The following is a 55905-nucleotide window of genomic DNA, read 5'->3' on the forward strand; positions in this document are numbered from 1 at the left end:
CACCGTTCATGCCCAGGTACAGCGTGGTTTCGGCCATGACAGGCGTGGACAGAAGTGCGGCGGCCAGCGGCAGGCAGGACAGCCCGGTGAGGGCGAGACGTTTGGTACTTTTCATAGGGACGACCTTCCTCTGTGCAATGGGATGACGTTCGTAACAAGTTCGATGGCAGGGGTTTGCAGGGCGATTTGCTGAAAGCGGCCGATGGAAAACGCATCGAGCGAAATCCGTGAGGCACCTTCGCAGACCCATTCGGCCAGCGCTTCACCCGCTGCCGGACCGATCTGAAAGCCCGCCCCGGCAAAGCCGAAGCCGTGCAGCAGACCTGGATGGGTCAGGCTTGGGCCCAGCACCGGTTCACGGTCCGGCAGATAGCCTTCGGTGCCGCTCCAGGTGCGAATGGCCTGAGCGCCGGCGAGTGGCGGGTAGAGTTCGACGGCGTTGCGCAGGATATCCAGCACCGCCGCCTGTCCCGGTCTGGTGCGTGCCGGGTCGAGGGCAAAGCCTTGTCCGCCGCCCAGAACGCAATTGCCGCGAGCCACTTGCCGGGCATAAATGCCGCCGCCTTCGACACCGGTGCTAACGTCCATAAACATCGGCAGCGGTTCTGTCACCAGCATTGCCGGGTGCCCTGAATACATCGGCACCGGTTCGTTGAATTGTGCTGCCAGCGCTGCGGCCCACGCCCCGGCGCAGTTGAGCAGCCAAGTGGCGCACAGTGTCAGACCGCTGGCGGTGGTGACGACGAACACGTTGCCGTCGTGGCTGACTTCACTGACCGGCGCCTGCTCGAACACCTGTGCGCCTGCCCGACGAGCAGCGCGGGCGAAGGCCGGCGATACCAGACGTGGATTAGCGTGTCCGTCGTCGGCGCACAGCGATGCACCGACAGCGACATCGCCGGCCCAGGGATAACGCGCGCGCAGCTGATCACGATCAAGCAGTTGCAAATCCAGGCTGAATCCCTGGCTGGCTTCGGCGTAGGCGCGCAAGGCATTCATGTCCTGTTCGCTGCGCGCCAGTTTGAGGTGGCCCGAGCGCTGGTACTCGCCGTCGATGCCGATCAGCTCACGCAGGTTGCCCCATATCTGATGCGCCCTTTGCGACAAGGGCAACTGCGACAACGGACGGCCCTGACGCCGCACGCCTCCGTAATTGACCCCGCTGGAGTGCGATCCGCAAAAATCGCGTTCCAGCAAGGCGACCCGCTTGCCCTTCAGGGCCAGCGTCAAGGCTGCCGAGGCGCCAACAATGCCGCCGCCGATGACAATCGCATCGGTTTCAATCAGTGTGCTCATGGTTGCGTCTCCACCGATTGCTTCTCCATGGGCTGCATCCCCAGACCGAAGGGCAGCGGCTTGATCGGTGCCTGACCGCGCAGGCGGCCGACGTGCTCGACGGACCGGCCGCTCTCGCGGGCGATGATCTCGGCCGCGGCCAGGCCACACATCCGGCCCTGACAGCGCCCCATACCGACCCGGCACATGGCCTTGACCCGGTTGATCTCCCAATGACCGTCCTGCACGGCACGGCGAATCTCGCCTGCAGAGACTTCTTCGCAGCGGCACACCAGCGTGTCATCCGCCACGTTGGCGGCCCAGTCCTCAGGGAACGGAAACGCGGTTTCCAGCCCGTGGCGGAAGCGTTCGATGCGTCGCAAGGCAGTTTTAAGCGTGTCGGCACGGGTGGTGTCTGCCACCACACCGATGTCTTGCAGCAGCCCGAGCGCGGCCAGTTCTCCGGCCATTTCAGCAGCGTCTGCGCCCATGATTCCCGCACCGTCGCCCGCCAGATAGATGCCTGACACGCTGCTGCGTCCACAGTCGTCGCGGGTCGGCAGCCACGCCCGGTTGAGCGCGCTCCAGGCGAATTCACAGCCCAGCAGGTCAGCCAGTTGCGTCTCGCTGCGCAGAGCATGGGCAAAAGCGACCGCGTCACAAGCCAGGTGGCCCGACTTACCGTTGCGTTGCCATTGAATGCCGTCTACGCGCTTTTCCCCGTCGATGTGTGTGAGCTGCGCACCTTGATGCACGGGAATGCCGTGTGCACTCAGCCACGCCCGGTAATACATGCCTTTGGCCAGCGTTGCCGGTTGGCCCAGCAGGGCCGGCAATGCTTTGCATTGCGCCGAAAACGGCGCGCTGTCGAGCACCGCCAGCACCTTCGCGCCAGCCTTGGCGTACTGGTAAGCGACCAGATACAGCAACGGGCCGCTGCCACAAAACACCACGCGCTGGCCAATCGCACAGCCCTGATATTTGAGCGCGATCTGCGCTGCGCCGAGGCTGTACACGCCGGGCAGGGTCCAGCCGGGCACCGGCAGAATTCGGTCGGTGGCTCCGGTGGCGACGATCAGGTGGCTGAAATCAACAGTGGCGGCGGTACCGTTTTGCAGGGTATCGAGTTGGTGATTTTCGGCGTTCCAGACCAGCGTCTGCGGCCGATAGTCGATCTGTGCGGCCAGCGTGTCGAGCGCGTCGTGCACCGCGACCGCCTTGGCGCTTTCAAAGCCGTAGAGCGCCTTGGCCGAGCGCTGGAAGTTGTCCGGCTGGCGACGGTAGATCTGGCCGCCGCCGCGCAGCCCTTCATCGATCAGGCAGGCCTTGATGTCGTGGGCCAGTAGCGTCTGGGCGGCGCGAATGCCGGCCGGTCCTGCGCCGACAATGGCAATTGTCTGATCGCTCATACGCAGCGCCCCGGTTCACGAATCACCGCCTGACCGGCCTCCAGCAGCGTCGAACAGGCACGCACGCGCTGACCGTCACCCAGCCTCACCCAGCAGTCCTGACAGGCGCCCATCATGCAGAAACCGGCGCGAGGTTCGGCGCTGAAGTCACTGCCGCGCAAGTGTTCGCTGGCGGTCAGTACCGCGGTCAGCAAGGTATCGCCCAACAGACCGCTGGCCGGCTGGCCGTCAAGGGTGAAGGACAGAACCGGGCGATCATGTTCGGTCAGTCGTTTCAGCAATGCCATAACGTGAAAGCTCCGGATTAATGTTTGCCGACCAGCACGCGATCCAGCCCGTAGACCCGGTCGAGCAGGATCATGGTGGCGGCGGTGAGGGCGATGACCAGTGCCGATACGGCGGCCATCATCGGATCGATGGATTCGGTGGCGTAGACATACATGCGCACCGGCAGGGTCTGCGTCGCGGGCGATGTAACGAAGATCGACAGCGTGACTTCATCGAAACTGTTGATGAACGCCAGTAACCAGCCGCCTGCCACGCCGGGCAGAATCATTGGCAGGGTGATCTGCCGAAACAGCGTGAAACGGTCGGCCCCCAGAGACTCGGCGGCGTGCTCGGCGCTGCGGTCGATGCCGATTGCCGCCGCCAGTACCAGGCGCAGTACGTAAGGCGTGATGACCAGGACATGGGCGAAGATCAGCCAGGTGAAGCTGCCGTTCACACCCATAAGCGCAAACAGGCGCAGCATCGCCACCCCCAGCACCAAATGAGGAATGATGATCGGCGAGAGAAACAGGGCGTTGAAAAAATTGCGACCGGGAAATGTATGACGCGTGATTGCCAGTGCGGCAGGTACCGCGATCAGCGTGGCCAGCGTCGCCGATACGAACGCCAGGGTCAGGCTGTTGTAGAACGAATCGATAAAGTCGGCGCGCTCGAAGACGGCCTTGAACCAGCGCAGCGAGAAATGGGTGGTGGGCAGGCTCAGGGTGTTTTCCGGGGTGAACGCCACCAGGCACACCACGACCAGCGGGGCCATCATGAAGATCACCACCAGCGCATGAAACGAGAGGGCCAACGGACCGTTCTTGGACATGGATCATTCCCCCAGAGTTTTTTTGTAACGGCCTTCGATCATGCGGTTCCAGGACAGCATGACCAGCAGGTTGACCAACAGCAGCGCCACGGCAAGGGTCGCGCCCATCGGCCAGTTCAACTCCGAGAGGTACTGGTCGTAGATCACCGTGGCGACCATTTTCAGACGTCGTCCGCCGAGCAGGCCGGGAATGGCGAACGAACTGGCGGCCAGGCCGAACACGATCAGCGAGCCGGACAGCACGCCGGGCATGACCTGCGGCAGCACGATCAGGCGCATGACTTTCGCCTGGCTGGCGCCCAGCGACAGCGCGGCCTGCTCGGCGGTGGGGTCGAGCTTCTGCAGCGAGGTCCAGACCGGAATGATCATGAACGGCAACATGACGTGGACCAACGCAATGACCACGGCAAACGGGGTGTACAGCAGTTTCACCGGGCGACCGCCCATGAACTGGATGACCTGATTGATCAAACCGTCCGCGCCCAGCAGCAGGCTCCAGCCGAACGCCCGGACCACCACCGAGATCAGCAGCGGCGTGAGAATCAGGATCAGGAAGATCGAGCGCCACGGCGTGCCCATGCGGCAGAGAATGTAGGCTTCGGGGACGCCGATCAGCACGCACAGCAGGGTGACCAGCGCGCTGATCCAGAAGGTGCGCAGGAAGATTTCATAGAAATACGAGTCGGTGACCACGGCCATATAGTTGGCCAGCGTGTAGCTGTCGCTTTTCACCCCGACCTGATAGTCGAACACGTTGAACGACAGCAGCAGAGTCAGCCCCAGCGGCAACACCAGCAAGCCGATATACAGCGCCAGCGCCGGAGCCGACAGCCAATAGCCGCGACCGCCCTGACGCATTTCGCTCAGCAGGCTCATGCGCGCACCTCGTCGGCATCCAGCACGCGCAGCAACTCGGTGGGCCAGTCCATGTCGACCGCCGCGCCTTGTTCCAGCGGCGCCTGGCCGTCGTTGCGACGCACTACCGTCACTTCGCCAATGCCGGTCTGGATGCGATACAGCCACTGGCTGCCAAGAAAGTAACGGGTGACGATGCGCCCGGACAGTCGTCCGCAGCCAGGTGACACCAGATCGATCTTCTCGGGACGCAGGCTGAGGGTCAGGCTGCCATCGCCGGGCACTTGGCGAATCTGCGGGATGCCGCTGCTGTCCAGATCACCCTGCAACATGTTGGCCTTGCCGACGAAACCCGAGATGAAGCGTGTACGCGGGTGTTCGTAGAGCTTGTAAGGCTCGTCGATCTGGGTGATACGACCGGCCTGCATCACCACCACCCGATCGCTGATCGACAGGGCTTCGGCCTGATCATGGGTGACCATCAGCGTGGTAATGCCGACTTCGTTCTGAATGCGGCGGATTTCGAACTGCATCTCTTCGCGCAGGTTGGCATCCAGGTTGGACAGCGGCTCGTCGAGCAGCAGTACTGGCGGCTCGATGACCAGTGCGCGGGCCAATGCGACCCGCTGGCGCTGCCCACCGGACAACTCGCGCGGATAGCGCTCGGCATGCTGACCGAGGCGCACCAGCTCCAGCACCCGTTTGACACGCGGGTGCAACTCGGCGGCAGGCACCTTGCGCATACGCAGGCCAAACGCAACGTTGTCAGCCACGGTCATGTGCGGAAACAGCGCATAGCTTTGGAACACTACGCCAAGGCCCCGGCTGCTGGGTTTGGCGTGAGTGATATCGCGCCCGTCGAGCACAATGCGTCCGTCACTGACTTCGACGAAGCCGGCGATCATTTGCAGGGTGGTGGTTTTGCCGCAGCCGGAAGGGCCGAGCAGAGAAACGAATTCGCCCTTGTCGACGGCCAGGTTGGTGGCAACGACCGCGTCAATGGAGCCGTAGCGTTTGGAGAGACCTTCGAGCTGCAGAAATGCCATGCCTGCTTCCACCTTTGTGCATGCGCGCCGAAGCACGCGTTTGTCATGGGCAGATGCGAAGTGAAGTCATGCAGTTCTGTGGACGTTGGCGCTCGCTCTGAGTCGGCTACCGATGATTGTTCAAATCGCCCCGGTGGACTGAGAGTAGGGCGAAGGCTAGGATGGGCTCAACAAGGAATTTCACTGAATAACATCTTTCTTTGAATTAATTCTTTTGGTGGAAATATAAAGAGATATTGTCATGGATAATTCCACTGATCGGAATATTACGAAAGCTGAAGTCGGTGTGGGAGCCGTTTCCCGTCTGTTCGCGGTACTGCGCTGCCTGGGCGAGTGTGATGAAGGCGGCGAGCGGGTCACGCAACTCGCCCAGCGTGTCGGGCTGTCGCAACCCACCACGCACCGCTTGCTGCGCAGCCTGATGGATGAGGGCATGGTCGAGCAGGATCTGCTCAGCAAACGTTACCGGTTGAGCATTGAGTTTTTCGCCTTGGCGGCCAAGGCGGGTAATACCGGCAACCTGCGTGACGTGGTGCGCCCCAGCCTGTTGCGCCTGTCTGCGTCACTGGGTGACTCGCTGTTTCTGCTGGCACGCAGCGGTTTCGATGCGATCTGCCTGGACCGCAGCGAAGGCCCGTACCCGATCCGCACGTTCACCGGCGACATCGGCGGTCGTGTTGCCTTGGGCGTGGGGCAGGGCAGTCTGGCGATTCTCGCGTTTCTGCCCGAGGACGAGCGGGAAACGGTCATTGCCTACAACCTGCCACGGCTCAAGGATTTTCACCTGTACGACGAGGTGTTTCTGCGTTCGGAGGTGGAAAACGTGCGGCGTCTGGGCTACGCCGGGCGAAACACCGGCGCGTTACCGGGCATGGCCGGGCTGGCAGTGCCGATCCTGGACCGCAACGGTCGTGCAGTGGCTGCGCTCAGTGTGGCGACCATCTCCGACCGGCTGGGGCCCGATCGCCTGATGACCGTAGTTGAATTGCTCAAGCGTGAAGCCACGGCCATCAGCGCCAGAATCAACCCGTTCGACCCGTCGCTGCGTCGGCCCAGCCAGGTGTTTGGGCAGGTTGAATAGGCTGCATGCCTGTTCAGCTCCGAAGCGGCCGTCGGTCTTCGCTCGTTACGCCCATCCGCTGCGGCTCAGGCCTTCTGCCTTGAACACCAGCGCCTTCAAGCCGCCCTCAACGCGAGCGTCGGGGAACTCCGGCGGGTTTTCCAGGCGCTGTTCGAAGCGCAGGCAGGGCGCTTCGATTGCGGTGTGCTGAATCAGAAAGTCCGGTCCCAGTGCGGGATCGTTCATGCACGCCAGCACCGAACCGTTCTCGTCCAGCAACTCCGGCAATCGACGCAGGACACGCTGGTAGTCCTTGTCGAGCATGAAACTGCCTTTCTGGAAGGACGGCGGGTCAATGATGATCAGGTCATAAGGGCCGCAACGGGTGACCTTGGCCCAGGACTTGAACAGGTCATGGCCCAGAAAGGTCACGCGGCTGAGGTCCTGATCATTGAGGCGATGATTCTCGCGGCCGCGATTCAGTGCAGCGCGGGCCATGTCCAGATTCACGACGTGGTCGGCACCCCCGGCCAGGGCGGCGACCGAGAAGCCGCAGGTGTAAGCGAACAGATTGAGGATGCGCTTGCCCTTGGCCTGAGCCTGCACCCATTCACGGCCGTAGCGCATGTCCAGAAACAGGCCGCTGTTCTGCTTTTTGCCGAAATCGACTTTGTAGCGCAGGCCGTTTTCGGTGATCACCCATTCATCCACGACCTCGCCGGTCAGCCATTGCGTGGTGCTCTGTGGCAGATAGCGGTGCTGCAGCAGCAAGGTGTGAGCCTGACTCTGCTGCCACTGGGGCGTGTCGATCAACGCGTGCAACAGCTGCATCAATGCTGCCAGCTCGGATTCAAGAGGCTCCTTGAACACCGAGACCAGCACCACGCCCTGCATCCAGTCGACGGTGATGTGCTCCAGCCCCGGCCACACACGGCCCCGGCCATGAAACAGGCGGCGGGTTTCATTCGGGACGTTGTTCAACGCGTCGATCAGGTGCTGTTGCAGAATCGCGAGTGCTTCAGGGGTCATGGCGCAGATCGGTCAGGAAAAGCGGCGTATGGTAAACGTATTTCAGCAGATGGGCATCGCAGGGTTCAGCGTGGCATGTATTGACGTTGCCAGCGGTGCGGGATTTTCAGCGAAACCAGCCCCAGCAACGCCGACAGGCTGCCGCTGATCAACAGAGCGTTGAGCCCCAGACGATGCTCGAGTAGCGCGCCTATCACGGCCCCGATGAACATGCCGACCCAGGGGACCAGTTGCACGCGCCAGCCGTCCCGGCGTTCCCCCAGCATCCAGCGACCCAGGCCACGACCGAAGCGCGACAGCGCGCCGGTCACGTAAGTCAGGCCGACCGGCAGCCCGTTGACCTGCTCGACGGCGGCGTTGAGCATGCCCATTGCCAGAATCGCCCAGATCAGTGCGAGCATGTTGCTTTCCAGCGGCCATGCGGCAGCCGCACACAGCAGCGTAGCGATGCCCAGCAGCAAGGGCAGGGCACGTCGCCCGCCAAGGCGCGCAACCACCACGCCCAGCGCGTTGCCGGCAATGAAGGCAAGGATTGCGAGGGTCAGACGCACCGTCACGCTCAGGTCGCCATCACTGATTGCGACTGCAAGCCGGGTGGTGTTGCCGCTCATGAACGAAACGAAATCGCCGGTGGCCATGAAGCCGATGGCATCGGTCATGCCGGCCAGAACCGACAGGCTAGCGACCAGGCCCATGCCGACCCGGCCACGCCATTTCTGCATGTTCAGGTGCCTGGGGCTGACGCTGGAAGTGGCGGGCTGTGGCAGCATCGAAGGCCCTCTGGAGCGAAGAAAGCGCGTCTGAACTCGGGTGCAGCGATTTACAGCGGCTTGGCGCGCACGATCCGCTTGGCCTTGACCTCATCAGCATAGGCTTTGAGCTGGTCGGCGTCGCTGTAAAGACGGTTGACCATCTGCAGCACTGCGGTGACATCCACATCGTTCATTTGTGAGGCGAGTTTGAGAATTTCTTCCGCCGTGTTTTCCAGATTGGTTGCTGTCCCTTTCAGGTGTCGCTTCAGCTCCTGAGTCGACTTATTGAGCGCCATACGTGTTCCTGTGCCAAGACCTTGAATTCCATACCCGGAGCATGGCTTTTTCTGCGATAACAAGCAATCAGGCGTGTGCCCGTGCGTCAGGGTATCGGCCGACGCAGGCTGATCTGCAAGGCAAGCTGCTCAATCGTCGCGGGTCAGCACTTCCAGCAGTTCTATTTCGAATGTCAGGTCGGCACCGGGCTTTATGTGTGCGCCCATGCTTCTGTCGCCGTAGGCCAGGTGGGCGGGGACGAATAATTTACGCTTGCCGCCGACCTTCATGCCCATCAGGCCCTGGTCCCAGCCCTTGATGACGCGCCCGGTACCGATCACGCATTGGAACGGCTTGCCACGCTCGTGGGAGGAATCGAACACCGTGCCATCTTCCAGGGTTCCGGTGTAATGCGTGGTGATCAGCGCACCCTTTACCGCTGCCTTGCCCTCGCCGGGGTGCAGATCGGTAATCTGTAATTCTTTGCTCATTGCCATGCTTCCGGTTGCAGCGCGCTCTGTGATTGGCGCGAGCGGGCTTTCTCGCAGAAAAGCCGCTTCCTGACAAGCCGGTCAAACAAAAACGGGGGAAGCTTTTGCTTCCCCCGTTTGGTCGAACCCAGTAACTGTCAGAGATTCTGCGAGCTGACCACCATGGCCTGCGCGATGTTCTCTTTCTGCTCTTGAGTGAAGCCGTCCCAGATATTGGTCTTGGCGTAGTAACCCAGGCCAGCCAGGCAATAAAGGCTGAGGGTCAGAACGATGACGATCGAAACAAACGTCCAGCGGCCTTCGTCATCGTTTTCGCGTGTGAAGCTGCGCGAATAGTTGTCCTCTGCGCTGCGGAAGAACAGCGCAGACGACAGACGCTTGAGCCACTGAAACAAATGAACAACAACGATGCGCAGCATGGGTAAATCACCTCAAAGGTTAAGAAAACGGGTTGCCGGGATGCCGTCGAGGGCATCGAATGCAAAAGCTGAAAACGAAAAAAGCCCGTCTATGACGGGCTTTCTTTTTATGATTCTGTTCAGGCGAGCAGTGAAGGGCGACGTTGAATAAGGATCGCGGGAAGCACTGCGTATGCCTGACGTTATGGAAACATTTTAAAACAAATGGATTGGCGCATCTACCCGCGCCATTCTGTTGTCAGACAACTGGTAGTGCCTTGAGGTGTGACAAAACGTCGCCCCATGCTCATTTACTGCTCGGCAAGCAGCACGCTCGGTGGTCAAGTCTTGTAATACTTTCCCAACGTACGAAACATCTATGGGTATTGTACGATCAGCGCCCGTATTGATTTTCAGGACTGTATGAATACCCTCCAGGAGCCTCCGAGTTGTCTTCCTTCCATCGCGTATGGCTGGCCGGTGATCTCACTGTTACCGAGCAGGCCGCTTCATTCGAACGTCTCTCCACTTAACCTCTTGCACTGCATGGATTCCGGCAGACCTTCGCGTTCTGACGCTGCAACGCCATGCCTGACGTTCAGCGATGGCGTCTGGTCTACAGTGACCCATACCCACCCCTGCCATTTTTATCGTGAGGCTGCATAAACCATGGAATGGATCGCTGATCCCACGGCATGGCTTGGCCTGCTGACCCTTATCGTGCTGGAACTGGTGCTGGGCATCGATAACCTGGTGTTCATCGCCATCTTGGCCGACAAACTGCCCCCTGAACAACGCGACAAGGCGCGCGTCATTGGCCTGTCGCTGGCGTTGATCATGCGCCTTGGCCTGCTGGCGAGCATCTCGTGGATGGTGACGCTGACCGAGCCGTTATTCGAGGTGTTCGGCAAGACGTTCTCCGGTCGCGACCTGATCATGCTGTTTGGTGGTGTATTCCTGCTGTTCAAGGCCACCATGGAACTGCACGAGCGCCTGGAAGGGCATGTCGCCCAGCGCGCCGGTAATGCGGGCTATGCGTTGTTCTGGCCTATCGTTGCGCAGATCGTCGTACTGGACGCCGTGTTCTCGCTGGATGCGGTGATTACCGCCGTCGGCATGGTCGAGCACCTGTCGGTGATGATGATCGCGGTGATCTTCTCCATCGGCCTGATGATGATTGCCAGCAAGCCGCTGACCAAATTCGTCAACAGCCGCCCGACGGTGATCATGCTGTGTCTGGGCTTCCTGATGATGATCGGTTTCAGCCTGACCGCCGAAGGCCTGGGCTTCCATATTCCCAAGGGCTATCTGTATGCGGCCATCGGCTTCTCGATCCTCATCGAGGTGTTCAACCAGATCGCCCGCAAGCGCAGCAAGAAGTCGGCCCATGGTCACCTGCCGCGCCGCGAGCGTGCGGCTCATGCGGTGATGCGCCTGTTGGGCGGTCGCAAGCTGGAGTCTGGTGACGTCGATGAGGAAATCACCGACATGCTGGATGGGGAAAGCAGCGAGCCGGTGTTCGACCGTCGTGAGCGCGTGATGATCAGCGGCGTACTGCAGCTGGCAGAGCGGCCGATTCGCACGGTGATGACGCCGAGGGCCGAAGTCGACTGTATCGACCTGAACGACAGCGCCGAGAAGATCCGTCTGAAACTGATGCATTCGTCCTACTCGCGTCTGCCGTTGATTGGCGAGCGCGGTATCGATGAGCCGCTGGGCTTCGTGCACAAGAAAGAGTTGTTCAAGGAACTGTTGTCCGGCAACGAGCCCGACTTGAAACTGATGTCGCGCAAGGCCATCAACCTGCTGGAAAGCTTCACCATCCTCAATGCCCTGGAGCAGATGCGCAAGGAATCGACGCACATCGCCTTCGTGGTCAACGAGTTTGGTGACTTCATCGGTGTGTTGAGCATGACCGACATTCTCGAGTCCATCGCTGGCCAGCTGCCTGACGCCAGCGAAGTGGAAGGCCCGGACATCGTCGAGCAGGGCGAGGACTTCGTGGTATCGGGTGCCTTGAACCTGAGCCTGATTCGCGAGCGCACTGGCTTCCAGGCCAAGGCGACCGAGGATTATCAGACCCTGGCCGGACTGGTCATGAGCCTGCTGGATCGCCTGCCGTCTACCGGCGACAGCCTCAGCTGGCAGGGCTGGAACCTGCACGTCGTCGGCGTGGAAGAGCGTCGAGTGACTCGGGTGTTGCTGCAGAAACAGCCCGATATGGGTTCTGGCAAATAAGCACCGAGCTGTAATACAAGACGGGGCCTGCTCATGCTGAGCAGGCCCCGTTTTCATGTGTGCGTCGCGCTTATTTTCGACGCGGACGCGACACCACGGATTCGATATTCTTGCGGCCAATCAACTTGGGCTGCGCAGGCTCTTTAGCCACCGGCTCATCAGCCAGCCACTTGAACATCACCAGACAATCCACCAGGCCCAATCGGGCATGACGATAAGCCTTGGGCAACCGCCCGACCGTCTCGAAACCCAGCTTGCTCCACAACCCGACCGCCACCTCATTGCTGGCGACCACCGAATTGAACTGCATCGCCAGGAACCCGCTGTCGCGCGCCAGTTGCTGCGAATGCTCGCACATCAACCGCGCCACACCACGACCCCGCGCCGCGTCCGTCACCATATAGCCACAGTTGCACACATGATTGCCCGGGCCTGCCGCATTGGCCTTCAGGTAGTAGCTGCCCAACAGCTGACCGTCTTCCTCGGCAATCAGCGTGTGCAAGGGCGCCTTCATCCATAGATCGCGGGCTTGCTCCTGAGTGAGGGCAGGGTCGTAGGCGTAGGTTTCCTGAGCGATGACGACAGCCTGAAAGGTGGGCCAGAAGCGCTCGAAATCTTCCGGGGTCATGGGGCGGATCTGTATCATGGTGAGGCCTTGGTGGGTAGGGCTTGAATTCCGGTGTGTACGTTAGCGTGGGTGTGCTACCACTTCCAGGCTTTTTCGGTGAACTCGGCCGTGGACGGGAGCACGGTGTGCAGAAAATTCAGGTACTTGTTGAACAGTAGCTCGTGCTGGAATCGGGCTTCGAAGCCGAGTGTGATGTCAGTGCGGTGCGTGATGATCATCAAGCGTTTGCGGTCGACAGTGACGAAGTTGTACTCGCCCCATGGCAGGCTTTGTTCGTGGTGGATGGGGTTTTCCCAGTTGAGTAGCTTGATGGCTGCGATGAATGCCATGGCCACGGGGCCGATCAGGAAGAGCAGTGAGCCGGTTAGGGTGGCTACCATGGCGAACAACAGGATGACGGCTATGGCGATGCCTTTGAAAAAGGAGGAGGCGAAGTCGGGGTAGTGGAGGTAGTACTCGAGGTGGGCTCTGTCGGTTTTGATGGTGTAGTTGTAGATTGTTTTTTGGCGGATGAGTAGGCATAGGTAATAAGCAAGAATTCCGGCAAGCGCGAGTATCGTGCCCACTAATGAGTAGAGACTGTCTGAAAACATTATCCAGCCTCCCCACATGTAAAGTGTGCTTCCTGTCATGTAGACTGCAATGAATATGGACTGAGTTATCTTCATTTCTCTAGGCGATCTAGCAAATGTTTTGATCTTCCAGTTCAGAACGTCTTTACTTTTCGGCAGATACAAGGCTTTTTCTTGTTGATTCATACAGGTGTACCCTCTGCTACTTCCAGAGTCAGTGTGCCAATCCTGCTTGATGCCTTCACTTCAAGCTCCACAGCAGCCAAACCATCGATAGCAGTATCGCCTCTTGTGCCAAGCTCCATCTGAAACAGATAGCTTCTATCGTCCTCGCCAGGATTGATCAGATTGGCCGGGTACCAGATTTGCAGCTCAAGATATGTTGCGTCCTTGTGGAGCGGCACCCACGTTTCCCAGATGAGGTCTTCATTTTCAGGTGGCATGAGCGGATAGGTGAAATCTTCACTCGCCTTTCCAGCTGGCTTGTTGGTAAGCGTCCCGAACTGTTTGGCCTTCCTGAATTGCCCGCTGTCCAGAAAAGTTTGATGCAGCGGGTCGTCTATTTTTTCTACAGGTAGCACTCCCCATGGTCGCTTGCTGCTGACGATGTTGAAGTGCACGGACTCTCCGCGTACCAGCTTTGGCAAGCGTACTTGCACTCCAGCGCCATTTTGTACCGCTACGCTGTAGTAGTCGCCTTTACCAAGATAACGATTCTCATAATGCACGGTGCTTTTAACATGAATCTGTGGAGACAATTGAATTTCCATCAATGCGCGTACTTCTTCACTCTCGCCTTCGGCAGTCTCGGGGTAGCGATAGTCCAGGGTTCTCGACCAACAGCACTTGCGTAGCCACCAGCCCACACTGTCTTGCTTGAAATAACTCAAAGCCAGCGTAGTAAAAAGATATATAGATCCTATTACGAGCAGCGCCACACTGAACCATGGACTCATCGCAACAACTGTAAAGGTGCTTGCTGGGGACAATCCTGCCATCAATTGAAAAGTTGAGCCTACTCCCATTGCGAATATAGAAATGCCTTTTACAATAATTGCGTTTTTTTCCTCTGATGTTTTCGCTGCGTAAAAATCATTTGTGACATCAAATAGTTCAAGCGTAACCGCCGCCAGCCCAAACCCACCCATAGCCACCATCGAAACCCTGAACCCACGTATCGCATCACTCCACGCCGCATTTCCCTTCGCCCTCCAATAACCCGCAGAGCGATCCAGAATCCCGACATTCTTGCCATCGATCAGCACCGGCGTCGCATCCCTGATAATTGCCCACGGCGCTTCAACAAACACCGCCATCAACAAGTTAAAGCTATACCCCAACCCATACGTCACCTTGCCGATGTCCTTGGCACTGAAGTCTCCATCCCGAGTAAGGTCGCGATAAGTGAAGGCGGTGTTGATGAAGTTGAGCATGATCACGCTCCAGGTGATCGAGCCGGCAATCCCTCCCAGTCCATCGAGCCAGCGTTTGGCGGTCGCCAGCCAGTCTTTGGTGATGGCTTTTCCGGACTGGAAGTACAGGCGAATCTCGCCCTGCAATTGCTTGGCGTACTGGTTGTTCTGAAAGTCGAGCAGGGCGGGCATGCTCAGTTCGTGCAGGCGAAGCTTTTGCTCGAGCGTGCGCAGGTGGCTAGCGATGCTTTTGCGGGGGTTGTAAGCGGTTGGGTAGAGCCAGCTGCGACGCGTGTCGCTGATCTGTTTGTTGAGCACCTGCCACTCACTGATCCAGTTTTTCAGCTTCGCGAGCATCTTGTGATCGATCGCGATACGCGCCTTCGAATCGAGCAGGATCTGGCCGATCAACAGCGTGCGTATCAGTGCAACGATGTTCTGCTGCTTGCCCACCGCCAGGCGGCTGTCGATGGGTACCCAGGCCAGCAGGATACTTTCGAACGTTGCCTTGCCTGCGCTGCTGGCCAGTTGGCCGAGAGCTTTGAAGGTGTCCTGAACGGGTTGTTTCAGCGCCTTCATCCACGGCTTGTCGGCAAAGCCCTGATGATTGAGCGTGCCGTTGAGTTCGCCGATTCGGGTGGCCAGGTTGGTCACGTCGCCAAGGCCGTTCAGCAGCGCGTTGGCCTCCTGATGCAGCGCGTGTTTGAGCGCCGGTGAGAAGCCGTAGCGCAAGGTGCCAAACAGGCTGCTGTCGTTGGCCTCCTGCTCGGCGAGCCAGGCGCTGGCGGCGTTGTCCTGAGCGTAGATGATCTGCAGGTTAAGCATGAGCGTTTGCAGATAAAGCAGGCTTTCAGGGTGTGTGGTGTCGACAAACAGCTTGAGCGGTTCCGTGCCCAGATGGGTCGACCATTGCCGAAAGTCGCTTTGCGTGTCACGCACCTGTTGCAGCAGTGTGTCGCCGGTTGGCAGGTGCTGCTGAAGGTATTGGCGCGCACCGCTCAGATCGACCTCGCGCCGCCATTTGTGGCGATCTTTCCAGGCTTGCAGGGCCTCGTCGGAGGGCGCGCTGCCGTAACGCATTTCAATCGATTTGCGCATGTCCAGGCTCTTGAACATGTCCGGCATCAGCAGAAAATCGCCGGGAACGTTACTGCTGCTGATCTGCGCTTCCTCAAGGATGCACTGCTCGAAGTAAGCTTCGAGCTCGCCCAGATACTGGTGAGTGAGCGCGGCATTACCGCGCACCGATGCCGGCAATTTCTCCGGTTCGCCTTCAGCGCCACACAGTGCGGTGACCGTCTGGGCGATCTGGATCTTGTGTTCGTACTCGGCTTGCCAGTTGCGGTAAGCGGCCTGATCGGCGGCCAGTTGCATGCCCAGATCGTTGAAAATGGCCAGCGGGTCATCAAGGGCGATGAGCAGTGAGCTGTGCTGGTCTTCAACGCTGCCCTGCCAGAAAACGTCAGCGCCGATTGGCGAAAACAGCGGCTGGGTTTCTTCGCTGGAGGCCTTGGATGTAGGAATCTCCGAGTCTGCAAAGCGGTCATCATCAACCACATGCTCCTTGTCGATGTCCGCCACCGCTTCGGCAACGCGGTTCAACGGCAAGGTATCCGGCTCGGCCATGGTCATGCAGTAGCGTTTCAGATCCAGCGCTTTCATCCATGCAGAGCGGCTTGCCCGGTTCGAACGCAGGTGTTCGCATGTTCGCCACGTCCATTGCAGCGGAGAAAAGGCGATATGAAGCCGGTTGTTTCGCGGATAGAGCAGGAAGGGTTTGCCATCGTCGGCACCGCTTCGCCGGTCACTGCCAAGCTGCGTATCGGTCCAGACAATACGGCTCAGGTTGCCGGTGGCGGCTGACACCGCGTACTCGTGCAACGTTTCGGCAGTCTCGTCATAGACATACACGTAGCCGTCATACAGCTGGCGAAGGGTATAGCTGCGTGTTTTCAGCTTCGGCATCACCGCCCAGCGGCTGCCCTTGAGTAGCGGTTTCAGCTTCTGGGGAGCGGTATCGTAGCGGGAGCGATCCAGCGCATAGCGCACGGGCACGATGGCGACGTCAGGTCCGCGGAAGGGACACAGGCTGGTGGCCGTGGCGGGAGTTTTGGCGAACGTTGCAGCACGTCGTTGAGTATGGGTGCCGGATTTGTCGGTCATGCATGGAATCTCTGCGCAGAAACGGTCGATATCGCCCGCTGTATGCAGAGGTGCATTCCAAGATATGTGCCGACTGTCTACTTATCTATAAAAAACAAATAGATAGGAATTTAAAGCAAAGACATCGAGCAAGAAAAGCGTGAAATAGTGCGCAAGTATCTGCACACGTGCGCTGACTCGCGCATGCTCGCTGCATCGCTTTGAATATAGAGCTTTGCTGGTTAAGCCCCGGCCATCGGATGCGCAAAAATTTGCGCATCTATGTTTTGCATGCAGCCTTTAGCCGACTAAGTGTCGTGCCTGTCGAACCCTACTCACACCCTGTATCCATTCCCCCCTCACCCCCATCCCACAAATAAAGCACGATACCCGCCCATCGCTCATATCAAGGAATGATCCATGTCGCTGGCTATCGTCCATAGTCGTGCCCAGGTCGGGGTGGAAGCCCCGGCGGTTACTGTTGAAGCGCATCTGGCCAACGGCCTGCCGGCCCTGACGCTGGTGGGCTTGCCGGAGGGGGCGGTCAAGGAGAGCAAGGACCGGGTGCGCAGCGCCATTCTCAATTCCGGGCTGGATTTTCCAGCGCGGCGGATCACGCTCAACCTTGCGCCGGCTGATTTGCCCAAGGATGGCGGGCGGTTCGATCTGGCGATTGCGCTGGGTTTGCTGGCGGCCAGCGGGCAGGTGCCGCTGGTTGCGTTGCAGGATGTCGAGTGTCTGGGCGAGTTGGCGTTATCGGGGGCGATTCGGCCGATTCAGGGTGTGCTGCCTGCTGCGCTGGCGGCACGTGCGGCGGAGCGGACGCTGATCATTCCGGCGGTGAACGCCGAGGAAGCGTGTTTGGCGTCGGGGCTGCGGGTGATTGCGGTGAGCCACTTGCTGGAGCTGGTCGCGCATTTCAACGGGCGCACGGTGATTGCGCCGTATCAGTCCAGCGGCCTGCTGCATCATCCCAAGCCGTATCCGGATTTAAGCGAAGTGCAGGGCCAGACGGCGGCCAAGCGTGCGCTGGTAATCGCCGCTGCCGGTGCGCATAACCTGCTGTTCAGCGGGCCGCCCGGCACTGGCAAGACGCTGCTTGCCAGCCGCCTGCCGGGTTTGTTGCCGCCGCTGGACGAGCACGAAGCGCTGGAGGTGGCGGCGATTCAGTCGGTTGCCAGCCAGGTGCCGCTGACCAGTTGGCCGCAGCGGCCGTTTCGCCAGCCGCATCACTCGGCGTCCGGGCCGGCGTTGGTAGGCGGTGGCAGTCGTCCGCAACCTGGCGAAATCACGTTGGCGCATCACGGCGTTCTATTCCTTGATGAGCTGCCGGAGTTCGACCGCCGCGTGCTGGAGGTTTTGCGCGAGCCGCTGGAGTCCGGGCATATCGTGATTTCCCGGGCGCGGGATCGCGTGCGCTTTCCGGCGAGGTTCCAGTTGGTGGCGGCGATGAACCCGTGTCCCTGTGGCTATCTCGGTGAGCCGACCGGGCGCTGCCGCTGTTCCACTGAGCAGGTGCAGCGCTATCGCAACAAGTTGTCCGGCCCGCTGCTGGACCGGATCGACCTGCACCTGACCGTCGCCCGCGAAGCTACCGCCCTCAACCCTGACCCGACCACCAGTGAAAACACCGCCAGTGCCGCAGCTGTGGTCGCTGAGGCGAGACACCGTCAGCAACGTCGTCAGGGCTGTGCCAATGCGTTTCTCGATCTGCCGGGGCTGCGTGAGTACTGCGCGCTGTCCAGTGTCGATGAAAGCTGGCTGGAGACGGCGTGCGAGCGTCTGACCCTGTCGTTGCGCTCGGCGCATCGATTGCTGAAGGTGGCGCGGACTTTGGCGGACCTGGAGCAGGTGGATGCGATCAACCGCAGCCATCTGGCCGAGGCGTTGCAGTATCGGCCCTCAACCAATTGACCGTCCAAACGCAAAAACTCGCCGTCAACGATCAAGTCGACGGCGAGCCTTGGGTCAGCCAAAGAAGCTTACATGCTGCTATAAAGCGGGAAGATCCCCATCAGCAGCGCGGCAACCAGAATGCACATGCACACCAGAATCGCCCATTTCAGGGTGAAGCGCTGGTGGTCGCCGAACTCGATACCGGCCAGAGCCACCAGCAGGTAGGTCGAAGGCACCAGCGGGCTGAGCAGGTGGACCGGCTGACCGACGATCGAGGCGCGGGCCATTTCCACCGGGCTGATGCCGTAGTGGGCAGCGGCTTCGGACAGCACTGGCAGTACGCCGTAGTAGAACGCGTCGTTGGACATGAAGAAGGTGAACGGCATGCTCACCAGCGCGGTGATCACGGCGAGGTACGGGCCCAGCGCATCCGGGATCACGGCCAGCAGGCTTTTCGACATCGCGTCGACCATGCCGGTGCCGGACAGGATGCCGGTGAAGATCCCCGCGGCGAAGATCAGGCCGACCACCGCCAGTACGCTACCGGCGTGGGCCGATACGCGGTCCTTCTGGTCCTGCAGGTTCGGGTAGTTGATGATCATCGCGATACTGAACGCGATCATGAACAGGACCGGCAGCGGCAGCAGGCCCATGATCAGGGCGACCATCAGTGCCAGGGTCAGGGCGGCGTTGAACCAGATCAGCTTTGGACGGCGCGCGTCAGGGAATTGCGAGACGCTGATTTCGCTGTGGTCGACTTCATCACCCTGCAGGTGCAGTTCACCCAGTCGGGCACGTTCGCGTTTGCCGTAGAAGTAGGCAATCGCCAGGATCGCGATCACACCTGCCAGCATGGCCGGGATCATCGGTACAAAGATGTCGGAGGCATCGACGTGCAGGGCGCTGGCCGCACGAGCGGTCGGGCCGCCCCAAGGGGTCATGTTCATCACGCCGCCGGCGAGAATGATCAGGCCGGCCATGATGCGCGGGCTCATGCCCACGCGGCTGTACAGCGGCAGCATGGCGGCAACGCAGATCATGTAGGTGGTCGCGCCGTCACCGTCGAGGGACACCACCAGCGCCAGCACGGCGGTGCCGACCGAAATGCGCATCGGGTCGCCCTTGACCATTTTCAGGATCTTGCGCACGGCCGGGTCGAACAGGCCTGAGTCGATCATCAGCGCAAAGTACAGAATGGCGAACATCAGCATCACGCCGGTCGGCGCCAGCTTGGTGATACCTGCCAGCATCATCGGGCCGATCTGCGACGCGAAGCCACCGAACAGGGCGAAGATGATCGGAACCAGGATCAGGGCGATCAGCGCAGTCAGGCGCTTGCTCATGATCAGGTACATGAACGCAATAACCATGGCAAAGCCAAGGAAAGTCAGCATGGGAATACTCCAGACGTCATACGGCTACAGAACGTGAAATGAACGAGTCAGCTCAGCAGATCGGTACGTGGAGTGGGGGCGCAAGGAGAGTGTGGAGCGAGAAGTCAGCAAGCATCGGAATCACCATTATTGTTGTTAATTGGGCCTGAAACACCTTGGAGTCCGTTCCTGGCTAACCGGTCTTTTTGCCGGAAGTGAGCTGATGCTAATTGGCCAAGCTTTCACCGAGCTTTCATTCGGCAGTTGCCGGAATTTTATTGTCACAGGGATTATGGGCATGAACGGGAGAAGCACGGATGAGCGAGATACACTCGGGTGGCTGCCATTGCGGCGGGCTGCGTTATCAGTTCGATGCGCCGTTGCGGGACATCGCTCACTGTCATTGCTCCATCTGTCGACGCACCTCGGGTGCAACGGTCGTCACCTGGATAAGTGTGCCGCTGGCGTCGTTCACGTGGCTGACGGGCAGCCCCTGCGCTTATGACTCTGCACCCAGCTGCGTCCGCTATTTCTGCGGCAAGTGCGGCGCTCAGCTGGCGTTGTTCACGCGCAACAGCCCGGACGAGATCGACGTCACCATTGCGACGCTTGACCAACCTGAGCTGGCTGCGCCCTCTCGACACATCTGGATAGAGAACCGGCTTCCATGGCTACGCCTGGATGAGCACCTGCCGGGGGTTGAAGGCGAGCCTTTCTAAGGTTCGAGGGGAGAGTGCCAAGGCCGGAGCCTTCGGCACTATTCGTACGTTACATCCGCAGGTTACTTGCTGAACTGTGACGCCAGTTCGCGCAGAAGCACCTCGGCCTCGAGCACCTTTTTCACCGATTCGTTGGCCTTGTCGCGGGTCAGGCCCAGGCGTTCGAACAGTTCGTCCGGGATATCCTGTTCGGGACCGGAGCCGATACCGTTGGCTCGCAGCAGGCGCACCGCCAGATAGACCAGGTTGGCATAGACGTGATGCTCACCCTTGTAGTGCGGGTCGTGCTGGAAGCGCAGCGCGATGGCGAGCTCATCCGGCATGTCCCAGTAGCGCATCAGCCACGCACCGATCTGCTCGCGGCTGATGCCCAGCAGGTGCTGCTCGATAAAGCTGTGGTGCAAATGCGGGTTCACTTCCAGTTGGCGGCAAATCAGGGTGAAGTGCGGTGGAAACACGTGCGCCAGCAGCAGGTAACCGAAGTTGTGCAGCAAACCGGCGAGGTAGCTCAGGCCACCCTCCGGACGGCTGGCGCGCGGAATGGCGCGGGTCAGGCCTTCGATGACGGCAGCGGTGTAGATGGATTGCTGCCAGTACGGCGTGGTCTGTTGCGGCTGATCCTTGGGCAGGCTCAGGGTTTTACCCAATGCAAGGCCCAGCGCCAGATTGATCACCAGATCGAAGCCCAGTACACGGACGATTGCGTCTTCGACAGAGCGAATCTTGCCGGTCGACGCGTAATACGGCGAAGCGGCCCAGCTGACGACCTGAGCGGCCAGCGCAGGATCGGTTTCGACGACGCCGGTGATGTCATCGATGGTTGCGTCAGGGTCGACACGCAGTTTGATGATTTTCTGCGCAGTGCCGGCCAGCGGTGGAATCTCCAGAGTCGCTTCCAGGCGCTGCTGGATGCGGCGCGCCGTGAAGACATGCATGGCCTGGGTGATTTCTGCCGGATCGTCGTGAGGACGATCAAGATTGGGATGAATCTTCGCCAGCGGCTCGCCGAAGTTCGCCGCACTGGCCTTGTTCACCATGACTTTGAACGCATCATTGCTGATTTCCAGCAGCACGCCTGGCTCGCCCGAGCCCACCAGCAGCATGGGCTCGTCCAGCAGATGTTTGTCGTAAAGGCACGGTGAGCTAGTCAGTGCCGGGACCCCCGGCAGCACTCGCAGGTTGTGCTTGGTGAGCATGCGCTGCAAACGATCATGCGGCACAGCGGTCAGTTGGCGGCCGGTCAGCTCGGTGATGCGGGAGAGGTCGAGCAACTGGCTTTGCGGAAACAGGATAAGCAACGCACCGACAGCATCCTCGACCAGCACGGCCTGCACCTTGCGCGCTGGAGGGAGGTTCTTTTCGTCCACGACTTCGTTGTAGCTGATAGCCAATTTTTCAAGCAGCTGTCGGATTACCGGCGGCGCATGGTGCGGATCATTGACGTGGGCGACTTCTGTCATGAGCTATGTCCAAATTCCTACATTTTCTGAAGTATAACCACGTTATTCGATTTGGGTCGCACGCGGTTTATAAAGCGTAGCCTGCATCACACCTGGCCATACTGCTGGCCATGACGCAGCCATCTGTCGAGCAGGGGGCTGACATGTTGGGGCCAGCGCTCCAACAGGGCCTGAGCCGCGTCGCGTACGGCCGGCAGCAGGTCCGCGTCACGCATCAGGTCGGCGACCTTGAATTGCAGAAGGCCCGTTTGTCGGGTGCCGAGCATCTCACCGGGGCCACGCAGTTCGAGGTCTTTTTCGGCGATGACGAAACCATCGTTGGTTTCGCGCATGATGCCCAGTCGTTGCCGTCCGATCTGTGAAAGCGGCGGATGGTAGAGCAGCACACAATGACTCACCGCGCTGCCGCGCCCGACGCGGCCGCGTAGCTGGTGCAGCTGCGCCAAGCCGAGGCGCTCGGGGTTCTCGATGATCATCAGGCTGGAGTTCGGCACGTCGACACCGACTTCGATGACCGTCGTCGCCACCAGCAATTGCAGTGCACCTTGCTTGAACTCGGCCATGATCGCGGCTTTTTCTGCGGGCTTCATGCGCCCGTGAATCAGTCCGACGCGCACGTCACCCAACGCACTGCTCAATTCTTCGTACGTGGTTTCAGCGGCCTTGCAGGTCAGCTCTTCGGATTCTTCGATCAGCGTGCACACCCAATAGGCCTGGCGACCTTCTGCGCACGCGGCGCGCACCCGCTCAACGACTTCCAGGCGGCGGCTATCGGCAACCAGCACGGTATTGACTGGCGTCCGGCCCGGCGGCAGTTCGTCGAGGATCGAAGTGTCCAGATCGGCGTAGGCGCTCATGGCCAGCGTGCGCGGGATCGGTGTGGCAGTCATGATCAGCTGATGCGGGCACATCAGACCGCCAACCCCTTTTTTGCGCAGCGCCAGGCGTTGCTGCACGCCGAACCGGTGTTGCTCGTCGATGATCACCAGCGCCAGGTTCTTGAACTGCACTTCGTCCTGAAACAGCGCATGGGTGCCGACCACCATGGGTGTGCCACCGGCGATCTGCTCCAGAGACGCGACGCGCGCCTTGCCCTTGAGCTTGCCCGCCAGCCATGCAACGCCCACGCCCAAGGGCTCGAGCCAGCGCTGGAAGTTGATGTAGTGCTGCTCGGCGAGAATCTCGGTGGGCGCCATCAGCGCCACTTGATAACCTGCTTCCAGTGCTTGCAAGGCTGCCAGCGCGGCGACCACGGTCTTGCCCGACCCCACATCGCCCTGAATAAGCCGCAGCATCGGCTCGGGCTGACTCAGGTCATAGGCCACTTCCTTGCCGACACGCTGCTGCGCGCCGGTGGGGGCAAAGCCGAGGTTGGCGAGAAACTGTTTCGGCAGCTTTTTCGCAACGGGCAATGCCGGTGCGCGCTGTGAACGCAGGCTTTCACGCAGGCGCTGCTGGGAAAGCTGGTGAGTCAGCAGTTCTTCGAACGCCAGCCGGTGCTGCGCCCAGTGATGCCCGAGGGCGAGCTCCTCCACGTCGGCATCGGCGGGTGGGTGATGCAGGTAACGGATCGCATCGTCCAGCGGCGCCAGCTGATAATCGCGGGCCAGCTCGTCAGGCAGCCAGTCCGGCAGACTTTTGGGGCCGAGCATCGCCAGGCTCTGCTGGCACAACTGGCGCAGACGCTGTTGGGTCAGGCCTTCGGTCGTCGGGTAGATCGGCGTGAGGGTCTGTTCGACAGGCGCGGGCTCATCACCGGTAATCGCCCGATATTCCGGGTGATAGATTTCCAGTCCGGAAGCACCGGGACGCGCTTCGCCGAAGCAACGCAGGTGCGTGCCACGCTTCATGCTTTCTTTCTGGGCGTTGCTGAAGTGGTAGAAGCGCAGGCTGACGACCCCGGTGCCGTCGCCCAGCCGTACCAGCAGACTGCGACGCTTGCCCATCACCACATCGGCACCGCTGACCACGCCTTCGATGACGGCATCCTGACCAGGACGCAACGCACCGATCGGTACGATGCGCGTGCGGTCCTGATAACGCAGCGGCAGATGGAACAGCACGTCCTGCAGGGTTTCCAGCCCGACCTTGGCCAGCTTTTCTGCCATCGCTTCGCCGACACCCTTGAGCGCCGTGACCGAGACCCTGGAAAGCTCGCTCATTTCTGTTCTGCCTAGCTAGCGACTGTTTTCGGACGTGCCACCGAGCACAGGCGTGCAGAGTCAGCGAGGATTTCGATGGCTTTGGGCCTCGGGAAGCTTGCACGCCAGGCGATGGCGACCGTGCGGAAAGGCACGGGCGGCGTCAGTGGGCGCACTTCGATCACGCCGGGCGCGTAGTGATGGCTGTCGACTGCCGACAGCGGCAGGATCGAAATGCCCAGCCCGGAGGCGACCATGTGCCGAATGGTTTCCAGCGAGCTGGACTCTACTGTCGTGTGCTTGGCACCTTCGTTGCCTTTGCCCAGCGTCGGGCAGGCCTCCAGAACCTGATCACGGAAGCAGTGACCTTCGCCCAGCAATAGCAGGCTCTTGTCGTTGAGCGCCGAGGCATCGATGGTCTCTTTCTGAGTCCAGGGATGGTCGGCCGGCATCAGGACAGAGAACGGTTCGTCGTAAAGCGGCAGGGTCAGTACGTCGGCTTCGTTGAACGGCAAGGCAATGATGACGGCATCCAGCTCACCGTTACGCAGCTTGTCGCGCAGCACATGCGTGAAGTTTTCCTCGATGTACAACGGCATCTGCGGGGCGACCCGGTGCAGTTGCGGGATCAGGTGAGGAAACAGGTAGGGACCGACGGTGTAGATCGCGCCGACTTTCAGCGGGGCGGTCAGCTGGTTCTTGCCGGCTTGGGCCAGCTCGCGAATACCCTGGGCCTGCTCCAGCACTTTCTGCGCCTGCGCAACGATGCCTTCACCGACCGGTGTCAGGCGCACAGCGCTCTTGCTGCGCTCGAAAATGAGCACGCCGAGTTCGTCTTCGAGTTTTTTGACACCCACCGACAGCGTTGGCTGGCTGACATGGCAGCGTTCCGCCGCATGGCCAAAGTGCTGCTCCTGGGCGAGCGTAACGATGTAGCGCAATTCTGTAAGAGTCATAACGTGCGTCCATGAAGTTGCGACCCCAGCATAGCGGGTGCGATCGATAGACGCACGTTATCAGAAGTACTTATGGGTAACAAAAGTACAATTCAGCGTTTATCCAGCGAATAAACGAACGGTGCGAGGATTTCAATGGTGCCGTTGTTGAGAATTTCCTTCGGCGGCTTGGGCAAAGGCTGAGCGCGACGGATCATTTCCATGGTCGCTCGATCCAGCGAAGGGCTGCCTGAACTATTGGCAATCGAGTAGGAAAGCACGTTGCCGTCAGCGTCCACCACAAAGCGCAAGCGAGCGACACCCTGCATGCCACGACGGCGTGCATCCTCAGGGTACTTCTTGTACTTGCTCAGATGACCGAGCAAATCGCCCTGCCAGTTCGGCAATGCGTTGCTGGGTGGCGAAGGTGCAGGAGCAGGCTTGGGAGCCACCGGCTTTTCCGGTTGCGCCGTGGTCGGCGGTGTATCGACCGGCTTTTCGTCAGCAGGCTTCTCCTTGGGCGGCTCAGGCTTCTTCTGCGGCTTTGGCGGCTGCGGTTTGGGCTTGGGCTTCTCGACCTTCTTGGGCACCACGATTTCCGGCTTCGGCGCCTGCACGACTTCCGGCACCGGTGTCGGCTCCTCCGGTGCTGGCGGCGGGGGCGGCTGAACGACCTTCGGTGGTGGCGGCGGTGCGGGCTCTGGCAGAGGCGCAAGCTCGACCATCATGGCTGCCGGTGGCAGCTCGATCGCCTGAGAGGCGGGCCAGCGAACGGCAATGATGATTGCGATGGCGTGCACGGCCAGCACCAACAACAGACTACCGCTATAGCGCGTCAGTTTTTGGCGCGTACTGATCATTTCTTACCAGCCGTCTCGAGACCTACCAGACCGACCTTCAGGTAACCCGCACCCCGAAGCGTGTTCATGACCTCCATCAGATCGCCGTAATCCACGCCCTTGTCGGCCTGGAAGAAGATCGTGGTGTCTTTCTTGCCCTTGGTGCGGGCGTCCAGCACCTGACCGATCTGCTCGCGGGCAACCTTCTCTTCGCCCAGGTACAGGCTCTTGTCGGTTTTCACGCTGAGAAAGATCGGCTTCTCGGGTCTGGGCTGCGGTGTGGCGGTAGACGCCGGTAGATCAACCTTGATGTCTACGGTCGCCAGCGGCGCAGCCACCATGAAGATGATCAACAGCACCAGCATGACGTCGATGAACGGCGTCACGTTGATTTCATGGTTCTCGGCGAGATCGTCGCCGCCTTCATTAAGATGCAGGCCCACGTGTTAGCCCACCTTGACCATGTGCGGTTGTTGTTGATTGCGCTCGGACGGCTCAGGCAGATGATCCAGATCGCGGCTGACCAGCAGCAGAACGTGTGCCGAGGCATCGGACACCTGAGCCTTGTAACCGGCGATGGAGCGGGCGAAGACGTTGTAGATCACCACCGCAGGGATCGCGGCGACCAGGCCCAGGGCAGTGGCCAGAAGGGCTTCGGCGATGCCGGGGGCGACCACGGCGAGGTTGGTGGTCTGGGTCTTGGCGATGCCGATGAAGCTGTTCATGATGCCCCATACCGTACCGAACAGGCCCACGAACGGCGCAGTCGAACCGATGGTCGCCAGCACGCCGGTGCCCATGCTCATGTTGCGGCCACAGGCGGCGACCAGGCGCTCGAGACGGAAGCTGACACGCTCCTTGATCCCTTCACGCTCACGGCTGTTGGCCGAAAGGCGCATCTCCTCGAGGGCGTCATGCACCAGCAGGTGGGCGAGGGTGCCTTCCTTGCTGGCGGTGGCGCTCGCTTCAGTCAGGGAGCGGGCTTTTTTCAGATTAACGATTTCGCCGCGCAACCGGCGCTTGGCACCCAGCAGCTCGAAACCCTTGGAGATCCAGATGGTCCACGTAATGATCGAGGCAATGGCCAGACCGATCATGACCGCTTTGACCACGACGTCGGCATTCTGATACATGCCCCACGGCGACAGGTCATGCGCCATGCCCAGGCTGTTGTCTTCGGCGACAGGCTCCATGGCCTGCACCGGGGCTGCTGCGTCAGGTGCAGCAGGTGTCGTTGCCGCAGGTGCGCTTGAGGTCGCAGGGGCCGCGGTCGGAGCCGACTGATCCGCAAGTGCCATGGGGACGAACATCAGGCTCAAGACAAGGGCTGCGATACCGCGCCATGCACGAGGCAGGCGAGGCATCTGGGTAGGCGAAGCGATTGATTGAATGCGTTTCATGCTGGCCGGACCTGAGAGGAAAAAGGGGATGGTTCCAGTGCGTCGCTTGGTGCTGTCGGCGCTTACGGGGAACGAATGGGCCGCCATTATTGCAAATCGTTCTTGTTAACAAAAGTAATACAGTATCTTTTTTTACATATTCGCCCGAACGCTTGCCTGTCGATGAGCGTTTTTAACGATACTGACACTGCCTTTTCTGGAGATACCGAATGACTGCTCCCTCACTTCTGATCGCCGGCTGTGGCGACATTGGTTCGCGACTCGCTAACCGCCTGCTGCCTCACGGCTGGACCGTGCATGGGCTGCGGCGCACTGTTTCCGAGCTTCCTGCCGGTGTTCACGGTGTGGCGGGCGATCTGTTCGAGACGCCAAAACCTGCGCACTGGCCAGCTGCGGCACTGGATTATGTGGTGTATTGCGCGACCCCCTCGCAGCGTGACGAAGCGGGTTACCGGATGGCTTACGTCGAGGGGCTGCGTAACGTATTGAGCTGGCTCGAGCAGACCGGGCAGCGGCCAAAGCGCTTGATCTTTGTTTCAAGCAGCGGTGTTTATGGTCAGCAGAATGGTGAGTGGGTGGATGAAACCTCCGCCACCGAGCCCGGCAACTACACCGGCACGGTGATGCTGGAAGCCGAGCAGGTCGCGCTGAACAGCGGACTGCCGGCCACGGCGGTGAGATTGACCGGTATTTACGGCCCAGGCCGCAGTGACCTGTCGAATCGCGTTCGTCAGGGGCACAGCGTGAGGATCGATCCGCCGGTCTACGCCAATCGCATTCATGCCGACGATGCGGCCGGTCTGCTCGGGCACCTGCTGCTGGCGGATCAACGCGGCGTTGCGCTGGAGAGTTGTTATCTGGGCGTCGACGACGATCCGGCCGCGCTGGCCGATGTGGTGGCGTGGATACGTGAGTATCTGGGGGTGACCGAGTGGTCGGAGGAGGTCAGCGTGCAGCGCGTGGGCAGCAAGCGTTGCAGTAATGCCAGGGCGCGAGCATTGGGATGGGCGCCGATGTACCCGGATTATCGGGCGGGCTATGCGGCGTTGCTGGGCTAGAACGGTGGTTGATCAGGAGCGCCGTGAAGAGCGCTCCTGATACCTGAATCGCTTACTGCTGTTCGAGCAACCAGCGACGTGGGCCGGGACGCAGCTCGGGCATCTGGTCGGCGCCAGCGTTGTTCACCGCCTGGAATATCTCCAGCTGCTTGCCTTTGCGGGCGAAAATCCACGGGTTGCCTTTCTCGGCTTTCTCCAGCCACATGCTGTCGTATTCGCCGCTCATGGCTGCACAATCGCCTGCCAGGCAGAGCGCGTAACGATCGTTTTCCGGAAGCCCCTGCACACTGCCGTCAGGCATGAATTGCACGGTGCCGCCCTGGCCATCGCCCTCTACGACCGTCCATTTGCCGCCCATGTAGGCGCCATACAGCGCTTTCTCGAAGCTGCTGCCTGGCTGAGCGCCGTCCGGAGCCGGATCTTCGGGTTTCTGGAAGTGCTGTTCAGGGCCTGACTCGCTGGCCGCCTGGACCAGTTCGTCACCCTTGACGCTCAGGTCTTCGAAGAAGTTGCCGTAGAAATCGACATGCAGCTTGCCTTCGGCAGCGCTGACGATCTTGCCTTCGCCGAGCTCGAAGCCATTGGAGTAAATGGCCTGATTGGCCTTGGAGTTGATTTTCCACTCCAGGTTGGGGCCATTGGCGAGCAGGGCCTGGCGCAAGTTGCCTTGCTTGACGGCGGCGTCGATGGCGGTCTGGTTGATCCAGGTGCCGTCCGGATTGCGGTCGGCGTGGCTGGCGCAGCCGCCCATAATGACGGCGAGCAGCGAGATGGCGAGCGCGGAGCGCATAACGGATTCCTTCCTTCAGGGAGAACGGAGCGCAAGGCACGCTCCGTCGGGGATTTATTCGATGACGAGAATCGCGTCCATTTCAACCTGGGCGCCACGCGGCAATGCCGCAACGCCGATGGCCGCACGGGCCGGATAAGGCTGAGTGAAATAGGTGCTCATGAGCTCGTTGACCTTGGCGAAGTGGCCCAGGTCGGTCAGAAAGATGTTCAATTTGACGATGTCCTTGAACGATCCGCCCGCCGCTTCGGCAACCGACTTGAGGTTCTCGAAAACCTGAGTGATCTGGGCTTCGATGCCTTCAACCAGTTCCATGGTGCTCGGGTCCAGCGGGATCTGTCCAGACATGTAGACGGTATTGCCAGCTTTGATGGCCTGTGAGTAAGGGCCGATGGCCGCAGGGGCTTTATCGCTGGTGATGACAGTCTTGGTCATGAGAACTCCTGATAGTGGGATGGCCTACGCGCGCATCCGGGTGATGCGTGTGACACCGGTCAGGGCGCGCAGTTTCTTGATCACACGAGCCAGGTGCACGCGGTCGTGCACGCTGACCACCAGTTGGACCACGCTGATGCGACCATCGCGTTCGTCCATGCTGATTTTTTCGATATTGCCGTCCGCCGCGTTGACGCTGCTGGCCAGCAGCGCGATCAGACCGCGCTGATGCTCAAGTTCGACACGCAGCTCGACGTTGAATTCGCCAGTCACGTCCTTGGCCCAGGATAACTGGATGCATTTTTCCGGGTTGTGGCGGATTTCGCTGATGTTGCGGCAGTTGTCCAGGTGCACAACCATGCCCTTGCCTGCAGACAGGTGGCCGACAATCGGGTCGCCCGGGATCGGTGTGCAGCACTTGGCGTAGCTGAGCACCAGGCCTTCGGTGCCACGAATCGCCAGCGGACCTTCAGGGCTCGGCAACTGATCGCCTTCGCCCAGCAGGCGGCGGGCAACGACATAAGCCATGCGGTTACCCAGGCCAATGTCTTCGAGCAGGTCTTCCAGCACTTCGACACGGTATTCATTGAGCACCAGTTGAATGCGTTCCTGGCTGATCTTGTCGAGGCTGCATTCAAAGCCGTTGAGGACCTTGTTCAGCAGTCGCTCGCCCAGATTGATCGACTCGGAGCGGCGTTGCAGCTTGAGTGCGTGACGAATATGGGTGCGCGCCTTGCCGGTGACGACGAAGTTCAGCCAGGCCGGATTCGGACGTGCGCCGGGTGCGCTGACAATCTCGACCGTCGAGCCACTTTGCAGCGGTTCGGAAAGCGGTGCCAAGCGGCGGTTGATCCGGCAGGCAATGCAGCTGTTGCCGACATCGGTGTGTACCGCGTAGGCGAAATCCACTGCCGTAGAGCCTTTGGGCAGCTCCATGATCCGGCCTTTGGGGGTGAAAACGTAGACCTCGTCCGGGAACAGGTCGATCTTGACGCTTTCGATGAATTCCAGAGAGTTGCCGGCGCGCTGCTGCATTTCCAGTACGCCCTTGACCCACTGTCGGGCACGAGCGTGAGTGCCCTTGGGCTGCTCATCGTCACTGGACTTGTACAGCCAGTGCGCCGCGATGCCGTTGTTGGCCATTTCTTCCATTTCGCGGGTGCGAATCTGGATCTCGATAGGCACGCCATGCATCCCGAACAACGTCGTGTGCAGGGACTGATAGCCGTTGGCCTTGGGGATCGCGATGTAATCCTTGAATCGGCCGGGCAGCGGTTTGTACAAATTATGTACAGCGCCAAGCACGCGATAGCAGGTGTCGACCTTGTCGACGATGATGCGGAACGCGTAGACATCCATGATCTCGTTGAAGGCGCGACGCTTGCCGCGCATCTTCTTGTAGATGCCATACAGATGTTTCTGCCGCCCACTGACGTCGCCTTCGATGCCATCGACGGCCAGACAATGACTCAGGGACTCTTCGATCTTGTTGACCAGTTCCTTGCGATTGCCCCTGGCGCGCTTGACCGCCTGGTTGATTCGCGAGGAGCGCATCGGGTACATCGCCTTGAAGCCCAGGTCCTCGAATTCGATACGCACACTGTGCATGCCCAGCCGATTGGCGATGGGCGCATAGATTTCGAGGGTTTCCTTGGCGATGCGCCGACGCTTTTCGCCAGACAGGACTTCCAGCGTGCGCATGTTGTGCAGGCGGTCGGCGAGCTTGACCAGAATGACGCGAATGTCGCGCGCCATGGCCATGGCCATTTTCTGGAAGTTTTCCGCCTGGGCTTCGGCCTTGGTCTCGAAATTCATCTGGGTCAGCTTGCTGACCCCATCGACCAGTTCCGCGACGGTCTCGCCAAATTGGGCGCTGAGCGCTTCCTTGGCAATCCCGGTGTCTTCGATGACGTCATGCAGCATCGCAGCCATCAGGCTCTGATGGTCCATGTGCATGTCGGCAAGAATGTTCGCCACCGCAAGGGGATGGGTGACGTAGGCTTCACCGCTGCGACGGCGTTGGCCATCGTGGGCTTGTTCGGCGTAGAAATACGCTCGGCGGACCAGATTGACCTGGTCCTTGCCGAGGTAGGCCGACAGTCTGTCGGCGAGGGCGTCTATGCTCGGCAAGGCGCTACCCCTTGCCAATGGCTTTTACCCTGCGCCGTACTACGTCGACCTGGCATAGGCTTAGACGGCCTCGTTGGACTCGTCCTCGAACGCTGCGAACAATGGCTCATCTTCAACGATTTCAGCTTCTGCGATTACAGAGTAATCCATTACGCCAGCGGCGATTTCACGCAGGGCCATAACGGTAGGCTTGTCGTTTTCCCAGGCCAGCTTTGGTTCTTTGCCGCCGGTTGCCAGTTGACGGGCACGCTTGGTAGAGAGCATGACCAGCTCAAAGCGGTTATCCACGTGTTCTAGGCAGTCTTCAACGGTTACGCGGGCCATGGGTATTCCTCGTAGCAAATGCGGATGCGCGATGCCCGGATGGGCGAGCGGACTCGGTAGTTTACAAGCGGACAGCACCAGTCATCAAGCGGCATGCCACCAACGGCATGCTTTTAACCTGTTGCCTGATGGCTGGAAACGTTTCGATCAAGCCAGCAACTCCTGAAAAAGCTCGCTGTATTGCTCTTGCTGATGCTGTTGAGTGAGGCGATTGGCGCGGAAAATCGCCTTGAGGTCTTCCAGTGCGCCGGCGAAGTCATCATTGACCACGACGTACTCATACTCGTTGTAGTGGCTCATTTCGCTGACCGCTTCACGCATCCGGGCTTCGATGATCTCGTCGCTGTCCTGGCCGCGATTGGTCAGGCGCTGGCGCAAGGCCTGCTGAGTCGGCGGCAAAATGAAGATGGAGCGGGCCTGGGGCATCTGCGCACGAACCTGACGCGCACCCTGCCAGTCGATTTCCAGAATCAGGTCGTGGCCTTCGTCCAGCGTCTGCTGCAGGTGGCTCTGCGACGTGCCGTACAGGTTGCCGAAGACCTCGGCCTGCTCGAGAAAGTCGCCGTGCTCGATCATGCTCAGGAACGTGGCACGATCGACGAAGTTGTAGTTCACGCCGTCCACTTCACCGGGGCGCATGGCGCGTGTGGTGTGCGAGACAGAGACGCGAATCTTTGCCTGCGCGCCGTGCTGAGGCTCTTGCTGAGCGTCCATCAGCGCCTTGACCAGACTGGTCTTGCCCGCACCGGACGGAGCGGAAATGATGTACAGGGTGCCAGTGATATGGGTCATGTCAGGTTCAGCCTTACTCAATATTCTGCACTTGCTCACGCATCTGCTCGATCAACACTTTAAGGTTGACGGCGGCCTGCGTGCTGCGTGGGTCAAAGGCCTTGGAGCCCAGTGTATTAGCTTCGCGGTTAAGCTCTTGCATCAGGAAATCAAGGCGGCGTCCTGCCTGGCCGCCAGCCTTGAGTACGCGACGCACTTCGGTGACGTGTGTGCTGAGGCGGTCCAGTTCTTCGGCGACGTCGCTTTTCTGTGCCAGCAGGACCATTTCCTGCTCCAGACGCTGAGGGTCGAGTTCGGCTTTCATGTCGGCAAAGCGATCCAGCACCTTCTGACGCTGGGTTGCGAGCATCTGTGGCACCAGCGTGCGCAAGGTGGCGACTTCTTCGACGATGGAAGACAAGCGCTCGTCGAGCAGCCGCGCCAGGTCTGCACCTTCGCGCCCGCGGCCGCGTTTCAATTCGGTCAGCGCATCATTGAACAGCTTCAGGGCCTCGGTGTTCAACACCTGCGGATCGTTGGCATCGGCGACCAGCACGCCCGGCCATGCCAACACCTCGAGCGGGTTCAATGCAGCAGGCTGTTTGATCAAGCCGGCAACCGACTCGGCTGCGGCGATCAATTGGCCTGCGCGTTCAAGATCCACCTGCAGCGGCTTGCCGGCGGTTTCCTCGACAAAGCGCAGTGTGCACTCGACCTTGCCGCGCGACAGGCCCTGACGCAATGCTTCGCGAATCGCGCCTTCCAGATCGCGGAACGACTCCGGCAGGCGCAGGTGCGGCTCAAGATAGCGGTGGTTGACCGAGCGCAGTTCCCAGCTCAGTGTGCCCTGGGCACCGGCCCGCTCTACTCGGGCAAAGGCAGTCATACTGTGCACCATGGGAAATACCTCTTGGTTCGCTTTCAAAAGCGTGGTTCGGTTCATGAGCGCGCAGAAGTGGCGGTCATGGGCGTCGTGAAAGCCGGCTGGCTGTAGAGGCGCAGGATTGTAGCGCAGTGCGGCGCAGGCTCCCAATCCGACAGTGTGACAAGTGACGCAAGGCGTTGTTTTAACCGACATCTGCGCGTCGAAAGCCTTGGTCCAGGGCCTTCAATTGTTGCTGGATCGGCATTGGCGGCTTTTAGAGATGCCCAGCGGCAGCTGTGGCCTCTATAATGCCCAGCAGTTTTCCGTCTCAGTACAGGTATCCCAGATGAAACGTCCAAGTGGTCGCGCCGCCGATCAGCTCCGCTCGATCCGCATCACCCGCAACTACACCAAACACGCCGAGGGTTCTGTACTGGTCGAGTTTGGTGATACCAAGGTGATTTGCACCGTCAGCGTCGAAAACGGCGTACCACGCTTTCTCAAAGGGCAGGGCCAGGGTTGGCTGACCGCCGAATACGGCATGCTGCCACGCGCTACCGGCGAGCGTAATCAGCGCGAAGCCAGCCGCGGCAAGCAGGGTGGTCGCACACTCGAAATCCAGCGCCTGATCGGTCGTTCGCTGCGCGCTGCGCTGGACATGTCCAAGTTGGGCGACGTTACCCTGTACGTCGATTGCGATGTCATTCAGGCTGACGGTGGCACTCGTACGGCTTCTATTACCGGCGCGATGGTTGCTCTGGCGGATGCGCTGAAGGTGATCAAGAAGCGCGGCGGCCTGAAAGGCGGCGACCCGCTCAAGCAGATGATCGCGGCCGTTTCGGTCGGCATGTATCAGGGTGAGCCAGTGCTCGACCTGGACTACCTCGAAGACTCGGCTGCCGAAACCGACCTGAACGTGGTCATGACCAGTGCAGGCGGCTTCATTGAAGTACAGGGCACTGCCGAAGGCGCGCCATTCCAGCCTGAAGAGCTGAACGCGATGCTTGCGCTGGCGCAAAAAGGCATGACCGAGCTGTTTGAATTGCAGCGCGCCGCGTTGGCCGACTGATAGCCAGAAGGGGTCCGATAATGAGTGACAGCTTGCAACCGTTCAGCAAACCGCCGCAAAGCGCTCGCCAGTGGGCGATGTTCTGTCACTTGTCGGCGTTTGCCGGGCTGATGTTTCCGTTCGGCAATCTGCTGGGCCCGCTGATTATCTGGCAGTTGAAGAAAGATGCCGATCCGTTTATCGACGCGCAAGGCAAGGAAGCGCTGAACTTTCAGATCACGGTCGCCATTGCGGCCACCGTCAGCATGTTGCTGGTGCTGCTGATCATCGGCTTTGCGTTACTGACGCTGGTGGGGATCGGAGCCGCAGTGCTTGCGATCATTGCCGGGATAAAAGCCAATGACGGCGTCGATTATCGCTATCCGTTCACCTTGCGCCTGATCAAGTAGCATCACTTCAGGCAACGCAAAAAGCCGACTTGAAGTCGGCTTTTTCGTGTGCGCTGTTCGCTTGGCTATCAGATAGTCAGGGTCCAGTCGTAATCCACGATCAGCGGCGCGTGTTGCGAGAAGCGCGGCTGGCGTGGCAGACGGGCGCTGCGCACGAAGCGGCGCAGGCCTGGGGTCAGGATCTGATAATCGAAGCGCCAACCCAGATTCAGCATCTCGGCCTGCTCGTTGTCCGGCCACCAGCTGTACTGGTCACCTTCACGGCTGACTTCACGCAGGGCATCGACGTAGCCCATGGTGCCGACGATCTCGTCCATCCAGGCGCGCTCGGGCGCGAGAAAGCCCGGCGACTGCTGGCTGTCGCGCCAGTTTTTGATATCGAGCTTCTGCTGCGCCACATAGAGCGATCCGCAGTAGATGTATTCGCGACGCTTGCGGCGCTGCTTGTCCATGTACTTGCCGAAATCGTCCATGAGCTTGAATTTCTGATTCAGGTCTTCATCGCCATTCATCCCCGACGGAAAGAGCAGGGTAGCGATACTGACCTTGTCGAAATCTGCTTGCAGGTAGCGCCCGTAGCGGTCGGCTGTCTCGAAGCCGAGGCCGCTGATTACCGCCTTCGGCTGCAACCGCGAATACAGCGCCACACCACCTTGAGCGGGAACCTCGGCTTCGCAGGCATAGAGGAAGTAACCATCCAGCTGAAAGGCTGGATCGTCCAGTTCAAAGGTGGAGGCGCGGGTGTCCTGTAAGCAGATGACGTCGGCATTCTGAGCTTGCAGCCAGCTGAGCAAACCACGCTCGACCGCAGCCTGAATGCCATTTACGTTCACACTGATGATCCGCATAAATGGCCCCAAAAATCACGTGCGTGTATGATACCCGAGCTCTACCTAATTAGCTAAATCCGTGGTATTCGGAGCTTTTTTCATGCAAGCGTATCAACGCGATTTCATTCGTTTTGCCATCGATCGCGGTGTTCTGCGCTTCGGTGAGTTCACTCTCAAGTCCGGGCGCACCAGCCCGTACTTCTTCAATGCGGGTCTGTTCAACACCGGCTCCGCACTGGCACAGCTGGGGCGTTTCTACGCGGCAGCCGTGGTTGAAAGCGGTATTGCCTTCGACGTTCTTTTCGGTCCGGCCTACAAGGGCATTCCGCTCGCATCGGCCACTGCTGTGGCGCTGGCCGAGCATCATGACCGTGATCTGCCGTGGTGTTTCAACCGCAAGGAAGCCAAGGCGCACGGCGAAGGCGGCAGTCTGGTGGGTTCCCCGCTGACCGGTAACGTGCTGATCATCGACGACGTGATCACTGCGGGCACTGCGATCCGTGAGGTCATGCAGATCATCAAGGACCAGGACGCGACAGCTGCGGGCGTGCTGATCGCGCTCAATCGCCAGGAGCGTGGCAATGGCGAGCTGTCGGCAATTCAGGAAGTCGAACGTGACTTCGGGATTCCGGTGGTGAGTATCGTGTCGCTGAATCAGGTGCTCGAGTTCCTGGCCGACGATCCGCAACTCAAGCAGCATCTGCCTGCTGTCGAAGCCTATCGCGCGCAATTCGGAATCTGAGGACGTGCCTATGGCAGTCGGCGGCAGGTCTTGGCGATCGGTTTCAGGCGCGCTGAGCGGTTTTCGGGCCTTGCTGGCTGTGGTCATGCTTGCGCCCATACTCGCCCAAGCGGCCGACGCACCTGAGCCACGGCTTTATCGCTACGTCGACAGCCGCGGGGTGACGGTGATCGACACGCAAGGCGTGCCGCCCGACTACGTTGCCAAAGGCTATGAAGTGCTCAACAGTCGTGGTCGGGTGGTTCAGGTCGTACCGCCTGCGCCAACGGCCGAGCAGATTCGCCAGTCCGAGGCAGACAAACGCCAGGCCGCCGCCGATGCACAACTACTGAGCCTGTACAGCAGCGTCGCTGAAGTGGACCGCATGAAGGCCCGCAAACTGGCCGAGCTGGACGCGCTGGTTGGCGTTGCCCAGGGTAACATTCAGGGGCTGGCGGCGCAGCAGCGCAGTCTGCAAGGCCAGGCCGCCGACCTTGAGCGCGCAGGACGACCGGTCCAGCAGGCACTTGTCGATCAACTGAACGATTTGCGCGATCAGCAGCAGAAACTGCAAGCCGACATCGCCGGGTATCAGGCCGCACGCATAAAGGCCGAAGCAGACTTCGCCGTCGACCGCGCCCGCGTCCAGCGCCTGACTCAATGACCGGACGCAGAGCGTCCAGAGCGGCGTGCCCGCGCGGAGCACTCAATGTTATACATAAGCCTTGAAGAGCCCGGGAAACGTGACTTTCGGGCTTCTGCCCTAAGTGCGTGAGAGTGACCGGGCGGCGATCCGCATGCTCACGAATAGCAGGGTTCAGACGCCCCATTTTCAGGGGCTCTACTGGCCTCTTCGCGAGCAAGCTCGCTCCCAAGGCCAGCGGCCAGAATCAAGAGCAGACTTGTGTATAACGCTGAGCGCGGAGCATGGACACAATAGTGTTTCGATCATCAGCCAACAAAAAGGCCCCGTGAGGGTTAGCTCACGGGGCCTTTGGGTGTTGCGTCTGAATCAGTGCCGCTTGCGGTTGGTGATCTGAGTACCTACACCGCTGTCGGTGAAGATCTCCAGCAAGACCGCGTTGGGCACTCGACCGTCGATGATGTGCGAGCTGTTGACGCCGCCCTGAACCGCTTCCAGCGCGCAACGAATCTTCGGCAGCATGCCGCCGTAGATGGTGCCGTCGGCGATCAGGCCGTCGACCTGCTCGGTGGTCAGTCCGGTCAGGACTTCGCCCTGCTTGTTCATCAGGCCGGCGATGTTGGTCAGCAGAATCAGCTTCTCGGCCTTGAGGGCTTCGGCAACCTTGCCTGCGACCAGGTCGGCGTTGATGTTGTACGACTCGCCGTCCGGGCCCACGCCGATAGGCGCGATGACCGGAATGAAATCCCCTTTGACCAGCATGTTGAGCAGCCCGGTGTTGACCCCGACCACTTCACCGACCTGACCGATGTCGATGATTTCGGGCTTGGTCATTTCCGGCGTCTGGCGCGTGACGGTGAGCTTCTTCGCACGAATCAGCTCAGCGTCCTTGCCGGTCAGGCCGATCGCGCTGCCGCCGTGACGGTTGATCAGGTTGACGATGTCCTTGTTGACCTGGCCGCCCAGTACCATCTCCACGACATCCATGGTTTGCGCATCGGTAACCCGCATGCCGTCGATGAAGTGGCTCTCGATGGACAGACGCTTGAGCAGATCACCGATCTGCGGCCCGCCGCCGTGAACCACCACCGGGTTGATGCCCACCGCCTTCATCAACACGATGTCGCGCGCAAAGCCGGTTTTCAGCTCTTCGCTCTCCATGGCGTTGCCGCCGTACTTGATAACCAGCGTCTTGCCGACAAAGCGGCGAATGTAAGGCAGCGCTTCGGAAAGGACCTTGGCTACATTAGAGGCGGCATCGCGTTCAAGGGTCATTCAGGGCTCCAGTCAAAAGGAAAAACAATCAAAATGGCAGGTCGAGGTCCGGCGCAACTTTCTTGAGTTCTGCGTGGAACACGTCCTTGATACGCTGCAATTCGGCCTCGGTTTCGGCTTCAAAACGCAGCACCAGTACCGGCGTGGTATTGGAAGCACGAACCAGACCCCAGCCCTTCGGATAGTCCACACGGACACCGTCGATGGTGGTCAGTTTGGCATCGCCCCACTGCGCATCCGTTTCAAGGGCCTTGATGATGCTGAACTTGGTGACATCCGTCACCTTGATGTTGATTTCAGGCGTCGAAATATCGTTCGGGAAGGTCTCGAACAGGTCTTCGGCATTGGCCTTTTCCTGGCTGAGGATCTCCAGCAGGCGTGCTGCGCTGTAGATGCCGTCATCGAAACCGAACCAGCGTTCCTTGAAGAAGATGTGGCCGCTCATTTCGCCTGCCAGCAGCGCACCGCTTTTCTTCATTTCTTTTTTGATCAGCGAGTGACCGGTTTTCCACATCACCGGACGACCGCCATGTTCGCTGATCAGCGGAGTGAGGCGGCGTGTGCATTTCACGTCGAAAATGATGTCGGCACCCGGATTGCGCTTGAGCACGTCCAGCGCGAACAGCATCAACAGGCGGTCCGGGTACACCACGTTGCCCGCGTTGGTCACGACACCGACACGGTCGCCGTCACCGTCGAAGGCCAGGCCCAGGTCGGCACCGGTTTCCTTGACCTTGGCAATCAGGTCCTGCAGGTTTTCCAGCTTGCCCGGATCCGGGTGATGGTTGGGGAAGTTGCCGTCCACTTCCGCGAACAGCGAGATCACTTCACAGCCCAGCGCTTCGATCAGTTGCGGAGCGATCACGCCTGCCGCGCCATTGCCGCAGTCGACCACGACCTTCAGCTTGCGCGCCATGACGATGTCATTCTTGATCTGCTGGAAGTAGCGATCAAGGATGTCGACTTTGGTGATGCTGCCTTTCTGCGACGTCAGGTTGTTGGTCTTGATGCGCTCGTGCAGTGCCTGGATCTGCTCGTTGGCGAGGGTGTCGCCGGCGATGACGATCTTGAAGCCGTTGTAGTCCTTGGGGTTGTGGCTGCCGGTCAGCATGACGCCGGTCTTGCCGGCCAGCACGTTGGCTGCGTAATACAGCGCAGGCGTTGGCACCAGGCCCACATCGCTGACGTGGCAGCCGCTGTCGTGCAGACCTTGAATCAGTTGCTCTACCAGTTCAGGGCCGGAAAGGCGACCGTCGCGGCCAACGCTGACGTTGGGTTCGTTCTGCGCCAGGCTTTCAGAGCCAATGGCGCGGCCGATCCAGTAAGCCGTTTCAGCGTTGAGGGTGTCCCCGACCACGCCACGAATGTCGTAGGCACGGAAAATAGTCTCGGGAAGGTTGGGTGCCACGGATGCTGGGCTGTTCATAGCGAGGTTATGCTCCGATCTCAGGAAGTCCTGGTTTTCGTCGAGAAGGTCGATATCAAGGATATCGGTATCTTGAAACAGCGGATCGGTCCAGTCGGTGCGTGATGCAGCCACGGTGGACGAAGCACTGCCTTTGGCAATATCTGCATCGCGCTGCTCGCCCGCCGCCAGGACAGGCGCTGCCTGAGGCTGACTACGAAGCGAGACACGAGCAAGTGCCTGAGCCAGACCACTAAGGGCCGGGAGGCTCAAACCGAAGGGTTTGACGGCTTTTCCGCGTGAGAGTTCTTGGAGCAGCTGATCCAGTTGCCGTGCGTCGGCGCAAATACGCTTCTGCAGGGCCCGTTCATTGCGGTGCAAGCCAAGCAGCACGCCCGCTGCAGCGATAATCAATGCCAGCAGCAGAAGCATCACGGATGGAGAGGTTTTCAGCCCGGGACCGGGCGTGAACTCGAGTTTCCAGCCTGGATAACCGGTATCGAAGGCCTGGGCTTTGCCGTCATCGGCCTGACCGCGCTGCAGGAAAACCTGAGCAGGCCCGCTGCCGAATTGCTGGCTGAGCACCACTTGCCCGGCATCGGCAGGCAGCGTCGGCAAGGCATTGAGCAAGCGCTGCAGGTCAAAGGCCAGCAGCAATGTACCCATCACCGGCTGAGTGGCAGTGGCACGCACCGGTGCGGCGCTGTAGATCAACCAGCGCTCGCCGACCTTGCGCGCCTCCGGGGCGACCGTCTCACCTTGTGCGGCCTTGTTGAGCATGTCCAGGGTGGCGAAACTGACGGGCAGTGCGCCTTGCGTGTCCACATCGGCCAGCCCCTTGGAGTACAGCCGAGCGCCTGCAAGGCCGTCCCAACGGGTAAATCGCTCCTGAGCGGCCAGCAGGGCAGCGGCGTCATTACTCTGAAGCGTCTGCACAAGCGCTGCACCGGAGGCTGCCGACTGGGTGTCCGCGTTGATCTGATGCAGCGCCAGACCCACCGCTGCTGCCTGACTGCCGCCCCAGGCCTGAACAAGCTGGTCCTGTTGCTGCGGACCGGTGGCCAGAGCTGTCCAGACCAGTGCCGCAGCAATCAGCAGGCCGATGGCGGCAGGCACCAGGCCAGGCGCGAGTCCTTTGAGGCTCGCAGCCGGAGGCGAGTTATCGGCGGGTATGGCGTGCTGTGAAGCGCTGTGCTGACTACCTTTCACCGACCTCTCCCTGAGTCTTGTCCCGAACCCGGATTATGTGCCGAATGGCGATCAATGACTGCCGGAATGACCGAAGCCGCCAGCGCCACGCTGACTTTCGTCGAACGCTTCAACCAGCTCGAAATGCGCTTGTACGACCGGCACCAGGACCAATTGGGCGATGCGCTCGCCGACGGCGATGTTGAAGGCAGCCTGGCCGCGGTTCCAGCAGGAGACCATCAGTTCGCCCTGATAATCGGAGTCGATCAGGCCCACCAGATTGCCCAGCACGATGCCGTGTTTGTGGCCCAGGCCGGAGCGCGGCAGGATCAGCGCAGCAAGGCCCGGATCGCCAATGTAAATCGACAGGCCGGTAGGGATCAGCAGGGTCTGCCCCGGTTCGAGGACCGTGTCCTCCTTGAGCATGGCGCGCAGGTCCAGGCCAGCCGAGCCGACAGTGGCGTAGGCCGGCAGCGGGAATTCGTTGCCAATGCGAGGGTCGAGGATCTTGGCTTGTAGAGCGTGCATTCGTAGTTAAACCTGATTCATGCGGTCGGCGATAAAAGTGACCAGCTGGCGGGCAATCTTGGCCTTGCTGGTCTGGGCAAAAAGCGTTGCGTGCAACGCCCGGTCAATCACGCTGCAGGCGTTTTCCTCGCTGTTGAAGCCGATACTCGGGTTGGCGACATCGTTGGCGACAATCAGGTCGAGGTTCTTGTCCTTGAGCTTGCGGGCAGCGTAGTCGAGCAGGTGTTCGGTCTCGGCGGCAAAGCCGACACTGAAGGGGCGATCAGGGCGGGTTGCGATGGTCGCCAGAATATCCGGATTGCGCACCATCTGCAGCAGCAAGCCGTCACCGTTCGAAGGATCTTTCTTCAATTTGTGCGGGGCAACGACTTCCGGACGGTAGTCAGCCACGGCTGCAGAAGCGATGAACAGGTCGCAGGGAATGGCCGCCTCGCACGCTGCCAGCATGTCGCGGGCGCTGACCACATCGATGCGCGAGACGCGATCAGGCGTAGGCAGGTTGACCGGCCCGGTGATCAACGTGACGCGAGCGCCGGCCTCCACAGCCGCTTCGGCCAGAGCAAAGCCCATTTTTCCCGAGCTGTGGTTGGTGATGTAGCGCACCGGGTCGATGTTTTCCTGGGTCGGGCCTGCGGTGATCAGCACATGCTTGCCGGTCAGCGTCAGGCGCTGGAAGCAGTCGGCCGCGCACTGGGCCAGGTCGTCGGCCTCCAGCATGCGCCCGAAGCCGACATCGCCACACGCCTGACTGCCGGACGCCGGCCCGAACACACGAAAATCGCGCTCTTCGAGCAGACGGGTATTGGCCTGCACCGAGGCGTCGCGCCACATTGCCTGGTTCATCGCCGGGGCAATGGCGACGGTCGCGTCGGTGGCCAGCACGATGGTGGTCAGCAGGTCGTTGGCGATGCCTTGCGCCAGGCGCGCGATGAGGTCGGCGGTGGCCGGTGCGATGAGGATCAGATCGGCCCACTTGGCCAGTTCGATATGGCCCATCGCGGCCTCGGCGGCCGGGTCGAGAAGGTCCAGGTGCACCGGGTGCCCGGACAGGGCCTGCATGGTCAGCGGGGTGATGAACTCTGCACCGCCCCGGGTCATGACCACACGCACTTCAGCGCCCTGATCGCGCAGGCGGCGGACCAGCTCAGCGCCCTTGTAGGCCGCGATGCCGCCGCCGACGCCAAGAACGATGCGTTTTCGATACAGCCGCTGCATAGACCTGCCTTTTTGGTCAAGTGAACACACAACGGCCATGACGCCTCCCCAGGCCAGATCGTCGTGCAAAAAAGATGGGCTAAGATAGCACAGCGACCGCACCGGAACAGCGGTGCCCAATCACATGGAGGTGCTATGAGTATTCGCAGTTGGCCCGCGGCTGAACGCCCCCGGGAACGCTTGTTGGAGTTGGGGGCGGCAAGCCTTTCCGACGCCGAGTTGCTGGCTATCTTTTTACGCACCGGCGTGGCTGGAAAAAGCGCCGTAGATCTTGCGCGTCATCTGCTGAATCAATTTGACGGGCTCAGACCGTTACTGGATGCGGATCTGTCGGCATTCACCTCGCAACTGGGGCTTGGGCCCGCCAAGTTCGCTCAGTTGCAGGCGGTCATGGAAATGGCGCGTCGGCATATGGCCGAGTCCTTGCGCCGTGAGTCAGCGCTGGAAAATCCGACCCAGGTTCGCAGCTATCTCAAGGCCCTCCTGCGGCATGAGCCGCACGAAGTCTTCGGCTGCCTGTTTCTCGATAACAAACACCGGGTCATGACCTTCGAGATATTGTTTCGCGGGACGATCAACGCGTCCTACGTGCACCCGCGCCAGGTGGTAAAACGAGCGATGGCGCATAACGCTGCGAGTCTGATCCTCTGCCACAACCATCCTTCCGGTATCACCACGCCCAGCCGTTCCGACATCGACCTGACCAAGCGCCTCAAGGAAGCGCTGATGCTGGTGGATGTTCATGTGCTTGACCACGTGATCGTGGGAGACGGTGAGCCATTATCGATGGTGGAACGCGGGTTGATGTAAAGAGCTGACGCAGAGCAATGTGCGCGATGGGGCGGGCACCCGGATTATCGCTCCCACGCTCTGCGTGGTAATGCCGTTCTGGACGCTCTGCGTCCGATCTTCAGAGGGTCGTGCCAATGCAGGCATTGGCACGACGTCACCCAGAGAGCCTCAGGTCAGCCAGGGGACTTACTTGACCTGCACTTTATAGAAATCCTGCCTGCCGAACGGGCTGACCTGATAGCCAGTGACATCCTTGCGTACCAGGGCTGCAGCCGTCGGGTGGGCGAGGGGGATCCACAGTGCCTGCTGTTGAATCTGCTGCTGGGCCTGGTGATACAGCTTGCTGCGTTCGGCCTGGTCACTGACTGATTTACCGTCTGCGATCAGCTTGTCCAGTGTCTTGTCGCAATAACGGGCGAAATTGGTGCCCGACTGCACGGCTGCACACGAGAACTGCGGGGTCAGGAAGTTATCCGGGTCGCCATTGTCGCCTGCCCAGCCCATGAACAGCAGGTCATGCTCGCCAGCCTTGGCGCGGCGAATCAGTTCGCCCCACTCAATGATCTTGATCTCGGCATCAATGCCGACCTGCTTCAAGTCAGCCTGCAACAATTGAGCGCCCAGGCTCGGGTTCGGGTTCAGCAGGCTCCCGGAAGGTCGCGTCCAGATAGTGGTCTTGAAGCCTTCCTTTACACCGGCCTTGGCCAACAGCGCCTTGGCCTTGGCAACATCGTGCTGATAGCCAGGCAGGTCCTTGGCGTAACTCCAGGTATTGGGCGGATAAGGACCATTGGCTTTTTCAGCGGTGCCTTCGAACACGGCTTTCAGGTAATTGTCCTTGTCGAACGCCAGGTTGATGGCCTGGCGAACTTCCGGCTTGTCGAACGGCGGGTGCTGGCTGTTGATCGCGACAAACGCGGTCATGAACGCTTCAGTCTTCTCGACCTTGAGCGAGTCGTCCTTGCTGGCTGCCTGAATATCCAGAGGTTTGGGCGAGAGCGCTATCTGGCATTCGTCCTGACGGATTTTCTGCAGGCGCACATTGGCGTCCGGCGTGATGGCATACACCAGCGTGTCGATATCAGACTTGCCGGCGAAGTAATCGTCGAACGCCTCATAGCGCACCGCGGCGTCTTTCTGGAAGCGCTTGAACACGAACGGCCCGGTGCCGATCGGCTGGCTGTTGAGTTTTTCCGGCGTGCCCGCCTTCAACAGCTGCGCGGTATATTCGGCTGAATAGATCGAGGCGAAACCCATGCTCAGCGTGGCCAGGAAGGTCGAGTCCGCATGGTTGAGCGTAAAGCGCACGGTGTGTGCATCGGGCGCTTCGATACTCTTGATCAGCGCGGGCAACTGCATGGATTGCGCATGCGGAAAACCGCTCTGGGCGATCTTGTGCCACGGGTTCTGCGGGTCGAGCATGCGCTGGAAGCTGAACAGCACGTCATCCGCGCTCAGCTCGCGAGTCGGCTTGAAATAGTCAGTGGTGTGGAATTTCACTCCGGCGCGCAGCTTGAAGTCGTAAGTCAGGCCGTCTTTGGACACGGTCCAGCTTTCTGCCAGGCTCGGCACCAGCTTGCCGCTCTTGGCATCGAAGTCCACAAGGCGGTTCATCAGCACGTCGGCCGATGCGTTGGTGGTGGTCAGCGAGTTGTACTGTACAACGTCAAAGCCCTCGGGGCTGGCTTCGGTGCAGACCACAAGGTTCGATGCCTGGGCAGCGACGGGAAGCAGGAGTGGAACGAGTAGAAATGGGAGTGCAGCTAGGCGCATGGCGTTATTTCCTGTTCAGAAAGGGCCCCATCTGCCGGCGCAGTCTGGTGAGGGACTAACCCTAGACCATGTACTGGCGCAGAACAATCGTCTCGGCGCGACGAGCGGTCGATTTGCCTGTGCCCCCGCAGTGCTTGAGCATACCGCTGCGCGAGGCGTGATCATTCGGGTCAAAGTGCTTTGCCTGTTGTTGTGCCGAAGGCTTTCTGGTATAAAGCAGCGCTCTTTTCTAGGGGCCCGGTTCCTTCACTGTAGGTGTAGCCGGTAAGACCCTTAAAGAAACGCGGCGCCTGGCGCCAAATGACTGAGAGATTAAGCGGCCAACCCATGCCGGGTTGGGCATGTGGTTTTAGAGGGCTGAGGCATGTCGAGAGTATGTCAAGTTACCGGTAAGGGTCCGGTGACTGGGAATAACATTTCCCACGCAAACAACAAAACCCGTCGTCGTTTCCTGCCAAACCTGCAGCATCACCGCTTCTGGGTTGAAGGCGAGAAGCGTTTTGTTCGTCTGCGCGTATCTGCTAAAGGCATGCGTATCATCGACAAGCGTGGCATTGAAGTTGTGCTCGCTGAACTGCGTCGCGACGGCAAAATTTAAGGGAGAAAATCATGCGTGAATTGATCCGTTTGGTGTCGAGCGCTGGTACAGGCCATTTCTACACCACCGACAAGAACAAACGTACTACCCCGGATAAAATCGAAATCAAAAAATTCGATCCGGTTGTACGCAAGCACGTGATCTACAAAGAAGGCAAAATCAAGTAATTGATTCTGTCGGCTACAAAAAAACCCGCCTTGGCGGGTTTTTTTGTGCCTGCGTTCCTGGCGTAGCTGCCAGCAGTATCCAGGCAGCAAAACGCCCGACGCGATGCGCCGGGCGTTTCAAGCATGTGAAGCTGCTGTCGGGCGACGAAGGTACGGTCGCCTGATCAGCCGAAGCTGAAGCCGGCCACCAGACCGTCCTTGTCGACATTGACGTACAGACGGTTCGGGTTGAGGTCCTGGGTCGTGATGTCGCCAGGGCCGATCACCTTCTGAAGACCGGTAATTTCGCTGATATAGGCTTTGACGGTAGGCACATAGCGGCTGCCTACAAGGTACTGAAGCGCTTGGGCGATAACTTCGTTGGTCATTTTCAAAATCCTTTTTGAGTGAATGTCCTCACTGGACGCGCTCAGAATCCTCCAGAAAACCCGATGTGATGCGGTACTTATTTATCTGCAGCCGCCTCAAACACCACATAAATCTTGCGGCATGTTTCCAGCACCTCCCAGGTGCCCTTGAAGCCGGCCGGAATCACGAAGCGGTCGCCTGCGCGCAGGGTTTTCGCGTTGCCCTGCTCGTCGCGCAGGACTGAAACACCCTGCACAATCTCGCAATACTCGTGTTCCGAGTAACTCACCTGCCACTGCCCGGGCTCGCCATTCCAGACGCCCGCGCTCATCTGTCCGCAGGGGCTGTTGTAGTGGTTGTAGAGGGTTTGTGCCGGATCGCCCTTGAAGACCTTTTCCGGTGCAGGGCGATAGTGCTCGGCGGCGGTGCTGGCTTCACTGAAGTCGACGATGCTTTCGATGCTCATGAGGGGGCCCTTGTCCTGAATGCGTTGAAGGTTTGACGTGCGTGCAGTGCGTTAGTGCCTCGGCGCGCGTGCTGAGCTGTTTAATAAAATCAACATAAAGGCACCGTAGCGGCTATTTATGTCAAATATATTGGTTTTGTCGGGCCGCTGGTTTAGGGTAACGGCCGTCCTGAAAAATTTCAGATTGTGTCTTTAATCAACCATGACACACCCACATTCAACAAGAGGAGGACATGCAAATGACCACCCTGACTCGTGCTGACTGGGAGCAACGCGCCCAGAATTTGAAGATCGAAGGCCGTGCCTTCATTCAAGGTGAATACACCGCAGCCTCCTCCGGCGAGACGTTTGACTGCATCAGCCCGGTCGATGGCCGGATGCTTGCCAAGGTTGCCAGTTGCGATACCGCTGACGCACAACGCGCGGTCGACAGTGCGCGCAGCGCCTTCAACTCCGGTGCCTGGTCGCGACTGGCTCCGGCCAAGCGCAAAGAAACGATGATCCGTTTCGCCGAGCTGCTCAAGCACAATGCCGAAGAACTGGCTTTGCTTGAAACCCTGGACATGGGCAAGCCGATTGGCGACTCGTTCGGCGTCGACATTCCCGGTGCCGCCAGAGCCCTGAGCTGGAGCGGCGAGGCCATCGATAAACTGTATGACGAAGTCGCGGCAACGCCTCATGACCAACTGGGCCTGGTAACGCGCGAGCCGGTGGGTGTCGTGGCCGCCATCGTACCGTGGAATTTTCCGCTGATGATGGCCTGCTGGAAGCTGGGCCCTGCGCTGTCCACTGGCAACTCGGTCATCCTCAAGCCATCGGAAAAATCTCCGCTGACGGCCATTCGTATCGCACAACTGGCCATTGAGGCGGGTATTCCTGCGGGCGTACTCAACGTGCTGCCTGGCTATGGCCACACCGTCGGCAAGGCGCTTGCCCTGCATATGGACGTGGACACCGTGGTCTTCACCGGCTCGACCAAAATCGCCAAGCAGCTGATGATCTATGCGGGCGAATCGAACATGAAGCGCGTGTGGCTGGAAGCCGGCGGCAAGAGCCCGAATATCGTCTTTGCCGACGCGCCTGATCTGCAGGCCGCCGCCAGCGCCGCCGCCAGCGCGATTGCCTTCAACCAGGGCGAAGTCTGCACCGCCGGTTCACGCTTGCTGGTCGAGCGCTCCATCAAGGATCGCTTCCTGCCGATGGTGATCGAGGCGCTGAGCGCCTGGAAGCCCGGCAACCCGCTCGACCCTGCGACCACCGTAGGCGCGCTGGTCGATACCCAGCAGATGAATACCGTGTTGTCCTACATCGAGGCGGGGCACTCCGATGGTGCCAAGCTGGTTGCGGGCGGCAAGCGCATTCTGCAGGAGACCGGCGGCACCTATGTCGAGCCGACCATTTTCGACGGTGTGAACAACGCGATGAAAATCGCTCAGGAAGAAATCTTCGGCCCGGTGCTTTCGGTGCTGACGTTCGATTCTGCCGAAGAGGCGATCCAGATCGCCAACGACACGCAGTATGGCCTGGCGGCTGCCGTATGGACCTCGAACATCTCCAAGGCACACCTGACCGCCAAGGCTTTGCGCGCAGGCAGTGTATGGGTCAACCAGTACGACGGCGGCGACATGACCGCACCGTTCGGCGGCTTCAAGCAGTCGGGCAACGGTCGTGACAAGTCGCTGCATGCGTTCGACAAATACACCGAACTGAAGGCGACCTGGATCAAGCTTTAGTCATTTGCCTATCGCTCCCAGGCTCTGCGTGGGCGTGTAGTTCTGGGACGCTCCGCGTCCGGTCTCGCGTTTGCGGCGTGGCGCAGATTTGTGACGCGGAGCGTCACGCACGGCATTCCCACGCTGGAGCGTGAGGAACGATAACCTTAACTATCGTGCGACGCTCCGCGTCGCATGCCGTTCTGGACGCTCCGCGTCCTGGCTTGCGTTTGCGGCGCGGCGCAGATTTGTGACGCAGAGCGTCACGCAAGGCATTCCCACGCTGGAGCGTGAGGAACGATAACCTTAACTATCGTGCGACGCTCCGCGTCGCATGCCGTTCTGGACGCTCTGCGTCCGGTCTTGATTGTGCAGTGAGGGCAGGCAGGAGCTTGAAAATGCGTTGGGGTACTTATTTTGCTGTGCTGGCGTCCGTGCTGGGCGTTGGTCTGGCAATGGGCGTCAGCATGCCGCTGGTTTCATTGCGGCTGGCAGGCTGGGGCTATGGCTCGTTCGCCATTGGCATCATGGCGGCGATGCCTGCGGTGGGCGTGCTGCTCGGCGCGGCGCTGGCCAGTCGTCTGGCGGCGCGCTTCGGCACGGCCAATCTGATGCGCCTGTGTCTGTGGGCCGGGGCGTTTTCGGTCGGCGCGCTGGCGCTGCTACCGTATTACTGGATCTGGCTGGTCTTGCGCCTGACCCTCGGGGTCATTCTGACCATCGTCTTCGTGCTGGGTGAAAGCTGGATCAATCAGCTGGTCATCGAGCGCCTGCGCGGGCGTCTGGTGGCGCTGTATGGCAGCACCTACGCATTGAGCCAACTGGCGGGGCCGCTGCTGCTCGGCGTGATCGGCACCGAAGCCGACTATGGTTTCTGGATTGGCGTGGCGCTGCTGGTCGGCTCACCGTTTCTGCTGCTGGGGCGCACCGGCGCGCCGTCGACCGAATCCTGCAACGTGACGTTTGCCGATCTGTCCGGCTTCTGTCGCGGCATGCCTGCCATCGCCTGGGCGGTCGCCCTGTTTGCTGCGTTCGAAGCGCTGATCCTCACCCTGTTGCCGCTTTACTGCATACGCCACGGCTTCACCCCGGAAATCGCCCTGATCATGGTCAGCGTGGTGGTGGTCGGTGACGCGCTGCTGCAACTGCCGATCGGCATGCTCGCCGACCGCATTTCACGTCGCGCGATGTTCACCGGCTGTGCCGCCTTGCTGCTGGCGTCCAGTCTGCTGGTGCCATTGCTGATCGACACTGTTCTGATCTGGCCGCTGTGGACCGTCTTCGGTGCCAGTGCCGGTGGGCTGTTTACCCTGTCGCTGATTCTGATCGGCGAACGCTATCGCGATGATTCGCTGGTCCGCGCCAACGCGCATGTCGCTCAACTGTGGGGCATCGGCTGCCTGCTCGGCCCGTTGATAGCCGGCGCGGGCAGCCAGTGGGTCAGCGGTGAGGCCTTGCCGCTGATGATGGCTGCAGGTGCCTTGGGCCTGCTGATACTGATCCGGCGACGCGGCGCGTTCGGCGATGCGCAGGCTGCGCCCGCTTAAAGCATTCTTTCCAGGCCGATGGCGCGGCTCATCCACGCATTGAAACGCCGCCACCAGTCGCCCGGTTCGGTATGCAGTGTGTGGATCTGGCCGTTGTCTTCGGTCACCCACACCACTTTGCCGTCCTCCAGCCGCGCTTCGTAGGTGAGTGACGGGGCCATGCCCTGCAAGGTCAGTTCGCGCAGTTGTTCGGCCAGTTGCGGGCTGTCGACCAATACGCCCACTTCGGTATTCCACAGCACAGAGCGCGGATCGAAGTTGAATGAGCCGACAAAGACCTTCTGCCGATCAAAGATCATCGCCTTGCTGTGCAGGCTCGATTCGGAACTGACCAGAGAATGGCTTTTCTTGAACAGATGCGGACCGCTGCCGCGCATCGTCTCGGTATCGCCAGGCTGTCGGCGCAGCTCGAAGAGCTTCACGCCATGCTCCAGCAGTGCCTTGCGGTACGGCGCATAGCCGCCATGCACGGCAGGCACGTCGGTGGCTTCCAGGGAGTTGGTCAGCAGGCTGACATTGACACCGGCATCGGCCCGTCCGGTCAGGTACAGCAAGCCTTCCTGGCCCGGCACAAAGTAGGCCGAGATCAGCATCAGTTCCTTGTGCGTGTTCAGCAGTTCAGGCGCCAGTTGCGTGGTCAGCAGCAGGTGCGGATCAGGCTCGCCCTGCGCCAGTACCTTGGTCGGTGCATCCCACAGCGCCTGGTTGTACGCCCAGACCAGCTCGTTGAGCCAGGTTTTCATGCGCGGCTGGGTCTTGTAGGCCATCAATCGCTCATACAGCGCCTTGTGCTGCTGGTGCGCCTGCTCCAGAGAATCGTCCAGCTTGCGCCGGGCATCGGCCAGATCCTCTCCGTCTGGCCGGAAATAGATGAACTCATCGATAGGCTTGCTGAGTGTGCTGTTCCAGTACTGGTCGAAGCTGTGGCCGAGCTGCTCGGCCACCGGCCCCACGCTGAGCATGTCGATATCGGTGAAATTCAGGTTCGGCTCGGCATCGAAGTATTCATCGCCCAGGTTGCGCCCGCCGACGATGGCCACGCTGCTGTCGGCCAGCCATAGCTTGTTGTGCATGCGCCGGTGCTGGCGCGACAGGTTCATCAGGCGCCCGAGGCTGCGGGTGATGCCGGTCTCGCGCCCCAGGTTTTGCGGGTTGAACAGGCGAATCTGAATGTTCGGGTGAGCGGCCAGGGTGGCGATGGCCTGATCCAGACCGTCGCTGGTGGTGTCGTCCAGCAGGATACGCACGCGTACGCCACGGTCTGCCGCCTTGAGCAGTTCATCGATCAGGGCGCGCGTGCTCAGGCCGTCGTGGACAATGTAATACTGCAGATCAAGGCTGCTTTTGGCATTGCGGATCAGTTCGGCGCGAGCCTTGAAAGCGTCACTGCTGTCAGGCAGCAGACGAAAGCCAGAACGTCCCTCGTGGGGCATGGCCATGGCCTGGATCGAACGGCCGAACGCGGAGCCTGAAGACGGCATGGCCTGGCTTGGCTCACTGGCGACCTGTTGATGCGCGCAACCGCTGACGCATAACGCAACCAGCAAGCAAAAGGGCAAGGCCCATGAGTTATTCAAATTGATCTTCCGCGTCTGGACATGGCTCGACTTGGCGATATGACCCGCAAAACCGGGAAAGATTTGCCCGCATCAGTCAGTTTGCGCATTCAGTAGTGCAATTGTCTCGCCCACGATACGCACAGCGCTCTCGATTTCGCGGTTGGGTTTGGTCGCGAAGTTCATGCGCATGCAGTTGCGGTACTTGCCCGATGCCGAAAAGATACTGCCCACAGCGATCTGCACACCCTTGCCCAGCAAGGCGCGGTTCAGGCGCAGGGTGTCGAAGCCTTCGGCCAGTTCCACCCACAGCATGAAGCCGCCTTGTGGCCGGCTGGCGCGGGTGCCTTCAGGGAAGTAGCGCATCACCCAGTCGATCATCTGGTCGCGACTGCGCTGATATTGGCTACGCATGCGCCGCACATGTGGCTCGTAATGGCCGCCTTCGATGAAGTCGGCGATGGCCAATTGTGGCTGCGGGGCGGTCGAGCCGGTGCCGATGTATTTCATGTGCAGCACCTGCTCCAGATAGCGGCCCGGCGCTACCCAGCCGATTCGCAGCCCGGGCGCCAGGGTCTTGGAAAACGAACTGCACAACAGCACGCGACCGTCCTCGTCGAAGGATTTGATGGTGCGCGGGCGAGGGTAGTTGTAGGCCAGGTCTCCATACACATCATCTTCGATGATCGCCACGTCGAAGCGCTGCGCCAGGGTCAGCAGTGCCCGCTTGCGTGCTTCAGGCATGACATAACCCAGCGGGTTGTTGCAGTTGGGCGTCAGCTGAATGACCTTGATCGGCCATTGTTCCAGCGCCAGTTCCAGTGCTTCGAGGCTGATGCCGGTCAACGGGTCGGTAGGGATTTCCATGGCTTTCATGCCCACGCCCTTGAGCGTTTGCATGGCGCCGAAGAAGCTTGGCGAGTCCACCGCCACGATGTCCCCCGGCGAGCAGATGGCCCGGACACTCGCTGACAGCGCTTCATGACAGCCATTGGTGACGATCAGGTCATTGGCGGTCAGGTTGCAGCCCGAGTCGAGCATCAGCCTGGCAATCTGCTCGCGCAGCCTGCGCACGCCGTAGATGTTGTCGTAATACAGGCCCGGCATGTCCTGATGGCGACTCAACTGACTCAGCGCGCGCATCAGCGGTTTCAGGGTCGGGCTGGTGACATCGGGCATGCCGCGCCCCAGTTGCGTGACGGCTTCAAGAGGTGCCACGCGAATCAGGTCCAGTACCTGATCCCATTGAGAGATATCCACAGGCCGCTGCACAGGCCTGCCGACCGCTGGCAGCGCAGGGGCTTTTCGGCTGACCGAGACGAAATAGCCGGACTTGGGTTTCGGCGCGGCCAGCCCATTGTCTTCCAGCACCCGATACGCCTGCTGCACGGTACTCAGGCTGACGCCATGTTCGACGCTCAACGCGCGCACTGAGGGCAGGCGGTCGCCGGGGCGATAGAAGCCGTTTTCGATGCGCGAGCCGAGCAGTTCGGCGAGGTTGACGTAGAGCGTCATGGCGTACTCTCAGAAATTCGAACGCGTTAAAGCAATACAGATTGGCCGAAAATATAGCATTCAGTGGCGTTTTTGAATCTTCTGTATGGAAAATATAAAGGACTTTTGAATCTGTATTGGTTTTGCTGTTCGCTGCATCATGAACCCACACCCACCCAGGATGAGGGAGCAGGACATGAACGGGTTCAGCGATGTGCGCCTTGCGCTTCACAGCCATGAATTGAATGAGTATCGGCCAGCGGCGGTCAAAACGGTCCGCTCGAACAAGGCCGATCTGTTGGCAGGCATGGGGCGCTGGGCACTGTATCGCCATCGCTGGTTGTCACGCCGTACCTTGCTGACACTGACGGACGACCAGTTGCGCGACATCGGACTGGATTTCCGCCAGGCGCGGGTCGAGGCGATGAAGCCGTTCTGGAGGCCCTGAGCCTAGCGCAGCTCTTTAAGGCGGTGCCAGAGCATGCCCAATGCCAGCAGAGGCGAGCGCAAGTGCTTGCCGCCGGGAAAGGTCATGTGCGGCACTTTGGCGAACAACTCGAAGCCATCGCTGTGTTGCCCGGCGATGGCTTCGGCCAGCAGTCGGCCTGCCAGATGCGTGGCATTCAGACCGTGGCCCGAGTAGGCCTGAGCATAAAATACGTTGGGGTGCTGCTTGAGCCGGCCAATTTGCGGCAGGCGATTGGCGCCGATGCCGATCATTCCGCCCCACTGGTAATCGATCTTCACTGAGGCCAGCTGTGGAAACACATCGAGCATCTTCGGTCGCATGTACGCGGCGATATCCTGAGGGTCACGCCCCGAGTAATGGCAGGCGCCGCCGAACAGCAAACGGCGGTCAGCAGACAGCCTGTAGTAATCCACTGTCACGCGCTGATCGCAGACCGCCATGTCCTGCGGCAACACTTCACGGGCCTGCGCGTCGCTCAATGGCTCGGTGGCGATGATGTAGCTGCCGGCAGGCAACACCTTGCCGCTGATTTCCGGATTCAAGTCATTGAGGTAGGCGTTGCAACCCAGCACCAGGGTCTGCGCCTGCACCGAACCGCCCGCTGTATGCACCCGGACCTGCGGGCCATAATCGATGTTCGTCACCGCTGAGTGTTCGTACAACTGGACGCCGAGCGACTGCGCCATAGCCGCTTCGCCCAAGGCAAGGTTCAACGGATGCAAATGCCCCGAGCCCATGTCGATCAGGCCACCGACATAGCGTGAGGAGCCCACCACGCTGTGCATCTCTTCGGGTTGCAGCAACTGCAGTGCATGGCGATAACCCAGGCTGCGCAACTCTTCTGCATCTTCGGCAAGGCTGTGCAGGTCGCGCGGTTTGTTGGCCAGATCGCAATAACCCCATTTCAGGTCGCAATCGATAGCATGCCGTTGGATGCGCTGACGTACGATCTCGACGGCCTCGATGCCCAGCAGCTTGAGCTGCCGCACGCCTTCGCTGCCGATGACATTGGCGAACTGTTCGACGCCATGACCGACCCCGCGAATCAACTGACCGCCATTGCGCCCGCTGGCCCCCCAACCGATCTTGCGCGCTTCGAGCAGCGCCACGCTGAACCCGCGCTCGGCCAGTTCGATGGCAGTGTTGAGTCCGGAGAATCCACCGCCTACCACGCACACATCCACCTTCACCTCACCTTGCAGCGCAGGATGATCCGCTTGCGCATGACTGCTGGCGGCGTAGTAGGAAGCAGGGTGCTGATCGTGACGAGTCGGGTGCTGAACGCGGGCGTTCATGAGCGTGTCCTGTTGGTGGCGGATGGCGTGTCGGGAGGATAAGCCGCTGTCATGAGCCTGCCAACTGAGGCAAACTTGCGGCCTTATGTATGAGTGGTCGAGTCAATGAGCTGCAACCGTCAGAAAATAGCGGATCTGCGTCGCCAGATTCCTTCGTTCGAGTGTGTGCCCGGCTGCCACGACTGCTGTGGGCCGGTGACCACGTCGCCCGAAGAAATGTCGCGTCTGCCGCGCAAGACGGCCGCCGAACAGGACGCTGCGCTGGACGAACTCAATTGCGTACACCTTGGTCCGCAAGGCTGCACCGTGTATGACGAACGCCCGTTGATCTGCCGCCTGTTCGGCACCACCGCAAGCCTGCCCTGCCCGAATGGCCGTCGGCCGGTCGAGTTGATCCATCCACGGGTCGAAAAGCAGATTCATGAGTACATGGCCTCGACTCGCCAGGTACTCGTATAGCGGGCAATCAGTCGGGAATCGGCAGATTCAGGCTCTCTTTGACTTCCTCCATGACGATGTAGCTCTTGGACTCACGCACGTGCGGCAGTTTGAGCAGGATATCGCCCAGCAGTTTGCGGTAGGACGCCATTTCGGAAATCCGCGCCTT

At 60.2% G+C, this 55905-nt stretch carries 56 protein-coding genes (2 of these 56 running past the window's edge); 16 read left to right on the forward strand and 40 right to left on the reverse strand.

Features of this window, described 5'->3' with window-relative positions:
* The 7 genes in view from PI739_RS06670 to PI739_RS06700 are tightly spaced (at most 17 nt apart) and all read right to left on the reverse strand, a layout consistent with a single transcriptional unit that may run on beyond the window.
* Positions 1–115 carry the start of an ABC transporter substrate-binding protein gene (locus PI739_RS06670; protein ID WP_003367301.1) on the reverse strand. 938 nt of this gene lie to the left of the window's left edge, so the window shows 115 of its 1053 coding nt (coding positions 1–115); the start codon lies at positions 113–115; its stop codon lies off the left edge, out of view.
* The gene (locus PI739_RS06675) at positions 112–1296 is read right to left on the reverse strand and encodes an NAD(P)/FAD-dependent oxidoreductase (protein WP_054081796.1); all 1185 of its coding nucleotides are present in this window, start codon (positions 1294–1296) and stop codon (positions 112–114) included. The genes PI739_RS06670 and PI739_RS06675 overlap by 4 nt, the downstream gene beginning before the upstream one ends.
* Positions 1293–2684, reverse strand: a complete 1392-nt coding sequence (locus PI739_RS06680; protein WP_003432865.1) for an FAD/NAD(P)-dependent oxidoreductase — start codon at positions 2682–2684, stop codon at positions 1293–1295. The genes PI739_RS06675 and PI739_RS06680 overlap by 4 nt, the downstream gene beginning before the upstream one ends.
* A complete protein-coding gene (locus tag PI739_RS06685; protein ID WP_003432864.1) occupies positions 2681–2971 on the reverse strand; it encodes a (2Fe-2S)-binding protein in 291 nt (96 codons plus the stop codon). Before PI739_RS06685 ends, PI739_RS06680 begins: the two co-directional genes overlap by 4 nt.
* A 17-nt stretch (positions 2972–2988) precedes the next feature.
* The gene (locus PI739_RS06690) at positions 2989–3783 is read right to left on the reverse strand and encodes an ABC transporter permease (protein ID WP_003432863.1); all 795 of its coding nucleotides are present in this window, start codon (positions 3781–3783) and stop codon (positions 2989–2991) included.
* Positions 3784–3786: 3 nt separating this feature from the next.
* Positions 3787–4659, reverse strand: a complete 873-nt coding sequence (locus PI739_RS06695; protein ID WP_054081795.1) for an ABC transporter permease — start codon at positions 4657–4659, stop codon at positions 3787–3789.
* Entirely contained in the window at positions 4656–5684 is a 1029-nt protein-coding gene (locus PI739_RS06700; RefSeq protein ID WP_003367309.1) for an ABC transporter ATP-binding protein, read from the reverse strand. Before PI739_RS06700 ends, PI739_RS06695 begins: the two co-directional genes overlap by 4 nt.
* 241 nt (positions 5685–5925) lie before the next feature.
* Between PI739_RS06700 and PI739_RS06705 the strand changes: the two genes are divergently transcribed.
* The gene (locus PI739_RS06705; RefSeq protein WP_003432861.1) at positions 5926–6765 is read left to right on the forward strand and encodes an IclR family transcriptional regulator; all 840 of its coding nucleotides are present in this window, start codon (positions 5926–5928) and stop codon (positions 6763–6765) included.
* A gap of 45 nt (positions 6766–6810) precedes the next feature.
* Here the strand turns inward: PI739_RS06705 and PI739_RS06710 are convergent, their stop codons facing one another.
* The 5 genes from PI739_RS06710 to PI739_RS06730 all read right to left on the reverse strand — a co-directional run bounded on the left by PI739_RS06710 (position 6811) and on the right by PI739_RS06730 (position 9711).
* Positions 6811–7773, reverse strand: a complete 963-nt coding sequence (locus tag PI739_RS06710; RefSeq protein ID WP_044310560.1) for a class I SAM-dependent methyltransferase — start codon at positions 7771–7773, stop codon at positions 6811–6813.
* 65 nt (positions 7774–7838) lie between these two features.
* Positions 7839–8543, reverse strand: a complete 705-nt coding sequence (locus PI739_RS06715) for a YoaK family protein (protein WP_032609373.1) — start codon at positions 8541–8543, stop codon at positions 7839–7841.
* A 50-nt stretch (positions 8544–8593) separates the two neighbouring features.
* The gene (locus tag PI739_RS06720) at positions 8594–8821 is read right to left on the reverse strand and encodes a hypothetical protein (protein ID WP_003317903.1); all 228 of its coding nucleotides are present in this window, start codon (positions 8819–8821) and stop codon (positions 8594–8596) included.
* Between the two features lie 129 nt (positions 8822–8950).
* Positions 8951–9292 carry an FKBP-type peptidyl-prolyl cis-trans isomerase gene (locus PI739_RS06725; RefSeq protein WP_003432857.1) on the reverse strand — a complete coding sequence of 114 codons (342 nt, stop codon included), beginning with the start codon at positions 9290–9292 and terminating at the stop codon, positions 8951–8953.
* 137 nt (positions 9293–9429) lie between these two features.
* Positions 9430–9711 (reverse strand): hypothetical protein, encoded by a 282-nt coding sequence (locus PI739_RS06730; protein ID WP_002553776.1) that lies wholly within the window; start codon positions 9709–9711, stop codon positions 9430–9432.
* A gap of 648 nt (positions 9712–10359) precedes the next feature.
* Between PI739_RS06730 and PI739_RS06735 the strand changes: the two genes are divergently transcribed.
* Positions 10360–11928, forward strand: a complete 1569-nt coding sequence (locus tag PI739_RS06735; protein WP_003367323.1) for a TerC family protein — start codon at positions 10360–10362, stop codon at positions 11926–11928.
* A gap of 70 nt (positions 11929–11998) precedes the next feature.
* On the opposite strand, the gene PI739_RS06740 is transcribed toward PI739_RS06735, so the two are convergent.
* Genes PI739_RS06740 through PI739_RS06750 form a run of 3 tightly spaced genes read right to left on the reverse strand, consistent with a single transcriptional unit; the run spans position 11999 to position 16703 of the window.
* Positions 11999–12574 carry a GNAT family N-acetyltransferase gene (locus PI739_RS06740; protein ID WP_003367325.1) on the reverse strand — a complete coding sequence of 192 codons (576 nt, stop codon included), beginning with the start codon at positions 12572–12574 and terminating at the stop codon, positions 11999–12001.
* Positions 12575–12630: 56 nt separating this feature from the next.
* A complete protein-coding gene (locus PI739_RS06745) occupies positions 12631–13314 on the reverse strand; it encodes a hypothetical protein (RefSeq protein ID WP_058397288.1) in 684 nt (227 codons plus the stop codon).
* A complete protein-coding gene (locus PI739_RS06750) occupies positions 13311–16703 on the reverse strand; it encodes a toxin VasX (RefSeq protein ID WP_333782051.1) in 3393 nt (1130 codons plus the stop codon). Before PI739_RS06750 ends, PI739_RS06745 begins: the two co-directional genes overlap by 4 nt.
* A 399-nt stretch (positions 16704–17102) precedes the next feature.
* Between PI739_RS06750 and PI739_RS06760 the strand changes: the two genes are divergently transcribed.
* A complete protein-coding gene (locus PI739_RS06760) occupies positions 17103–18596 on the forward strand; it encodes a YifB family Mg chelatase-like AAA ATPase (protein ID WP_074806554.1) in 1494 nt (497 codons plus the stop codon).
* Between the two features lie 68 nt (positions 18597–18664).
* Here the strand turns inward: PI739_RS06760 and PI739_RS06765 are convergent, their stop codons facing one another.
* Complete coding sequence (locus PI739_RS06765) at positions 18665–19972, reverse strand: CitMHS family transporter (RefSeq protein WP_003432156.1); 1308 nt, start codon at positions 19970–19972, stop codon at positions 18665–18667.
* A 296-nt stretch (positions 19973–20268) separates the two neighbouring features.
* Here PI739_RS06765 and PI739_RS06770 point away from each other — a divergent pair, with 296 nt between their 5' ends.
* On the forward strand, positions 20269–20670 hold the full coding sequence (locus PI739_RS06770) for a GFA family protein (RefSeq protein ID WP_054081206.1): 402 nt from the start codon (positions 20269–20271) through the stop codon (positions 20668–20670).
* Between the two features lie 62 nt (positions 20671–20732).
* On the opposite strand, the gene PI739_RS06775 is transcribed toward PI739_RS06770, so the two are convergent.
* The 6 genes from PI739_RS06775 to exbB all read right to left on the reverse strand — a co-directional run bounded on the left by PI739_RS06775 (position 20733) and on the right by exbB (position 27445).
* Positions 20733–22130 (reverse strand): aminoacyl-tRNA deacylase and HDOD domain-containing protein, encoded by a 1398-nt coding sequence (locus PI739_RS06775; RefSeq protein WP_054081207.1) that lies wholly within the window; start codon positions 22128–22130, stop codon positions 20733–20735.
* An 86-nt stretch (positions 22131–22216) separates the two neighbouring features.
* Positions 22217–24292: an ATP-dependent DNA helicase RecG gene (gene recG / locus PI739_RS06780; RefSeq protein ID WP_003367498.1), complete on the reverse strand. Its 2076-nt coding sequence runs from the start codon at positions 24290–24292 to the stop codon at positions 22217–22219.
* An 11-nt stretch (positions 24293–24303) separates the two neighbouring features.
* The gene (locus PI739_RS06785; protein ID WP_002551493.1) at positions 24304–25227 is read right to left on the reverse strand and encodes a hydrogen peroxide-inducible genes activator; all 924 of its coding nucleotides are present in this window, start codon (positions 25225–25227) and stop codon (positions 24304–24306) included.
* 92 nt (positions 25228–25319) lie between these two features.
* The gene (locus PI739_RS06790) at positions 25320–26066 is read right to left on the reverse strand and encodes an energy transducer TonB (protein WP_054081208.1); all 747 of its coding nucleotides are present in this window, start codon (positions 26064–26066) and stop codon (positions 25320–25322) included.
* Positions 26063–26488, reverse strand: coding sequence for a TonB system transport protein ExbD (gene exbD / locus PI739_RS06795; protein WP_002551495.1), 426 nt, complete (start codon positions 26486–26488; stop codon positions 26063–26065). Before exbD ends, PI739_RS06790 begins: the two co-directional genes overlap by 4 nt.
* A gap of 3 nt (positions 26489–26491) precedes the next feature.
* On the reverse strand, positions 26492–27445 hold the full coding sequence (gene exbB, locus PI739_RS06800) for a tonB-system energizer ExbB (protein WP_096121094.1): 954 nt from the start codon (positions 27443–27445) through the stop codon (positions 26492–26494).
* A 209-nt stretch (positions 27446–27654) separates the two neighbouring features.
* On the opposite strand from exbB, the gene PI739_RS06805 reads away from it, so the two are divergent.
* Positions 27655–28503 carry an NAD-dependent epimerase/dehydratase family protein gene (locus PI739_RS06805; protein ID WP_054081210.1) on the forward strand — a complete coding sequence of 283 codons (849 nt, stop codon included), beginning with the start codon at positions 27655–27657 and terminating at the stop codon, positions 28501–28503.
* A gap of 52 nt (positions 28504–28555) precedes the next feature.
* Here PI739_RS06805 and PI739_RS06810 read toward each other — a convergent pair whose 3' ends face one another.
* From PI739_RS06810 to PI739_RS06835, 6 genes are all read right to left on the reverse strand, one after another.
* On the reverse strand, positions 28556–29293 hold the full coding sequence (locus PI739_RS06810; protein WP_054081211.1) for a hypothetical protein: 738 nt from the start codon (positions 29291–29293) through the stop codon (positions 28556–28558).
* A gap of 54 nt (positions 29294–29347) precedes the next feature.
* Positions 29348–29728: a RidA family protein gene (locus PI739_RS06815; protein WP_003367486.1), complete on the reverse strand. Its 381-nt coding sequence runs from the start codon at positions 29726–29728 to the stop codon at positions 29348–29350.
* Between the two features lie 24 nt (positions 29729–29752).
* Complete coding sequence (gene spoT / locus PI739_RS06820; protein WP_003367484.1) at positions 29753–31858, reverse strand: bifunctional GTP diphosphokinase/guanosine-3',5'-bis pyrophosphate 3'-pyrophosphohydrolase; 2106 nt, start codon at positions 31856–31858, stop codon at positions 29753–29755.
* Positions 31859–31918: 60 nt separating this feature from the next.
* Positions 31919–32182, reverse strand: coding sequence for a DNA-directed RNA polymerase subunit omega (rpoZ, locus tag PI739_RS06825; RefSeq protein ID WP_003320174.1), 264 nt, complete (start codon positions 32180–32182; stop codon positions 31919–31921).
* Positions 32183–32329: 147 nt separating this feature from the next.
* Positions 32330–32974 carry a guanylate kinase gene (gmk, locus tag PI739_RS06830; RefSeq protein WP_003344442.1) on the reverse strand — a complete coding sequence of 215 codons (645 nt, stop codon included), beginning with the start codon at positions 32972–32974 and terminating at the stop codon, positions 32330–32332.
* Positions 32975–32987: 13 nt separating this feature from the next.
* On the reverse strand, positions 32988–33851 hold the full coding sequence (locus PI739_RS06835) for a YicC/YloC family endoribonuclease (RefSeq protein ID WP_003432173.1): 864 nt from the start codon (positions 33849–33851) through the stop codon (positions 32988–32990).
* Between the two features lie 313 nt (positions 33852–34164).
* Between PI739_RS06835 and rph the strand changes: the two genes are divergently transcribed.
* Entirely contained in the window at positions 34165–34887 is a 723-nt protein-coding gene (gene rph, locus PI739_RS06840) for a ribonuclease PH (RefSeq protein ID WP_003313989.1), read from the forward strand.
* A 20-nt stretch (positions 34888–34907) separates the two neighbouring features.
* The gene (locus tag PI739_RS06845; protein WP_003367477.1) at positions 34908–35276 is read left to right on the forward strand and encodes a DUF4870 domain-containing protein; all 369 of its coding nucleotides are present in this window, start codon (positions 34908–34910) and stop codon (positions 35274–35276) included.
* Positions 35277–35344: 68 nt separating this feature from the next.
* On the opposite strand, the gene PI739_RS06850 is transcribed toward PI739_RS06845, so the two are convergent.
* Positions 35345–36124, reverse strand: coding sequence for a catabolite repression control protein Crc (locus tag PI739_RS06850; protein ID WP_002551505.1), 780 nt, complete (start codon positions 36122–36124; stop codon positions 35345–35347).
* Positions 36125–36206: 82 nt separating this feature from the next.
* Between PI739_RS06850 and pyrE the strand changes: the two genes are divergently transcribed.
* Positions 36207–36848: an orotate phosphoribosyltransferase gene (gene pyrE / locus PI739_RS06855; RefSeq protein WP_002551506.1), complete on the forward strand. Its 642-nt coding sequence runs from the start codon at positions 36207–36209 to the stop codon at positions 36846–36848.
* A 10-nt stretch (positions 36849–36858) separates the two neighbouring features.
* Positions 36859–37491 carry a hypothetical protein gene (locus PI739_RS06860; protein ID WP_054081212.1) on the forward strand — a complete coding sequence of 211 codons (633 nt, stop codon included), beginning with the start codon at positions 36859–36861 and terminating at the stop codon, positions 37489–37491.
* Positions 37492–37839: 348 nt separating this feature from the next.
* On the opposite strand, the gene argB is transcribed toward PI739_RS06860, so the two are convergent.
* The 4 genes from argB to coaBC are packed head-to-tail and all read right to left on the reverse strand — an operon-like array spanning position 37840 to position 43081.
* Positions 37840–38745 carry an acetylglutamate kinase gene (argB, locus tag PI739_RS06865; RefSeq protein ID WP_002551508.1) on the reverse strand — a complete coding sequence of 302 codons (906 nt, stop codon included), beginning with the start codon at positions 38743–38745 and terminating at the stop codon, positions 37840–37842.
* 28 nt (positions 38746–38773) lie between these two features.
* On the reverse strand, positions 38774–41359 hold the full coding sequence (locus PI739_RS24725; protein ID WP_054081213.1) for a phosphomannomutase/phosphoglucomutase: 2586 nt from the start codon (positions 41357–41359) through the stop codon (positions 38774–38776).
* Positions 41360–41410: 51 nt separating this feature from the next.
* Entirely contained in the window at positions 41411–41866 is a 456-nt protein-coding gene (dut, locus tag PI739_RS06875) for a dUTP diphosphatase (RefSeq protein WP_003367474.1), read from the reverse strand.
* Positions 41867–41872: 6 nt separating this feature from the next.
* The gene (coaBC, locus tag PI739_RS06880; protein WP_003367473.1) at positions 41873–43081 is read right to left on the reverse strand and encodes a bifunctional phosphopantothenoylcysteine decarboxylase/phosphopantothenate--cysteine ligase CoaBC; all 1209 of its coding nucleotides are present in this window, start codon (positions 43079–43081) and stop codon (positions 41873–41875) included.
* 135 nt (positions 43082–43216) lie between these two features.
* Here coaBC and radC point away from each other — a divergent pair, with 135 nt between their 5' ends.
* On the forward strand, positions 43217–43891 hold the full coding sequence (gene radC, locus PI739_RS06885; protein WP_003432182.1) for a RadC family protein: 675 nt from the start codon (positions 43217–43219) through the stop codon (positions 43889–43891).
* A 168-nt stretch (positions 43892–44059) separates the two neighbouring features.
* Here radC and PI739_RS06890 read toward each other — a convergent pair whose 3' ends face one another.
* Positions 44060–45646, reverse strand: a complete 1587-nt coding sequence (locus PI739_RS06890; protein ID WP_044309681.1) for an ABC transporter substrate-binding protein — start codon at positions 45644–45646, stop codon at positions 44060–44062.
* Between the two features lie 364 nt (positions 45647–46010).
* Here PI739_RS06890 and rpmB point away from each other — a divergent pair, with 364 nt between their 5' ends.
* Both rpmB and rpmG read left to right on the forward strand, forming a co-directional pair.
* A complete protein-coding gene (rpmB, locus tag PI739_RS06895) occupies positions 46011–46244 on the forward strand; it encodes a 50S ribosomal protein L28 (RefSeq protein ID WP_002551514.1) in 234 nt (77 codons plus the stop codon).
* Positions 46245–46255: 11 nt separating this feature from the next.
* Entirely contained in the window at positions 46256–46411 is a 156-nt protein-coding gene (gene rpmG, locus PI739_RS06900; RefSeq protein ID WP_002551515.1) for a 50S ribosomal protein L33, read from the forward strand.
* Positions 46412–46575: 164 nt separating this feature from the next.
* On the opposite strand, the gene PI739_RS06905 is transcribed toward rpmG, so the two are convergent.
* A complete protein-coding gene (locus PI739_RS06905; RefSeq protein WP_003367470.1) occupies positions 46576–46779 on the reverse strand; it encodes an I78 family peptidase inhibitor in 204 nt (67 codons plus the stop codon).
* Positions 46780–46856: 77 nt separating this feature from the next.
* The gene (locus tag PI739_RS06910; protein WP_002551516.1) at positions 46857–47225 is read right to left on the reverse strand and encodes a cupin domain-containing protein; all 369 of its coding nucleotides are present in this window, start codon (positions 47223–47225) and stop codon (positions 46857–46859) included.
* Between the two features lie 239 nt (positions 47226–47464).
* Between PI739_RS06910 and PI739_RS06915 the strand changes: the two genes are divergently transcribed.
* Together PI739_RS06915 and PI739_RS06920 are read left to right on the forward strand one after the other, a co-directional pair.
* On the forward strand, positions 47465–48958 hold the full coding sequence (locus PI739_RS06915) for an aldehyde dehydrogenase (protein WP_054081333.1): 1494 nt from the start codon (positions 47465–47467) through the stop codon (positions 48956–48958).
* Positions 48959–49335: 377 nt separating this feature from the next.
* The gene (locus PI739_RS06920) at positions 49336–50484 is read left to right on the forward strand and encodes an MFS transporter (protein WP_003367465.1); all 1149 of its coding nucleotides are present in this window, start codon (positions 49336–49338) and stop codon (positions 50482–50484) included.
* Here the strand turns inward: PI739_RS06920 and PI739_RS06925 are convergent.
* Both PI739_RS06925 and PI739_RS06930 read right to left on the reverse strand, forming a co-directional pair.
* Positions 50481–52061 (reverse strand): phospholipase D family protein, encoded by a 1581-nt coding sequence (locus tag PI739_RS06925; RefSeq protein WP_054081214.1) that lies wholly within the window; start codon positions 52059–52061, stop codon positions 50481–50483. The genes PI739_RS06920 and PI739_RS06925 overlap by 4 nt on opposite strands.
* Positions 52062–52133: 72 nt before the next feature.
* Positions 52134–53555, reverse strand: coding sequence for an aminotransferase-like domain-containing protein (locus PI739_RS06930; protein ID WP_003432187.1), 1422 nt, complete (start codon positions 53553–53555; stop codon positions 52134–52136).
* A gap of 175 nt (positions 53556–53730) precedes the next feature.
* Here PI739_RS06930 and PI739_RS06935 point away from each other — a divergent pair, with 175 nt between their 5' ends.
* Positions 53731–53982, forward strand: coding sequence for a DUF1127 domain-containing protein (locus PI739_RS06935; RefSeq protein ID WP_054081215.1), 252 nt, complete (start codon positions 53731–53733; stop codon positions 53980–53982).
* A gap of 2 nt (positions 53983–53984) precedes the next feature.
* On the opposite strand, the gene PI739_RS06940 is transcribed toward PI739_RS06935, so the two are convergent.
* Positions 53985–55298, reverse strand: coding sequence for an NAD(P)/FAD-dependent oxidoreductase (locus PI739_RS06940; protein WP_054081216.1), 1314 nt, complete (start codon positions 55296–55298; stop codon positions 53985–53987).
* Positions 55299–55403: 105 nt separating this feature from the next.
* On the opposite strand from PI739_RS06940, the gene PI739_RS06945 reads away from it, so the two are divergent.
* A complete protein-coding gene (locus tag PI739_RS06945; protein WP_003314010.1) occupies positions 55404–55757 on the forward strand; it encodes a YkgJ family cysteine cluster protein in 354 nt (117 codons plus the stop codon).
* Positions 55758–55764: 7 nt separating this feature from the next.
* On the opposite strand, the gene dadR is transcribed toward PI739_RS06945, so the two are convergent.
* Positions 55765–55905: the end of a transcriptional regulator DadR gene (gene dadR, locus PI739_RS06950; protein WP_003314011.1), read on the reverse strand. 348 nt of this gene lie beyond the right edge of the window; only the last 141 of its 489 coding nucleotides appear in the window; its start codon lies off the right edge, out of view; it ends in the stop codon at positions 55765–55767.

This window comes from Pseudomonas cerasi, assembly GCF_027983475.1.
Lineage (GTDB): Bacteria > Pseudomonadota > Gammaproteobacteria > Pseudomonadales > Pseudomonadaceae > Aquipseudomonas > Aquipseudomonas cerasi.

Coding starts and splice junctions, on each gene's coding strand:
- argB (WP_002551508.1), bottom strand. CDS start 38,745: ATGACCCTTGAACGCGATGCCGCCTCTAATGTAGCCAAGGTCCTTTCC.
- PI739_RS06910 (WP_002551516.1), bottom strand. CDS start 47,225: ATGAGCATCGAAAGCATCGTCGACTTCAGTGAAGCCAGCACCGCCGCC.
- PI739_RS06745 (WP_058397288.1), bottom strand. CDS start 13,314: ATGAATCAACAAGAAAAAGCCTTGTATCTGCCGAAAAGTAAAGACGTT.
- PI739_RS06805 (WP_054081210.1), top strand. CDS start 27,655: ATGACTGCTCCCTCACTTCTGATCGCCGGCTGTGGCGACATTGGTTCG.
- PI739_RS06730 (WP_002553776.1), bottom strand. CDS start 9,711: ATGCTGCGCATCGTTGTTGTTCATTTGTTTCAGTGGCTCAAGCGTCTG.
- PI739_RS06740 (WP_003367325.1), bottom strand. CDS start 12,574: ATGATACAGATCCGCCCCATGACCCCGGAAGATTTCGAGCGCTTCTGG.
- recG (WP_003367498.1), bottom strand. CDS start 24,292: ATGAGCGAGCTTTCCAGGGTCTCGGTCACGGCGCTCAAGGGTGTCGGC.
- PI739_RS06750 (WP_333782051.1), bottom strand. CDS start 16,703: ATGACCGACAAATCCGGCACCCATACTCAACGACGTGCTGCAACGTTC.
- PI739_RS06705 (WP_003432861.1), top strand. CDS start 5,926: ATGGATAATTCCACTGATCGGAATATTACGAAAGCTGAAGTCGGTGTG.
- PI739_RS06680 (WP_003432865.1), bottom strand. CDS start 2,684: ATGAGCGATCAGACAATTGCCATTGTCGGCGCAGGACCGGCCGGCATT.
- PI739_RS06915 (WP_054081333.1), top strand. CDS start 47,465: ATGACCACCCTGACTCGTGCTGACTGGGAGCAACGCGCCCAGAATTTG.
- PI739_RS06715 (WP_032609373.1), bottom strand. CDS start 8,543: ATGCTGCCACAGCCCGCCACTTCCAGCGTCAGCCCCAGGCACCTGAAC.
- PI739_RS06685 (WP_003432864.1), bottom strand. CDS start 2,971: ATGGCATTGCTGAAACGACTGACCGAACATGATCGCCCGGTTCTGTCC.
- rpoZ (WP_003320174.1), bottom strand. CDS start 32,182: ATGGCCCGCGTAACCGTTGAAGACTGCCTAGAACACGTGGATAACCGC.
- PI739_RS06935 (WP_054081215.1), top strand. CDS start 53,731: ATGAACGGGTTCAGCGATGTGCGCCTTGCGCTTCACAGCCATGAATTG.
- PI739_RS06945 (WP_003314010.1), top strand. CDS start 55,404: ATGAGCTGCAACCGTCAGAAAATAGCGGATCTGCGTCGCCAGATTCCT.
- PI739_RS06790 (WP_054081208.1), bottom strand. CDS start 26,066: ATGATCAGTACGCGCCAAAAACTGACGCGCTATAGCGGTAGTCTGTTG.
- gmk (WP_003344442.1), bottom strand. CDS start 32,974: ATGACCCATATCACTGGCACCCTGTACATCATTTCCGCTCCGTCCGGT.
- rph (WP_003313989.1), top strand. CDS start 34,165: ATGAAACGTCCAAGTGGTCGCGCCGCCGATCAGCTCCGCTCGATCCGC.
- PI739_RS06735 (WP_003367323.1), top strand. CDS start 10,360: ATGGAATGGATCGCTGATCCCACGGCATGGCTTGGCCTGCTGACCCTT.
- PI739_RS06690 (WP_003432863.1), bottom strand. CDS start 3,783: ATGTCCAAGAACGGTCCGTTGGCCCTCTCGTTTCATGCGCTGGTGGTG.
- PI739_RS06815 (WP_003367486.1), bottom strand. CDS start 29,728: ATGACCAAGACTGTCATCACCAGCGATAAAGCCCCTGCGGCCATCGGC.
- PI739_RS06710 (WP_044310560.1), bottom strand. CDS start 7,773: ATGACCCCTGAAGCACTCGCGATTCTGCAACAGCACCTGATCGACGCG.
- PI739_RS06905 (WP_003367470.1), bottom strand. CDS start 46,779: ATGACCAACGAAGTTATCGCCCAAGCGCTTCAGTACCTTGTAGGCAGC.
- PI739_RS06835 (WP_003432173.1), bottom strand. CDS start 33,851: ATGGTGCACAGTATGACTGCCTTTGCCCGAGTAGAGCGGGCCGGTGCC.
- coaBC (WP_003367473.1), bottom strand. CDS start 43,081: ATGCAGCGGCTGTATCGAAAACGCATCGTTCTTGGCGTCGGCGGCGGC.
- radC (WP_003432182.1), top strand. CDS start 43,217: ATGAGTATTCGCAGTTGGCCCGCGGCTGAACGCCCCCGGGAACGCTTG.
- PI739_RS06675 (WP_054081796.1), bottom strand. CDS start 1,296: ATGAGCACACTGATTGAAACCGATGCGATTGTCATCGGCGGCGGCATT.
- PI739_RS06725 (WP_003432857.1), bottom strand. CDS start 9,292: ATGAGCAAAGAATTACAGATTACCGATCTGCACCCCGGCGAGGGCAAG.
- PI739_RS06760 (WP_074806554.1), top strand. CDS start 17,103: ATGTCGCTGGCTATCGTCCATAGTCGTGCCCAGGTCGGGGTGGAAGCC.
- PI739_RS06920 (WP_003367465.1), top strand. CDS start 49,336: ATGCGTTGGGGTACTTATTTTGCTGTGCTGGCGTCCGTGCTGGGCGTT.
- PI739_RS06720 (WP_003317903.1), bottom strand. CDS start 8,821: ATGGCGCTCAATAAGTCGACTCAGGAGCTGAAGCGACACCTGAAAGGG.
- PI739_RS06850 (WP_002551505.1), bottom strand. CDS start 36,124: ATGCGGATCATCAGTGTGAACGTAAATGGCATTCAGGCTGCGGTCGAG.
- PI739_RS06845 (WP_003367477.1), top strand. CDS start 34,908: ATGAGTGACAGCTTGCAACCGTTCAGCAAACCGCCGCAAAGCGCTCGC.
- PI739_RS06810 (WP_054081211.1), bottom strand. CDS start 29,293: ATGCGCTCCGCGCTCGCCATCTCGCTGCTCGCCGTCATTATGGGCGGC.
- PI739_RS06775 (WP_054081207.1), bottom strand. CDS start 22,130: ATGACAGAAGTCGCCCACGTCAATGATCCGCACCATGCGCCGCCGGTA.
- exbB (WP_096121094.1), bottom strand. CDS start 27,445: ATGAAACGCATTCAATCAATCGCTTCGCCTACCCAGATGCCTCGCCTG.
- PI739_RS06700 (WP_003367309.1), bottom strand. CDS start 5,684: ATGGCATTTCTGCAGCTCGAAGGTCTCTCCAAACGCTACGGCTCCATT.
- PI739_RS06860 (WP_054081212.1), top strand. CDS start 36,859: ATGGCAGTCGGCGGCAGGTCTTGGCGATCGGTTTCAGGCGCGCTGAGC.
- rpmB (WP_002551514.1), top strand. CDS start 46,011: ATGTCGAGAGTATGTCAAGTTACCGGTAAGGGTCCGGTGACTGGGAAT.
- pyrE (WP_002551506.1), top strand. CDS start 36,207: ATGCAAGCGTATCAACGCGATTTCATTCGTTTTGCCATCGATCGCGGT.
- dut (WP_003367474.1), bottom strand. CDS start 41,866: ATGCACGCTCTACAAGCCAAGATCCTCGACCCTCGCATTGGCAACGAA.
- PI739_RS06770 (WP_054081206.1), top strand. CDS start 20,269: ATGAGCGAGATACACTCGGGTGGCTGCCATTGCGGCGGGCTGCGTTAT.
- PI739_RS06940 (WP_054081216.1), bottom strand. CDS start 55,298: ATGAACGCCCGCGTTCAGCACCCGACTCGTCACGATCAGCACCCTGCT.
- PI739_RS06765 (WP_003432156.1), bottom strand. CDS start 19,972: ATGCTGACTTTCCTTGGCTTTGCCATGGTTATTGCGTTCATGTACCTG.
- PI739_RS06930 (WP_003432187.1), bottom strand. CDS start 53,555: ATGACGCTCTACGTCAACCTCGCCGAACTGCTCGGCTCGCGCATCGAA.
- PI739_RS06785 (WP_002551493.1), bottom strand. CDS start 25,227: ATGACTCTTACAGAATTGCGCTACATCGTTACGCTCGCCCAGGAGCAG.
- rpmG (WP_002551515.1), top strand. CDS start 46,256: ATGCGTGAATTGATCCGTTTGGTGTCGAGCGCTGGTACAGGCCATTTC.
- PI739_RS06890 (WP_044309681.1), bottom strand. CDS start 45,646: ATGCGCCTAGCTGCACTCCCATTTCTACTCGTTCCACTCCTGCTTCCC.
- PI739_RS06695 (WP_054081795.1), bottom strand. CDS start 4,659: ATGAGCCTGCTGAGCGAAATGCGTCAGGGCGGTCGCGGCTATTGGCTG.